Raw genomic sequence first — 53,534 nt, 5'->3', positions numbered from 1 at the left:
CCGGACTGTGTTCTACAATGTCCTCAGGGCAAGCGCTCATCTTTAAAGTACTGCCTTCATGCCCCTTTTGACCTCCGGAAGACTTCCCGCTGGATATTCGTAAACTAGTGGTTCGAGGAGGGCTGTTTTCATCTTTTGAAGGAGGAAGAGAGCTGTTTCTACTATTTTTTTAGGCCCCTTTAGCAAACGTATTTCTTCCAGAAGCCCACCTATGGTTTCATTAAGTTGTTTAATAGTAGCATTCAGATCTGAAATGATTTGCTGAGAAACTGCATTTTCGGCTAATCTGGATGTTTCAGATGCGATACGGGCCGCTGATTCATGTTCGAGCAATTCAACTAATTTCGTAAAGTTCTTGTTATCCATTATGGCCGTTCTGATAATTACAAAAAACCGCATTTAAAGCCTAAAAATAAGAGTAAAAGTTATACAGTGAAATGTGGATAAAATGACCTAAATTCCTGAAAATGAAAATTGAAAAAAATACGCCTTGAGATCAAGTCAAAAAAGAAAAAAGAACCTGAGTAGTTACATAGTAAATTAAGTTTCTTTACAAGAACGAAAGTGTATTTTATTTCGCGACAGTAAATAAGAAAAAGCAAAAAAGAGAAACAATTAAATTTTATCTATTCTAAAATTAGATATATAAACTTCAGCTGTCTTGTCATCACTATTCAACGCGAGATAAAAGTATTTTTTGGTCATCGGATCAGCCATTTCTGTGTCTAATACTTTGTAATCATTGATATAAGTACGCATACGCTCTCCATCTACACGAATTTTCACTTTCATGATATCATTCGCAAAATAGGACATATTAGCTTTCACTTCACTCCTTTTATTTGGTTGAACTTCCTTACTCGCAAAATCAAATTTATTGAACCAATAAGAAGCTTGCACATTCAAAGGATTCTGATAAGCTAAATAGTAATGCTTACCAACAGCCTTTTGATAATCAAACCCAAAATCCAAGGCAAACTTATTATCATTTTCAGATAGTGTCAACACATCAAACTCCACAGTGAAATCCACAGGAATGCGGATTAGGTCTTTTATTTTGTAGGTATTGCCATCAAACAAACGAAGCCATTTGCCTTCCGCAATAGACACATCAGCGACCTCACCTCTACCATTGCTCGTCCATTTTAGAGCCATCTCCCCTATCACTTCGCCGCTAAAATCATCTTCGAATATCAGCGTTGTTCCTCGATTATAATCGTACTTCATCCCTTGCAAATCCTCAAAAGGTCCGCCTGTTTGGCTCTTTTGTGCCGCAGTGGTTTGTGTTGTTGTAGTCGATTTCAAGCTTTCTTCTGCTTTTTTCTCCACATATGCTTCAGCCTTTTGTCCAAGTTTTTTACCTATATTTTTTAATGATTGTGCTTGAATACTTACCGATGAGCATATAACAAAAAGGAATGCGATAAGATGGAATCTGAAGTTTATCATAATTTGATTGAATAAAAATTGTTTAGTAGAATGAATAAATAATTACTATTCTTAGGACGTAATACATATGTAAAATATAACGAAAAAATACCGTCCTATGCTACAATAATAAAAAAAAGCAGACTTTTTTCAAAATCTGCTTTTTTAGTTACAATAACAAGTAATGTTAAAATTCTATTTTATTACCTACAAATAATCCATTGTTTTTCGCTAAAGCGCCACACATATGGAACAATAATCGAGCACCGACATTGCCATCCCACTCATCTTGCTCACCCGGGGCAACTTCTACCAAATCCATACCAATTATCTTGTGTCCCGATTCTGCCAAACTGGATAAGGCGTACACCGCTTGCTCATAAGACAATCCACCCGGCACCGGTGTACCCGTATTCGGACAATACCATTGATACAAAGCATCAATATCAAAACTTACCGCTACGTGCTCAGGCAACAATGAAATGATTTCATCGACTTGTTGTTGCCATGTTTTGCCTTCAAATTGTGCTTTTTTCAAATCCGCATCTGTGAAAACCTTAACTTTTGATGAAGATTTCACCACATCAACTTCTTGTTCACAGAAATCACGGATTCCCACTTGTACCAGCTTGCTGATCTGTGGGATTTGAATTGCATTGTACATAATCGACGCATGCGAATACTTAAATCCTTCATACGCTTTACGTAAATCCATATGTGCATCGAAATGCAAAATACCAAAATCGCTATACTGTGATGCTAAAGCCTGATAATATCCTAGTGGTGTGGAATGATCTCCCCCTAATAAAATTACCTTTTTGCCTTTAGCAGTCCACTCTTCTACGCGTGATTTCAATTCAGCATTCAACTTTGCAGATGCCGCATTAATCGTGTCCAGATCCACTTTCAATGCCTGGTTTGTACTGATATCCTCACCGGACTCTAAAGCCTCGATAATCGGTAGGGCAAGCGCTTTATGAGTTGCTGAACTTTGTGCCCACTGTGCTGGAGCTTCATCCATATAAATTCCCAATTTCCATAATTCCGGAAATTCCTGATGCAACAAGTCCACTTGAAATGAGGCATCTAGAATCGCCGCAGGACCTTCTGACGCACCTGCACCATAACTTACTGTTACTTCCCATGGCACGGGAATAATAATTATTTCGGATTCCTCAGCCGTAAATGGCAGGCCGTAGATGCTTGCATCTGCTAGACCGGGCTGAGAGGGATCAAAGTTTTTTATTTTTTCTTCTTTACTAATCATGCTGTACGTATTTCCAACTGCAAAGATAGGATTCTTTGAAAACAAATCCTTATCAATATCAGCATTGAATCAAAATCAGAACTTCAGATTTATTAAATATCTACTGACATACTGTTGTCATAATCGGGCTATACTTTTGGACATACATTAAAACTAAAAGATATGAACAAGACAGAAATTATTTCAAAAGCGGATTTATTGGAACATTGGTTAGGACATAGAAATTTAACGAGAAAAACGATTGAAAAATTTCCTGAAGAGGAACTTTTCAACTATTCTATCGGAGGCATGCGCACGTTTGCGGATCTAGCGAAAGAATTATTATCCCTGGCAGTACCCGGGTTGGACGGAATCGTACATGATAAAATCGAAACCTATAGCCATGATCTGCCTATAAGCACAAAAGCAGAATTACTTGAACAATGGGATAAAGACACGCCTATTTTGATTGATTTATATAATCAGATTCCCGAAGAGCGATTCAATGACAATTTTAATTTATTTGGCCAATATAATTTTCCAATCGTGCACAATATCATTTATTTCATAGACAATGAAGTCCATCACCGTGCACAAGGTTTTGTGTACCTGAGAGCCTTAGGCATCGAGCCTCCGTTTTTTTGGGAAAGGAACTAATCTAATTTCTTTAATGCCGCTTGTATCAAGTTAACGACCGATTGCTTTAAAGTTTCAGGTTCAAGAATTTGAGCTTCATCAGCAAACATCATATACCAGCGTGCAAAATATTCAATATGGGTGGTGTGGAAGGTCATCTCCACACCATTATTTATTTCTTCTTCGTGTTGAAAACCGTAATGCAGTCTCTCCCATTGCAGAAAACGGGCGAAATCTTTACTAACCCAAATACGTATTGTCTGTAAAGTTTCAACTTTTTTATTTTGCTCCAAATAGGTATTAAGAGGCAGAAGTTCTTGTGTGTATTTGCTATCTAAGAGGCGTATGTGCTCGATTCGATCCAATCGAAATTGGCGAATAGCCTCACGCAAATGACAATATGCCATGAAATACCAAAATGGTCCTTCTTGAAAAACTCCTACCACCTCTATGGCGCGTTCTTGCAAATTGTTTTCAACCGATTTGTATTTGAGATGGATCTGTCTTTTTTTGACCATGCTCTCGAATAACGTCGCTAAGGCCGCAGGAACATTCTCATTCAGGAAGTTTTTCTTTTTATTGATAAGCACTTTTGATTCCAAATCTGCGACATTTTCCTTGTCACTATAGCGTAGTACGCCTTTCATTTTTAGCAAGGCATTCCCAAAGTGCATAGCCATTTCTTTGTCGAGGTAATGATTCATCAACTTTTCGGCTACGCCAAAGCTAAGGGCTTCTTGCTCATTAAATCGAATAGGTTGTATTTTATAACTATTTAACAATGAATAACCATATCCCGCTTCGCCCATAATCGGAATACCGGCATGTTCTAAGGATTTGATGTCGCGATAAATTGTACGCAGACTCACTTCATATTTGTCGGCCAATTCTTGCGCTTTGACCAAAGGTTTGGATTGCAAATAAAAATATATCCCCAGAAGACGATCAAAACGTTTGGTTATGTGCATTGATTTAAAAATCTTAATAAAGTAAAAGCCCCAACTATAAAGTTAGGGCTTTGCAATTATATTATTTTAATAAAAATCTACTTCGCGTAAGACACCGAACGCGTCTCACGTATTACTGTAACTTTAATCTGACCTGGATATGTCATCTCTGTTTGGATACGATTAGAAATATCAGCAGCCAAAATCTCCGCTTGCGCATCTGTTACCTTTTCACTTTCTACTACCACACGTAATTCACGTCCTGCTTGGATTGCGAAAGTTTTCTCTACGCCAGGGTAAGAAAGAGCTAATTCTTCCAATTCTTTCAAACGCTTGATGTAACTCTCTACCACCTCACGACGCGCACCAGGGCGAGCACCAGAGATTGCATCACAAGCTTGTACTACTGGAGAAATCATGGATGTCATCTCGATTTCATCGTGGTGAGCACCAATGGCATTACATACATCTGGGTGTTCTTTATATTTCTCAGCAAGTTGCATACCCAAGATTGCATGTGGCAATTCAGGGTTGTCATCAGGGACTTTACCGATATCGTGTAATAGACCAGCACGCTTCGCATGTTTTACATTTAAGCCTAATTCAGCAGCCATTGTTGCCGCAAAATTGGCTACCTCGCGCGAATGCTGCAATAAGTTTTGACCATATGACGAACGGTAACGCATACGGCCTACCATACGGATCAACTCAGGGTGTAAACCGTGAATACCTAAATCAATAGCTGTACGCTCACCAATTTCTACGATCTCGTCTTCTATTTGTGTACGTGTTTTAGCAACAACTTCTTCGATACGCGCAGGGTGAATACGACCATCTGTCACCAATCTGTGCAATGACAAACGCGCAATCTCACGACGAACTGGATCAAAACCCGATAAAATAATCGCTTCTGGCGTATCATCTACGATAATCTCAATTCCTGTAGCGGCTTCCAAAGCACGGATATTACGTCCTTCACGTCCGATAATACGACCTTTGATTTCGTCGTTTTCAATATTAAAGATGGATACCGTATTTTCAATCGCAGATTCTGTAGCAGTACGTTGAATCGTCTGTATAACTACTTTTTTAGCTTCTTTGGATGCTGTCAACTTAGCCTCATCTACAATATCCTTGATCTGTATCATCGCTTGCGAACGAGCTTCTTCACGTAGTGATGTAACTAATTGCTCCTTGGCTTCATCAGCCGTCAATCCAGCAATAGTTTCTAATTGACTAATATGTTGATTTTTAAGCTGTTCGACCTCTTCACTTTTCTTTTCGTTCAGTTCGATCAATTGCTCCAACTTCGCATTTTTCTTGTCTAGATCCTGCTTTTCGCGGTTTAGGTTCTCTAATTTTTGATTTAAAGATTGCTCTTTCTGTTTGATTGAGTTTTCTTTTTGGCTGATCACGTTGTTACGTTGATTAACCTCTTTCTCATGCTCCGATTTCAATTGAAGAAATTTCTCCTTCGCTTCTAATTGACGTTGCTTTTTTGTGTGTTCGGCTTGTTTCTCAGCCTCTTTTATGATATTCGCTGCCTTTTCTTTGGCTTCTTGTTCTTGCTTCTTGAACAACATTTGCAGCAAATATCGTCCAATAACAATACCAATTAAAAGTGATATTATAATTGAAATTGTGGTTGATAACTCCATATTATTAATTTATATATATTAGTTTTTATTGTTTTCAGAACAAAAAAAAACCGCAATTAAATTAACAGGTCCCAAGTATTATTAAACTTCCATTACACATGATTGAGCGTTTGATTGTGACCCAGATGGCTAAAAAGCAAAATGGCCTATATCTTGTTTATTGCTCGTGATATTGAAGCGTTAAGTTTAAAATAGTGACAACCCGAATTTAATTGCGGCAAATTCGTCGTTATATAGCTCTAAAAAGAACGATTTATTTTTTAAAGAAATCTGTCAAAATATTGTCTAGCTCGTGAATGGACTGCTCTAAGCCAACATCTTGCTGTTGTACTTGCTTTTCAGCCTTTATCATCCCTGTAGCGTATTGCAACACACACATAGATAATAAATCTTGTTTATCACGAACTGAATAATTCTCTTGCAGTTCCTTAATTTTTTCATTTATCAATTTCGCAGCATGCCTGATCACCTCTTCCTCTTCCGCTGTAACCCTTAATGGATACACACGATCTGCGATATTTATTTTTATGGAAATCTCTCCCATGATTATCGAGCTTAATAACGTAATAAACTTATGTTCCTTCTCATACTTATCTATTTCAATAAGTTTATACATCTATCTATTTCTCGCACAAAATCGTTAATTTTTTGTTTTGTGTCAAGTATTTTTTCATTTATTGCCCCTTTATCGATATCCGCCTCATCAAGTGATCGGGCTACCGCCATAGCCTTGGTTTGCTCTTCGAGTTGCTTGATCTTTTCGGTACTGGTCTCAAAGGCTACTTGTACCGATTGCAACTCCAATTTTAGCAAATCATTTTCTTCTTGCAAAGCTTCACACAATTGAATTAAATTCTTCGTTTTCTCAACGATAATATTCATTTGTGACGATAATGATGCCATACTTATTTCGCAATTAAAATTATAGTTCCACTAACGCACTACTGCATTAGTCTCTTTCTCAAAGTTAATAATTAATTTTTGAATAATGCTATCAATTTGTTTATCATTTAGCGTTTTTTCTTCGTCCTGAATCGTAAAACTCAGAGCATAAGACTTTTTGCCTTCAGGCAATTTATCGCCTTTATAAACATCAAAAATGTTCACTTCCTTAAGCAACTTACGATCCGTTTTCAAGGCTACAGTCTTCAGCTTGTCGAAGGTGATAGCTTCATCTACCAACAAGGCTAAATCTCTGCGCACAGCAGGGAACTTAGAAACTTCTTTGTATTTAATGACATTTTTGCGAATCGCCTTCATCACTAAATCCCAGTCGAAATCTGCAAAGTAAACCTGTCCATCCACATCTGCTTTTTTCAAAGCATCCGCATGTACCGCTCCCAAAGAAACCAATACTTTTTGACCCTTCATATAATCCAGACCATAGGCCAAATTTGTATTAGTAGTCTCTAACACTTGCAAGCCTTCTATTTTAAGACGTCTTACGATCGTGTCAACAGCAGATTTTAAATTGTAGAAATTGACATTTTTCGATGAAGTGTTCCATTGTTCGGCTTCTTTTTTACCAGCAATTGCCAGTGCCAAACGTTGTTTCTCATCATAGCCTTCCTCTTTCAAATGGTAAGTTTTACCATATTCAAAGATTTTAAGATCCGATTGTTTGCGTTTCTGATTATACTCGATAGCAACTAATGCTGAGTACAACATATTCTGACGCATTGTGTCCAAATCCGAACTCAACGGATTAAACAGCTTTACAGCAGTTGCCTCGTCGTCAGCATATGCAGATTTTGTCAACGAGTTAGACAAAATTTCTCTATATCCATTCCCAATCAACAAATCAGCTACTTGATTCAGCACCGTTTCTTTATCCGGCTTATCCTGCGTATTGAGCGAAGCTAAAATTTGTGATTTCAGCTCAATATTATTATAACCATAAATACGCAACACCTCCTCGATTACATCCACCTCACGTGTTACGTCTACTTTGTATGCCGGCACTTCCACTTGAATGACATCATCATTTTCGGCAGTAATACTTATTCCTAATGCCAAAATAATAGCTTTGATCTCTTCTGCGGGAATATCCTTACCGATCAATCTTTGTACATTACGGTAGTTCACTTCGAATTGGAACGGCGCAACTGGATTTGGATAAATATCCGTAATAGTGGAAGATATTTTACCACCTGCCAATTCTTGAATTAATAGAGCGGCACGTTTTAACGCGAATACTGTAATATTTGGATCAGTACCTCTTTCAAAACGGAATGATGAGTCTGTTTTCAAAGCATGACGTTTGGACGTCTTACGCACTGAAACGGGATTAAAGTAAGCTGACTCTAGGAAAACATCCGTAGTGGATTCCGTAACACCCGAGTGCTCGCCACCGAACACGCCCGCTATGCACATCGGTTTTTCGGCATCAGCGATGACCAAATCCTCTGCAGATAGTTTACGTTCGACACCATCCAAGGTCTTAAATAATTCCCCTTCATTAGCCTTACGCACAACTACTTTATTTCCAGCGATCTTAGCTGCATCAAATGCATGTAAAGGTTGACCTAAATCATGTAGTATAAAATTCGTAATATCTACGATATTATTGATAGAGCGAATACCAATCGTATTCATTTTTTCTTTTAACCATTCTGGGGATTCCTCCACGGTAACTCCTGAAATATTAATCCCTGAGTAACGCGGTGCATCTTCACTTTCGACAACTACAGTGGTATCAGCTGCTGAATCTTCTAAAAATGCTTCAACAGAAGGTAATGTATATGTCGATCTGAAATAAGCCGCTAAATCACGCGCTACACCCAGATGAGATGCCGCATCGGCACGATTTGGTGTCAAACCTATTTCGAAGCGAAAGTCGTCTTTGATTTCATAGAAATCTTTCACTAAAGTACCCACTTGTGCATCAGCAGGCAATTCCACGATTCCAGCATGAGAAGTTCCTAGGCCAATTTCGTCTTCGCCGCATAGCATACCTTCAGAGACCTCACCACGGATTTTTGATTTCGTGATTTTGAATGGCTCCCCCGAAGTAGGGTGACAAAAAGTTCCTACAGTGGCAACAATTACTTTCAACCCAGCGCGGCAGTTGGGTGCGCCACAGACGATATCCAATGGCGTTTCAGTTCCAACATTTACCTTGGTAACGCGCAACTTATCAGCATTGGGATGCTGCTCGGCACTAAGCACCTCACCTACCACAAGACCTTCCAGACCGCCCGGAATGGACTCCACCTTCTCTACAGCTTCAACTTCTAATCCTATATCCGTGAGTATTAATGAGAGCTCCGCTGGTGTTTTATCTATATTTAAGTAATTCTTAAGCCAATTGTAAGAAATATTCATTTTAATTTTTTTTAAGATACAAAGATAGGTTTTTGAATAGCAGAATACAATAAAAAAGATAAGGAAGACCGCAAGAATTTACATACACAAACCCTCACTTCTTTCATTCTTGAAATAAGGTTTAGCGCATTATAAAATGTCTTTTCAGCCCTATTTATATAGTGTACTAGATTAAAAATCAACAAATTAGCAACCACTGATCCCTATACTCAAGTTTTTATATTAAATTTACCTAAACACATAAACCTATAATTCATGATAAGATTACTATTTATCACTGTCCTATTTTTAATGCACAGTTCTTTTTCATTTAGTCAATCCAAAGAAAAGCTCAATTCTAAATTTGGAGGCGTTCAAATTGGTATTATCACCTACTCCTATAGATCCATGCCCCAAGATTTGGAAAGTTTAATCCAGCAAATAAAAGAAAGTGGGATTAACGCGGTGGAATTGATGGGCGATCCTGTCGAACATTATTTAGGAAGACCCAAGGGTGCAGAGGAAATAAAAAAATGGAGATCATCCATTTCAATGGACGAATTTAAAAAAGTTAAAAATAAACTAGAGAAGGAAGGAATTCACATTTATGCCTATAAACCAAACCTTCTCCATAAAAATAGCACCGATGAAGAAGTCGAATTCGCTATGCGTAGTGCTAAAGCCCTAGGAGCAACCTCTGTTACCACCGAGCTGATGGTTAATGATCCGCAACATTCAGAGAGACTTGGTCGAATTGCTGCCAAATATAAAATGTATGTTGGCTATCACAATCATTTACAAGGCAACGACCTTGCATGGAACACCGTTTTAGATCAAAGTAACTACAATTCCGTTAATTTGGACTGCGGACACTACATTGCCGCAGGAGGTAACAACACCGTACAATCCCTATTGGCTTATATAGAAAACAATCACAAAAGAATTTCTTCTATACACATGAAGGATCGCAAGATCAAGGCAAACGGGGCAGACAATCTGAAATGGGGAGAAGGAGATACACCGATAAAAGAAATTTTACTGCTGTTAAAAAACAAAAAATACAACATCCCTGTCACCATAGAACTGGAATACAAAATTCCAGAAGGATCAAATGCAGCAAAAGAAGTAAAAATATGCAGAGATTTTGCGAAAAAAATACTACAATAAATAAAGGTCAGTTGATATCAACTGACCTTTATTGCTTTAACAGCAAGAAGCTACACAGCCTTCTGCAACCGCAAAACTTTTAGCTCTCCAAGAATCTGGTATTGGATATTTATAAAAACACCCATTTTAAGATCTTCGACTTTCGGGTGATTGCAGTCGGTTAAAATTGTTGAAAACTATCAATTTATGCACAGCACGCTTTTTACATTACAATTAGTAAAATATTCCGTATTTTTGTATTTTAATTTGAAGAACGTTCAAAACTAACATACAATAATGATCCATTTCTTTGAGAACCCATCGAACATCGTTTATGCTGTTCAAAGTGTTAACTCTTTATCACAAGAAGACATTACTAAACTCAACTGGCTTTTCGGCAACGCTAAAAAACTAGAAGAACAAACCCTCAACCATTTTTATGTAGGACCACGTGCAGCCATGATCACTCCATGGAGTACCAATGCTGTGGAAATCACACAAAACATGGGCATCACAGGTTTGATTCGTATTGAAGAATTCCAACCTGTAGAAGCTGACTATTCTGATTTTGATCCGATGATCTCGCAGAAATATGAGGCATTGACACAAGATATGTACACCATCAATATCCAACCAGAACCTATTTTGGAGATCGATGATATTGATGCTTACAATAAACAAGAAGGTTTAGCTTTAAACCCAGAAGAAGTTGAATACTTGAATAATTTAGCGGCTAAATTAGGTCGTAAATTAACAGATTCTGAAGTATTTGCTTTCTCACAAGCGAACTCTGAACACTGTCGTCACAAAATCTTCAACGGTACTTTCATCATTGATGGGGTCGAGCAAGAGACGTCTTTGTTCAAATTAATCAAGAAAACATCGGCAGAAAATCCAAACGATATTATCTCTGCTTATAAAGATAACGTAGCTTTTATTAAAGGTCCTAAAGTAACGCAATTTGCGCCTTTATCGGCTGACAAACCTGATTTCTATGCTGAAAAGGAATTTGAATCGGTATTGTCTGTAAAAGCAGAAACACACAACTTCCCGACTACTGTTGAACCATTCTCTGGTGCAGCTACAGGTTCAGGAGGTGAAATCCGTGACCGTTTGGCTGGTGGTCAAGGCGCTATTCCTTTAGCAGGTACGGCTATCTACATGACAGCTTACTCACGCTTGAACGAAGAACGTCCTTGGGAAAAAGCGGTGCAAGAGCGTGAATGGTTATACCAAACGCCGATGGATATCTTAATCAAAGCGTCTAACGGTGCTTCTGATTTTGGTAACAAATTCGGTCAACCTTTAATCACTGGTTCGGTATTGACTTTCGAACACGAAGAAGAAGGCCGCAAATTAGGTTACGATAAGGTAATCATGCAGGCTGGTGGTGTTGGCTACGGCAAATTAGACCAAGCTAAAAAACATACGCCACAAACTGGTGATAAAATCGTGATCTTAGGTGGTGAAAACTACCGTATCGGTATGGGTGGTGCAGCTGTATCATCTGCTGATACAGGTGCTTTCGGTACGGGTATCGAATTGAATGCGATCCAACGTTCTAACCCAGAAATGCAAAAACGTGCTGCCAACGCAGTTCGTGGCATGGTGGAATCTGATAATAACCCTATCGTTTCTATCCACGATCACGGTGCTGGTGGTCACTTAAACTGTTTATCAGAATTAGTAGAAGAAACAGGTGGTTTGATCGATTTAGACAAATTACCAGTAGGTGACCCTACCCTTTCTGCAAAAGAAATCATCGGTAACGAATCACAAGAGCGTATGGGCTTAGTGATTGCGGAAAAAGATATTGAAACATTGAAACGTGTTGCGGATCGTGAGCGTTCGCCTATGTACACCGTGGGTGACGTAACAGGTGATCACCGTTTTACATTCGAATCGAAAACAACGGGTGAAAAACCAATGGATTATGCCTTAGAAGATTTCTTTGGTTCTTCTCCAAAAACATATATGAAAGATAACACTGTCGTACGCAATTACGCAGATGTAGAATATAATGTAGCTGACGTTCCTACTTACTTAAACAGTGTATTGCAATTAGAGGCAGTTGCGTCTAAAGATTGGTTGACAAACAAGGTTGACCGTTGTGTAGGTGGTCGTGTAGCAAAACAACAATGTGCTGGTCCATTACAATTACCATTGAATAATGTGGGTGTAATGGCATTAGACTACAAAGGTAAAGAAGGTATTGCGACAACGGTTGGTCACTCTCCAGTAGCAGCTATCGTAGATCCTGCTGCTGCTTCAAGAACTGCGATTGCAGAATCTTTATCCAACTTAGTGTTCGCACCTATCAAAAATGGTTTAGCTGGTGTTTCTTTATCGGCGAACTGGATGTGGGCTTGTAATAACGAAGGTGAAGATGCACGCTTGTACCAAGCGGTGAAAGCTTGTTCGGATTTTGCGATTGAATTAGGTATTAACATCCCAACGGGTAAAGACTCTTTATCAATGAAACAAAAGTATCCTAACGGCGAAAATGTTATCGCTCCAGGTACTTTGATTATCTCTGCTGCAGGTAATTGTACGAACATTACGAAAGTGGTAGAACCAGTTTTAGCAAAAAATGCAGGTTCTATTTACTATATCAATTTATCAAAAGACAGCTTCAAATTAGGTGGTTCTTCCTTTGCTCAAATCTTGAACAAAGTTGGTAAAGAAGTTCCAACCATTACAGATGCTGCTTACTTCAAGACTGCGTTCAATACGATCCAAGATTTAATCAATAACGATCAAATCGCTGCTGGTCACGATGTAGGTTCTGGTGGTTTAATCACGAGTTTATTAGAATTAACTTTTGCAGATGTCAACTTAGCAGCTAACTACGATTTATCGGGTATAGGCGAGGCTGATACGGTGAAAGCTTTATTCAACGAAAATATCGCGGTTGTATTACAATCAAAAGACGATGCGGCTTTCGAAGCTACATTAGCTGCTGCTGGTATCGAATCCGTGAAAATCGGTTCGGCTATCGAAGGTACTGAAGTATCATTCAAAAACAATGCGGATACATTCACATTCAATGTGGTTGAAACACGTGACACTTGGTACAAAACATCCTTCCTTTTAGATCAGAAACAATCTAAAAACGGTATGGCGCAAGAACGTTACAACAACTACAAAAACCAACCCTTAACATATAATTTCCCAGCTCATTTTGACGGCAAGAAGCCTGTCATTTCGAACGAAGGTGAGAAATCTTCTCGTCCGAAAGCCGCTATCATCCGTGAGAAGGGTTCTAATTCGGAGCGTGAAATGGCGAATGCGATGTTCTTAGCTGGTTTTGATGTGAAAGATGTACACATGACGGATTTAATTTCTGGTCGGGAGACATTAGAAGATATTCAATTCGTAGGTGCAGTGGGTGGTTTCTCTAACTCGGATGTGTTAGGTTCGGCTAAAGGTTGGGCTGGTGCATTTAAGTACAATGAGAAAGCAAAAACGGCTTTAGAGAACTTCTTTGCTCGTCCTGATACCATGTCTGTAGGTATCTGTAACGGTTGTCAATTGTGGATGGAATTGGATTTAATCAATCCAGATCACGAAGTTCATGGTAAAATGCACCACAATACTTCAGGCAAACACGAATCGAACTTCGTATCGGTGAAAGTTCAAGAAAACAACTCAATCATGTTGAATACCTTAGCAGGATCAACTTTAGGTGTTTGGATTTCACACGGTGAAGGCAAATTCAAACTACCATACACAGAAGATCGTTATAACATTGTAGCGAAATACGCTTACGAACAATATCCACACAACCCTAACGGTTCGGATTTCAACACAGCTATGATGTGTGACGCAACAGGTCGTCACTTAGTAACGATGCCACACATTGAGCGTTCGATCTTCCAATGGAACTGGGCTAACTACCCTGCTGGTCGCCAAGACGAAGTTTCTCCTTGGTTAGAAGCTTTCGTTAACGCTAAAAAGTGGTGTGTGGAACATAAGAAATAAGTTGGACAAATTGTAATATTTGGAATCCTCCTGCGCTTACAGTGTAGGAGGATTTTTTGTTATATTTGTTTAATGCCACCAATTAGAACCATACAAGTAAATTTAGATACTTCCGAAGGGATTATTTAAATTTACTTGTATGGTTCAAAAATACTTTTCCATTAGGAACGATGCTATATTTTAGTCCTTCTAGAATAGAACATTTTACAGATAATCAGATTATACTAGAATTAGAAGAAAAATTTAAAAGAGTTTTTAATAACTCAAATTATAAGACAATATTAGAAATCAGAAAGGATGTATTTGTTAGTAAATTTAAAATAGAAGTAACCTTACATACTGCAAATCTAATCGTAGATTTTTGGAAATACTTTTTTTCAATGGCATTCTTTGAACCATTAATGATTTAACTTTTGAAGAATTCGTAGAGTATGAAAGTTTACACTCTACATTTGATAATAAATATGGAAAAATTGGTTATGGCGTAAATTGGCTGATAAAGTTTATATAAAAAGCTTCGATGGAGATGAATTACTCATTTCTTCCTATACTTTTAATGTTAAATAATTTGATAATAATTTCAGAATCCTCCTCCTCTAAAGAATAAGAGCATTTTTTCCCGATCAATCTTAGCTCCCCTTCATAAAAAATTGTAAACCAGCAAATCCAGGCCTAAAAATTAAATTTTAATTTTTTTCAAAAAATTTTAGGATATCAAATATTATATTTTACTTTGTAATTCAAAGTACTTTTATTTAAAATATAAATTATAAAATTATGAGCAGCCTAATAAACAACCACAGAACAATTATTCTTGCAAGTATCGTTACTATCTTATTATTGCCTTTAATCGGCATGCAGTTTTCCAATGAGGTCAATTGGACTGGATCTGACTTTTTAATCGCGGGTATTCTCCTAGCAACACTGGGTCTAGGAATAGAACTGGTTTTTCAGATCGCAAAGAATAAAACCAGCCGAATAATTCTAATAGGCTTAATTCTCCTTGTAGGATTTTTAATTTGGGCCGAATTGGCTGTAGGATTATTTGGTTCCCCGTTCGCAGGAAGCTAATTTTAAATTCTCACAATTAGATAGAGATCGTCCTCGATTCTGAATTCCATACCCGTCTTTATAGCAAGAATATGGATTAAATTCGTTTACCTAGGACGGTCTCTTTTGTTTTCTAGTGCAGAAACACATATTTAATTATCTTTGCATCTACATGCAAAAGCCTCCTATTATCATTATTGGCGCCGGTCCTGCCGGATTGATGGCCGCCCAGCGTCTGGCTGAAGCGGGCAAGGAAGTCCACATCTATGAGCAGAATAAAGCCGCTGCACGCAAATTTTTAGTGGCAGGTCATGGCGGTTTTAACCTTACTCACCAAGAGGCAATAGCGGATTTTGTATTAAAATATAATCAGCCGGCAATTCATGACATTGTAAAAGCCTTCGATAATGAAGACACGATACAATGGCTCGCCAGTATTGGGATAGAAACCTATGTGGGAAGCTCTGGTAAAATTTTTCCTATTAAAAATATTAAACCCATTCAGGTTCTACAAGCTTGGCTGGACAAATTGCAACGTCTTGGGGTACAAATCCATTATGAACATCAGTTCGTCGGATTTAATGAACATTTGGTTACGCTTCGTCATCTTAGGCAAGAAATTCAACTGGAGTTTTCACAATTAATACTAGCTCTAGGCGGTGGTTCCTGGCAAAAAACAGGTTCTGATGCCAAATGGATAAAACTTTTGAGCGAAAAAGATATTGCTATTTCACCCTTAGCTCCCGCTAACTCAGGCTATAATACACAGGAGGATTTCTCTTCCCTGGAAGGACAAGTATTAAAAAACATCGAAGTCCGGTTTGGAAATGTCAGTAAAAAAGGGGAAATGGTATTTACAAATTATGGTATTGAAGGAAGCCCTGTTTACTACTTAAACCGATTTACCCGATCACATTCTTTTCCTTTAGATCTTTTTATCGACTTGAAACCTAAGCTAGCTGAGTCGGCTGTGATACAAGCACTTCAGTCTTCTTCTAAGACCTCCGAGGTACTCAAGAGTAAGCTCAATCTCTCCAAGCCCGCTTTATATCTATTGAAAAAATTAGACAAAGAAACCTATACTACCCCTACCCGACTAGCGGCTGCCATAAAATCCTATCCGATAAAAGTAACTGGCTTTAGGCCCATCGATGAGGTGATATCTACTGCAGGTGGTATATGTTTCAGTGAGTTGACGGAACAATTGGCTTTAAAAAAATACCCTAGGGTATATTGTGTGGGTGAAATGGTAGATTGGGAGGCGCCAACGGGGGGCTATCTCCTACAGGCATGCTTTAGCATGGGCCATTTCTGCGCCCAGCAAATTATTAATTTAGAATCATAACCCAGCCTATGTACCCTTATCATAATAAAATAAAACAACGCATCAGTAATGGTGAAATGATCAAATTCGAATATGTCGAAAAATACAAACAGATTCAACCTGCATTGCTGTTGTATTTCAAGACCGAACCCTATGTTCGTCCGATTCGCGAACATCGATTTGAAGAATATGAAAAACTTTTTAAAGAAATAGGATTAAAATAAAAGCAAAGCTTCGAGGCTTTGCTTTTATTTTTGGACTGTACACTAAGACTTAAACACTCTGAAATTTTAATCCATCTGCATCAAATTTTTTGTAAAGCTGCAGGAGAACATCACTTTTGAAAGCATCAGCATTGGAAGCATAATTGACCCAAGCTAACACATTCAAGTGTATGGTATCCGCACTTATATCTTTTACGCTTGTTTTTAGTCCCATATTTTTCAAATAATATTTACTTGCAGCGGCAGCTTCTTCTACCCAGGCATGTACTTGTTGCAAATTCGCATTACGATCCACCAAGATTGTAAAACTAACTTTGCTGTACTCATGGGATAATGTCCAATTTACTACGCGGCCCGAAAGCAAATCTCCATTCGGTATAATTACATTGGCCCCATCGCCTGTCTGCAATATACTCGCTCGAATACCGATTTCCTTCACTCGGCCTTTCTTATCCGCCAGTTCAATCTGATCGCCTACCCGAAAAGGTTTATCAAAAACTAAAATAATACCTGACACGAAATTGTTGATAATATTTTGCATCCCCAGACCAATACCCACACTGAGTGCTCCAATTATTACAGTCAATTTATCCAGACTCATCCCCAATGCTGATATGGCAAAGAAAAATCCGACCAAGATAATGGCTAATCGAAATAGTGGGAATAGCGTGACTTTCTGATTGTAGCCCTGTCGCAATTGTCCGTTCTCTCCCCCCAACAATATTAAACTTATATTTTTCTGTAGCCAATTGGTAATTAACAAAAGCAAAATAGCGATTATCAAATTAGCGAAACTGAACGTAATATCTCCAATTTTACGCTTTCTCTCGAGGACATTCTCACTAAAATTTACCAGCGTATCTATGAAATTTAGATTGTTTGCCAAGACCACAATAGCTAGAAGAACACAGATTAATTTTAACAAATCTAACCCCAATTTTGTCATCCGTTCTCGGTTGAATCTCAACCAAAAGCCGTTGTAGAGATTGTCTTTTTCGAATTGGCGGTGCAAATCATCTCTAATCATCTCAATAAAAAACCGAAGAGTAAAGGATTGCATCAGTCCTACTGCGCTGGCGATACTAAAACTGCGTGATATATTTACTTTACCTATAATATTCATCACAATAGCCGTGACATTCAACAGCACAAAAATGATGTAAATAGCATTATTAATATATCCTGCAGATTCTTTATTTTTAATACGCTTTTTACTGTAACTCACCAAGGCTATCGCAATGATATTAAAGAGCATACATATCACTCTCAAAAACATATCATCACTCACCATCATATTTGCAAAAACAATCAAAATATAAAAGAGGACAATGCCCGACATGATTTTGCGTTGCTGTGCTGTCAGGGTACCAAAGGCCAATCCCAAATACAGAGCTATAATGATAATCTGTGAGGCTTGGATGATAAAAGTCGGTGTGAAAAGACTCACCAATGGTAGTAAGGTAAAATATACAATAGTTGATTTACCAATGACTTTGAGTATCCAAGTTTTAGAAAGATCAATCCCATTCTTTTTGTCAATATCAAGTTTCGTTTTGAAACACCAAAAAGCATATGCAATACATATTAGCAACAATAGAATGCGTGAATTCCAGGGAATATCATTAAAATACCGGCTAAACGAATTATTCCGCTGGTAGTTTTCTTTAATATTATTAATTATGGTTTCGCGCGATATATTTTGCGAAGAAGAGTTCCAAATAGAGGTAGATTTTTTTTCTGCAGGTGCGGTTACAGCTGGATTCCCAGCTATAACTTTTTCGCCCAAATAAAGTTCATTCGCAGTAATCAACGTACTTAATGAGGCCGATGCAGCATGTATTGAATCCAATTTGCTATTTACTTGTGCTAAAGAAGAATTAAGGCGTAGCGCTAAGCGCGGGTATTTTTCTTCGCTGACTTGGTACTTATTGATGATGTGCTGAATGGCATTTTTGGTCGTTGTGACACTCGACTGGTAGTTATTCAGTGAATTATGCATGGAACGCAACTGCGTAATATCATCGCGTATCAATCGATCAATTACGGCGATTGAATCCGGCGTAGCGCTTTTCTTCTTGAGGATGTGCGACTCACTCTTTGCCGATAATTCCGTCAATATGTTTTGGATATCGCGGATATGAATATTTGCTAAATATCCCACATCCAATCCTTGCAATTCTTTCCGTAAGGAATCAGAAAGTATATGCCTGGAAGTATCCGAGCTCAACCTAGACGCAGGCTGACTCACACTATCTTGCGCCAATCCGTCATAGTGTAAGCTTATAAGTAGAAATAAGAATATAAAGCGAGAAATAAACCTTTTCATAGCATATGAATTCCTAAAAAATAAAAATGCGAAGTTCGACATTTAAACTTTATTATTAATCAATTCTTATACCGTTATTTTAAATATTGCAAGTAAATAATTTAGTAGGTAATATTACTAGATATCTCTATAATGCATCCACCTTTGTCCGAGGATTATTTTTCAAGAGTACACAAAAAAAGCGAAACTTTCGTCCCGCTCCTAATAGAATTTCTTAGTTAAATATCTCGCTGATATCCGGGTTTGTTCATCATTTTGTCTAATGAAAAATTGCCGGAACCGAGCAAAATAAAGACAATGAGCAAGGTCATCACTAAAATGGACAACCACAATTCGGAATTCAAAGCACTAAAACCATTGGTAATGTTTACAAAAAACACAGCGCAAAATAATACAGGAAATAAAAGTATACAAGCTAATCGGGTCTGAAAGCCTAAGATGATAAACAATCCGCCGACCAAATGTGTAAAAACTACATAATGCACCGCACCCCAGATAGATAATTGAAAATTGGTTTGCTCTGTAAGCTGCTGTACCGCATTTCGATCATTAATAAAACTTATACCCTTGGCGAGAATAATCACACCAAGCATAATACGAAGATAATCTATCCAATGGGCCTTAGTACTTGCTGTTTGGGTAGGTATAGGGATTCTTTTTTCTGCAAGATTCATAACAAATCTCCTTTCTATATTGGTTATATAACTATAACGTATTAAAAAAGAAAAAGTTGTGAATAAAGTAAAGAATATTAAAACAGCTTATCGTACGTTCTATTCCAATGATTATTTCTATCCATTGGCGTCTCTTTGACTTTGTATTCTAAGCGAATACCATTGAGTCGACGACGTTTTAGACGTTTGTTAGCTTCATCACGGAAGGTAATTCCGGTGATCTGATAAATTCCAAAAGCTGTTCCTAAATATTTAGAATTGACACTTTCATCATCCACCAGTTGGAGGTCAAAAAAGCAATTCAAATAGTCTTTCCAAAAGAGAATAGGGTTTTCCTCCTTGTCATTCATGCTATCCGGACCGTAGCAATCTTCATCATAAATCTCAAAATGATCGGCTAATATTTGATTGGTTTTCGCTAAGAAGTCCTGCGCTACTGCTTTATCCTCGATGGGCAAAATAGAAATAACATCCCGTTCCTCCAAGATATCGAACATAGCGTGCTCTTGGAAACACTGAACCATATCATTAATCAAATCCTCTATATTGTTAAACATCTTTGCCATAATACAAAGGTAAGGATTTTATAGAATAAGCCATCACTATTTTGAGCTTCGCTCAGTTCCTGAAATAAAAAAAGGACTGAAAAGCCCTTTTTATCAATATCGTATCGGATAATCCTCCATAAATTCAAATCTATATCCCTGAGCAATCAATTTATCTACCAAATCATTGAGCAGTTTTGCTCCTGCTTTGGTCTGAAACATATCATCATGCATCAGAAAAACTACATTGTTGGGCTCTTTGGATGATTTGTTGTTCATAAAGTTAACAAGCCTATTGTACACTGTTTCCAACGGCAAAGTCGGCACACCGGTCTGACTTACTATTCGCCACTCTACGTCCCACCCGAATATTTTATAGCCATCCTTGTACAATAGATCTGCCGTAGGGGTAGCATTGGCTACATCAATTTTACGTTCGTCATCATACATCCAGATATTTCTACCGGGTAAGCGCGCGACTTTGCTACTCATCGTAATGGTAGACTCATTCTTTTTAAAATCATCAAACGCCACTTGACTGTCGCGGTAAAAAGTAGTCAGTCTGTTGAAGCCGTGTGTGTAGCTGTGGTTGTATACCGCCACTAGAGGATTCTCTAAAAATTGGGCTAAATCTCGTTGACGATATTTACCAAAAGTGGCATGACGTCCTACCACAAAAGCATTGACCTTAATATTTTTGGATTTCGCCAACGAATCGATAGCCTTACTACCGACCAAAGGCCCATCGTCAAATGTTAAATAGATATGCTTGGGCATTTTATCGTATTCCCTACGCAAAGAATCTTTGAGTTTCTGCTTTTGCACTTTTATGCTGACAGGATTTAGGCTGTCTACGGTAAAAACGATTAGATTCCGTCGCAATGAATCCCACTTATCATGTAATCTAGGACGCAGCAAAACACTTTCGTCCACTTTATTACCAAGTGAGTCATGAGTCTGTGATCCAAAAACAGGGGAAGATAAATTATTGCAAGATGCTAATCCAACTGATGCGAGAACTAGTATGCAATATCCAAAAAGTTCCCTCGAAACTTTAAACATTTTAAATGTATTTTAATATGCACAAAAATAGTCAAAAAATACGTTTATTGATGGATTGGAAAACTATTTTCTCTTAGAAATAGTCATATAAATACTACAAAATAAAAAGCCGATTCTGGATGGGAATCGACTTGTTCAATTAAATGTAAACAAACGTATTTCAATTAAATATTATTACAAGTTAAGATCTCTTATGACTATGCTTGTGGTTGTTATTTTTCTTATGATTCTTATCTTTTTTGTAATGTTTAACGTGTTTTGAAGGTGCTTTACGTTCTACGACATGACTACCTCTACCATGATGATGACGCGGAGCATCTCTTAAGATTGGTTGATGTCTGTGCGATGCATAATGTCCATATCTAGATCTATTTTTGGAATGATAATGCCACGGATTGCGATCATTAATCACGACTTTGTAAGAACGATAGATATCGAATTTTTTGTAGCGTCCCGGTAATTTGGATTTGGTCACCCAACGATTCCCTTGCAGGTAAGTATATCGGCGACTCGCTACATCATAGTATACATCGATCTCGGGTATATAATAATAGCGCACATATTCATAGCCTACTGGTCCCCACATGGGTTGAGAGCCTAGATTTATATTGACATTCACTTGCGCCTTAGCGGATTGATTGAAGACGAATAATCCTCCTATCAGTAATGTAAAGTAAAGCAGTTTTTTCATGGTTCCCTCCTATTATTAATGTTTCTGTTATCGGTATGACTTCACCTAGCGCTGTAAAGATTAATGGCGTTAATGTTAAATTTTGTAAAAGAAGGATAAGACTTTTAATTCCAATGATTTAAAAAGTATCTGATTCAGTATTGCAGTATTTTGTTATCTTTGCACAAATTTTAAAATCTTACAGCATAAAGAATTTATGGCTTTACAATGTGGTATCGTAGGCCTACCAAACGTAGGTAAATCAACATTATTCAACTGTCTGTCCAATGCAAAAGCACAAGCAGCGAATTTTCCATTCTGTACAATAGAACCAAATGTAGGTGTCATCACTGTACCTGATGAGCGTTTGAATAAATTAGCTGAATTAGTAAATCCTCAGCGCATCGTTCCGAATACTATCGAGATCGTGGATATCGCGGGCTTAGTAAAGGGAGCATCCAAGGGTGAAGGTCTTGGCAATCAATTTTTGGGAAATATCCGTACGACAAATGCAATTATTCACGTATTGCGTTGTTTTGACGATGGTAATGTAATCCATGTGGATGGTTCAGTAGACCCTATCCGTGACAAAGAAATTATAGATACAGAGCTTCAGCTGAAAGATTTAGATACCGTGGTAAAACGTATTCAAAAAGTGGAGAAAATGGCTAAAACTGGAGGTGATAAAGACGCTAAAAAAACGTTTGAAATCCTTTCAGTGGTCAAAGAACACTTAGAATCTGGTAAATCGGCACGTACAGCGCCTATATCTGAAGAAGATTTTGAGTACATTGCTGATTTGACGCTTTTGACTGTAAAACCAGTACTTTATGTATGTAATGTAGACGAAGCTTCTGTAAATACAGGAAATGCTTACGTAGAGCGTGTGAAAGAAGCAGTGAAGGATGAAAATGCACAAGTATTGATTATCTCCGCTCAGATCGAATCCGAAATTGCGCAATTGGAAAGCTATGATGAGCGCAAAATGTTTTTGGAAGATTTAGGTTTAGAAGAATCTGGTGTGCACAAATTGATTCGTGCGGCATATTCGTTATTAAATCTTGCTACTTATTTTACTGCGGGTGTGCAGGAAGTACGTGCGTGGACGATAGAAAGAGGATTTACAGCTCCACAAGCAGCTGGTGTAATTCATACAGACTTCGAAAAAGGATTTATCCGTGCTGAAGTTATCAAATATGCTGATTTCGTTCAATATGGTTCTGAAAATGCGGTAAAAGAAGCTGGTAAACTTAGTGTAGAAGGAAAAACTTATATCGTAGAAGATGGTGATATCATGCACTTCCGCTTCAACGTGTAAACAGTATTAATTAAAATAAAATGGAATAGGCTAAAGAATATCTTTAGCCTATTTTTATTTATACCTATATTTAATTTTGAATTAAATATTACACAAAATATCCTATTTTGTGCTGTTTTAATATTACATCAAAAATTAACCAATACATATAAAACTAATGGAAGCCATCCTGTTCTTGCTCATAATATGTTTGCTATTGTACATCATTTCGAATCAGAAAAAAGAAATCGGCCAGCTTCGGGATGGCTTAAAGCATACATTTGATGAATTAATCTCTATTAAAAAATTAATTGAGTCACTCAATTCAAATGTATCCCCCAAGGCTCCTGAAAATATAATTAACGAGCCGGCACCTAGTCCCCAAGTAATAATAAAGGAAGAGGAAATTGAAGCCTCTCCGTATGTGAAAGAAGAAGAAATACTTGCACCGGTGACGGAAGTACGGGAAGAGCTTGTAGAGGAGGTTGTGTGGAATACACCTATCCCACCTCCTATTCCCGAGTATCAACCAGCAATAAGTCGTAAAAAGGTAATTGCCGAACCACGTATGTCTTGGTATGAAAAGTTTAAGGAAAACAACCCCGATTCGGAAAAATTTATTGGGGAGAATCTGATAAACAAAATCGGTATCATCATTCTTGTACTGGGGATTAGCTTCTTTTTGCGCTATGCCATCGCCAAAGAATGGATTAATGAGCCTGCACGCGTAGGCATTGGGATTCTAACTGGCGGATTGATATTGATAATTGCCCACCGGCTAAGACTGAAATTCAAGGCTTTCAGCTCTGTATTGGTAGCAGGCGCAATTGCCGTATTTTATTTTACTATCGCCATTGCATTCCAGGACTATCAGTTGTTTTCGCAGACTACTGCATTTGCAATTATGACGGTCATTACCCTATTTAGTGTTTTTGTTTCTATTGCATATGATCGTCAGGAATTAGGGGTGTTGGCGACTATTGCGGGATTTGCTGTGCCCTTTATGGTAAGTACAGGCGACGGAAATTATCATGTACTGTTGACGTATTTGTTGATTTTGAACAGTGGAATGCTCATTATTTCGTACTATAAGAGATGGTTTATTGTCAATTTCACCGCATTGATTGCTACTATTATTGTGGTTTTTGGTTGGTACAGTACTTTAGAAAATCCGAATACAAACATATTAAATAATGCACTGATATATTGCGGTTTTTCTTATTTTATCTTCAGCATCGCTTTCATTATCAACAATGTAGTACATAAAAATAAGTTCTCGAACTACGAAATCGGAGCCCTACTCAGTTCCACGGCATTATACTTTGCCATAGGATGCCATATCATTCATCGCATTAACCCCGATTACATGGGACTATTTAGCATCACGTTAGGTTTCATTAACATCTTATTTGCTTACACAATTTATAAAAAGTATAGATTCGACAAGAACATTATATATGCCTTAATCGGACTAGCGCTTACGCTGGCGACTGTCACCTTACCTATTCAATTTGAAGGAAACTATATTACGATTTTCTGGGCTTGTGAAGCTGTCTTATTATTCTGGTTAAGTCAAAAATCAAATATGAAAGGTTTTACATTGGCCGGAATAATTGTACAGATTCTTGCTTTCATCAGCCTTATCATGGACATTCAATATTATGCGGCAGATCAAGTGCCCTATGTTTTTATGTTCAACTTAAATTTTATTACTGGTCTTATTTTCATAGGCTCATTACTCAGCACACATTGGCTGTTTTCACGCCATGATTTTTCCTTCCGCTATTTTGAATTAGACTTCAAAAAGAAGTCTTATAGGATTCTGGTCTTTAATCTGGCTTTGATTTTAGGTTACGCACTACCCCTTTTGGAAGTACATTATAAGTCGAATGCCTACTTTACGAATGCGGGGACGAATATGTTTTTCAAATACCTGTACCATATGCTTTATACTTCGGCATTATTGTATATCCTTCACAAGAAGAACAACATACAGCGATGGGGCAATATCCTTATTGCTTTTAATATGCTAGTATATATTTTATTAGGCTATAGATTGCCTATTTATGAAAAAGAAGAAACTTTCTATGGCCTAATGAATTTCCCTTATGCTTTCAATTTCCATTACCTGTCTTTAACCTTATTACTGTACCAAGTATGGCTATATGTGAGACAACATATATTCGAAGCTGTACCAAGCCTGACAATTAAATCCTTTGCGCCTTGGTTTGTTGCCTTTTTCATTACCTATATGTTGAGTGTAGAAACAACTACGCTATTTTTATTTCAGACGGCGAATTGGCCAGAATTTTATATGCAGAAGAAGTTTGTCATCAAAGTTATATTTCCGGTATTGTGGGGGGTAATATCGTTCGCTTTGCTCATATTTGGAATAAAAAAACAAATCAAGGCGATTCGTATTATTGCCTTGGCGCTATTAAGTATAACCATATTGAAACTCTTTACTTACGATATTAGAGATGTATCCGAAACAGGCAAAATCATTGCATTTATTTTATTAGGGGTATTGATATTAATTATATCTTTTGTTTATCAAAAAATAAAAAAACTCGTTGTAGAAAATGACAAAAAACCACTATAAGCACTTCATTTTTAATGCTATTCTTTTCGCTATGTTCTGCTTTCCTTCGTCATTATGGGGACAGCAAGGCAAAGCGAAGATAATCCCCACAGGTTCTGAATATCATCGCATAACTATACCACAAGAGTTTAGATCTTTGATCGGCAATGCTCTAAGCAAAATAAGGATTAAAGATAAAAATGGTCATGAGGTGCCGTATATTTATGTACAACAAGTGCTAGACTATACAAATTTTGTAACCGTAGCTTGTGATAAAATTTCAACGGATAGTACGCAGACATTTATTATCCCAAATACTGCAAAAAAGAAAATAAGTAGTTACGTACTGGAAATTGCTAACACCAATGTCAGTAAAAATTACAGCATAGAAGGAAGCCACAATAAGGAAGAATGGTTTGCACTAGAAAATCATGGGGTATTGGGCAACCTCCAAAGCCCGTCCGAAACATCCGTACTGGCACCTGTACATTTTCCGTTGAATGATTATACTTATATCCGTATTCGCATGGATGACAAACGCTCGGCTCCTATTAATGTATTGAAGATCGGTTACATAGAAATAAGTAATCTAGAACAAGATTATGTGAAATTAAGAGACATTCGTGTAGCAACTCAAGAGATCCAAAAAGAAAAGATAACACGATTGCAAATTACGAAGGCTGGTCGATCCTCTGTCGACATCATTCAATTTCATGTATCCAATCCCGCTCACTTTACACGTCCGGCTCGTTTGTATAGCAAAGAACGCGTTGCTTATAAAAAGAAAGAGCAGACTATGCACATTGGTGAGTATGATTTTAACTTAGCGAATACAAACGCTAGACAAATAGAAATACCTGCAAGTGAATATCCACAAACTCTATATATCGACATACAGAATGATGACAACCCGCCTTTGCAAATAGATAGTATTTCACTATTTCAAACACCCTTATCGATCGTTGCACTATTGCAGAATGGAGAGCAATACACCTTAGAGGCTGACAGTAGCTGGACGTCACCCACCTATGATTTGGCAAAACTTAATATGGATTTTTCTAAGATCACAAAAGAAGCCAAAGTCACGGAAATAAGTATGCAGACTGCTTCGCCAGAATCTGCTTCAGGCAATAAAACCGGAAAAATCATATTGATAATCGGTTGTATTGCAGGAGTAGCTGTCTTATTTTTCTTCGGAGCCTCTCTTATCAAAGACATGAAAAAAGAATAAACTTCATTTAAATTAAATTCAAGTAGGAAGGGTTGATGAATATCGACCCTTTTTTCATAACTTCATAGTAAGATTCTGACGTCAATATTACACATCCACAAATCGCAATAAGTATATTAGAAACATGAAAATTTTAGCATTCGGAGCCAGTAATAGCTCCAAATCCATTAATAAAAAATTGGTGACAAGTGTCGCAAAATACTATAAAGAACTCGACGACATCAAAGAAGTTATTGACCTCAATGACTACAGTATGCCTATATTTTCGGTAGATTATGAAGCCGAACATGGCATCCCTCAGCAAGCCTATGATTTCGCGGCTAAGATTGATTGGGCGGATTTTATATTAATCTCCTTTGCAGAGAACAATGGAAATTATAATGCATGCTACAAAAATATCATTGATTGGGTTTCACGCATTAAAGGGCGTAAAATATTCAATGGTACGCCTGTATTTTTATTGGCTACAAGCCCCGGTGCAAGAGGTAGTCAATCTGTATTAGGTATTGCTGAGCAACGACTACCCTATGATGGTGCAGATGTACTGGACACTTTCTCGCTACCGGAATTCAACAAGAACTTTGAAGAAGGCAAAGGAGTAACCAATATGCTATTGCGCAGTCAATTGGAGGCTAAAGTGCGTAAAACAAAGCGCACACTCAAAGAGAAGTTTGAAAACAATACAGAAAATTAAAGTGTTTATCTATAAATTACCCTAAAAACATAACAACATGGCAAAGAAAGTATTACTACTCGTAGGTGATTATGTAGAAGATTATGAAGCAATGGTTCCCTTTCAAGCTATGGGTTCCGTAGGAATCGACGTGGATGCAATTGCACCTGACCGTAAGAAAGGTGATGTCGTACCGACAGCGGTTCACGACTTTACAGGCGACCAAACCTATAAAGAGCTACGTGGACACAATTTTGCAATTAACAAAGATTTCGATGCTGTCAATCCCGAAGAATATGACGGATTATACATTGCTGGCGGTCGGTCCGCAGAATACATAAGGCTCAACAAGCGCGTCATTGAGATTGTGCAGCACTTCTTCGAAGCTAACAAACCTGTTGCAGCCATCTGTCATGGCATCCAAGTATTGACAACAGCAAAAGTATTAGAAGGACGCACCTTAACCGCATATGTGGCGGTAGGTCCAGACATCGAATTGGCTGGTGGTACATGGAAAAATATTCCTGCCGATCAAGCTGTAGTAGATGGCAAGCTAGTAACCTCACCTGCATGGCCTGGTCATCAACAAATACTGAAAGAGTTTTACAAACTTTTAAATATCCAAATCAATTTATAATACATGAAAAAAAACAAAAAGGTATGGCTCCTAGCTGTTCCTATCATCTTGATATTAGGCTATATGATATGGGATTCCTATAGCCAGCTCGGTATTAAAGATATTCCCGGTGATTTTGAAGAAGTAGCATTTGTCCGTAATGAACAGAATAAAGGAGGTATAGAGCGCATTTATGCGGTGACTGTTGGTGATCTGCACAATGCCAAATATGAAGATTGTGCCGAACTTTTCCCTACAAATGACTTCAATAGTGTGACACGTGTGTTTTTTTTCGATAAGAATAAACCCTATCCTACTACGCTAAAAATAGAACCTCCGCATTATGATACATCGAAATATGAAGCGATAAATATCATCAAAAGAAGAGGCACAAAATAAGGTTGGGCTATTAAATATAAGCTGATAACGCTACCAAAAACATAAAAGAATGGCAAGAAAATATATACCTAGAGATATCAGTTGGTTGAGTTTCAACGGGCGAGTTTTGCAAGAGGCGGCAGATTCTACCGTACCCCTGATTTCGCGCATTAAATTTCTAGGTATATTTTCTAATAATTTAGATGAATTTTTTCGGGTGCGTGTGGCAGGATTAAAAAGAGCGCTATTGGTAGATGAAAAGTCGGCCAAACAGATCTTTTTTGAAAAACCCCAACTCATTCTCGAAGAACTAAACCATCGGCTGATCAAACAACAAAAAAAGTTCGACAAAGTATGGGATGATGTTCAAATAGAAATGGCCAAACAAGGCGTATTTATCAAGTCTAGTGAGGATCTAAACGAGGATCAGCAGAATTTTGTCAAAGATTACTACCTGAAGCAGGTAGAATCTAGCGTTATTCCCCTCCTATTGGATGCAAACCGACCGATGAATTATGTGCGCGACAAATCCCTGTATTTGGGAATTGTAATGGGTAAAAAGAATCAATCCGAGGATTTGAAATACGCCATTATCGAAATCCCCGCTCCATTATTGGGACGCTTTGCGATTTTACCTTCTCCAAAAAAAGAAATTCATGTCATCCTATTGGAAGACATCATCAAATATAATCTTCCTTATATATTCTCCTTTTTTGGCTTTTATGAGTTTCATGCCCACGCCTTCAAAATTACACGCGATGCGGAATTTGATTTGGATAATGACATCAACACCAATCTGGCCGAGAAGATTGCGAAAGCAATAAAAACCAGAAGTAAGGGAAAACCAACACGTTTTGTATTTGACGAAAATATGCACCCGCAACTGGTGGAGTTTCTTTTCAAAAAACTAGATATTACAAAGAAAGACAGCATTATTCCGGGACGTAAAATACACAATTTCAAAGACTTTATGGATTTTCCGAATGTCTTTAAAAGGCAAAAGCTACCGATTGAACGAACCTCTTTCCATCATCCCGATCTCAATAATAAATTGCCGATAGCAAATACCATAGCCAAAAAAGACGTGCTGTTGGCTTTTCCTTATCATGATTTTGATCATGTCATTGATATGCTTCGCGAAGCAGCTATTGACCCGGATGTGACTTCCATTAAGATTACTGCCTATCGTTTGGCACCCAATTCTAAAATAGGCAATGCTCTAGTGAACGCCCAGCGTAATGGCAAACATGTCACAGTCATGCTGGAGCTGCGTGCACGATTTGACGAACAGCATAATCTTTTGTGGAAAGAACGGTTTGAGAACGATGGCATTGAGGTATTGGTCGGAATTCCCAATCGCAAGGTACATGCGAAGCTCTGTGTGATTGAAAAGCGGACCAAAGAAAGTAGCTTCAAATATGGTTTTGTCAGCACCGGCAATATGAATGAGAAAACCGCTAAGCTCTATACCGATTTTTGTTTGATGACCAGCCACGAAGATATTATGGCAGACATGGAACAAGTATTTGATACACTTCGAAATCCCCAAGCTAACCTCAATGAGAATCTAGCTTTAGGAAAAGGAATTTTGTTCGCTCCCACACATATGCGTAGCCAAATTATTGCGCATATAGACAAAGAAATTAGCGAGGCCAAAGCGAACCGAAAAGCGCATATTATCATTAAAATCAATGCTCTCAGCGATAAGCAGTTGATCAAAAAATTGTATGAAGCAGCCGAAGCAGGTGTCACCATACAAATGATTGTACGCGGCATTTATTGTGCTAAAAACCAAAAAACTTTTGCTAAACAGCTAGAAGCAATCAGTATTGTGGATGAATACTTAGAACATGCGCGCGTGCTTTACTTCTATCAGGGAGGCAAAGAAATGATGTATCTATCTTCTGCCGATTGGATGACCCGAAACTTGGATTATCGTATCGAAGCTGCTGTCAGAGTAATAAATAAAAACATTAAAAAGCAGTTGCTCGATATGCTTCATATTCAACTGCGTGACAATATAAAAGCCCGTAGATTAAACAATCTATTAAGTAATAAATATGTCCGTAGCGAGGATGCAGCTTGCCAATCCCAAATAGAGACCTACCATTATTTAAAAAATCAGCAACGGTAATTTTGTTTTGCTAATATTTTTAGTAATTTTACTTCTATGGATGGAAGAAATTACATAAAAGGTAGAGGTGCGCAATATAATCCACAGAATAAATATGTCAATGATGCATATGGACAATTTCATATTGAGGCCATTGATTCCTTTGAAGAAACATCCAATAAAACACTTTTTATTCCTTCAGAAGCTAAAAGTTTAGTACACAAAGTAGAGAGTCCCGATGTGGGTATGGCCTATTCTGCGAATCCCTATCAAGGCTGCGAACACGGATGCATCTACTGCTATGCTCGCAATTCGCACCAATATTGGGATATGGGCTCAGGACTGGATTTCGAACGAAAAATCATAGTTAAAACCAATGCGGTCGCTCTTTTCGAACAGTTTATTACACGGAAAAATTGGAATTTCACCCCCATCCATCTTTCGGGCAATACCGATTGTTATCAACCCATTGAGCGAGACAAGGAACTTACCCGAAATATCCTTCAAGCGGCATTACACTATCGGCAGCCTATAAGCATTATTACCAAAAACGCATTGATACTACGTGACCAAGATATCCTTAGCGAACTTGCTAAATTAGGGCTCATCAAAGTTTTTTTGTCGATAAACTCACTTACCGAAGAAACCCGACAAAAAATAGAACCTCGTACCGTGACGGCCAAGCAAAGACTACGAGTGATCGAAGAACTCGCTAACTGTAATGTACCTATGGGTGTGAATGTAGCACCTGTTATCCCAGGACTCACTGATAGCGAGATACCACAGATTCTCAAAGCTGCCGCAGAAGCTGGCGCCCAATGGGCTAATTATATTATCGTGCGCCTGAATGGGCAGATTGGAGAAATATTCAAGGATTGGTTAGATGTTGCTTATCCAGATAGAAGTGCCAAGATTTGGAATGCTATCAGTAGTTGTCACCATGGACAAGTCAATAATTCAAATTTTGGGGAACGAATGAAAGGCGCAGGAAATATCGCCGAAATCATACGAAGTGTTTTCAAATTGCATTGTGTCAAGAACAAATTAAATCAAAAACCGTTTGAATATGCGTCCATTGATAGACGCACAGGTGAATCCTCTCAGCTTAGTTTATTTTAATATTAAGTCTCAATAAAATTGTTAAACATACGTTAAAAAAGTTTGAAAAACATAGGATGGCATAGTGGTTGCATTTTTCATGTTGATTATAAAATATTTGTTACACACAAATTAAACATTTATGAAAAAAACTATTAAAATCCTGAGTTTATTATTAATTACAGTTTTTGCCTTTACAGCTTGTAGCAAAGATGATGACCCAACAGACAATTCTTTATTTGTAGGTAAATACGAAGGAACTGTCCGCTATTCGGAAGGCCTTTCTGAAATAAAAAGCAACACGAATGGTTCGGTAACCGTAGCTAAAGTTGGAGATACATATAATTTCAACTTTTCGGATGCTATTCCTTCCTTAAATGGAATTAAAATGAAAAAAGGTGAAGGCAATGTAATTATCTTAGAAGATGGAGCTTTTGGATCGATATCGATTTCAGCTTCTGAATTAAGTATTAATTATACCAAAGATGGTAAAACTTGGTTTGCGAATTGCGATCGTTAATAGCATATAACGAATCATAAAATGAATAAAGGGCTTGAAAAATTTTCAAGCCCTTCTTTTTTGTTAAGATTGCACGGTTTTGTCAGCCACTCTACGCACAAATAAATTATAATTCTCGTGCTTCTCGACGATAATCTGTTCGCCCAAATCGATGTAGCTATCTAAAGCAACCGCATCATACCATACGCCATCCACCTCAATCTTCCCTGAAGGACGAAGAACGGTGCGCGCAACACCTGTTTTATTGATCATATTTACTTTTGGCACCGAGGAAGTATAACCACTATCCGCACGCTGCTCATCAGCAAGAACCAACCTTTTGAAAGCGGGTGAATGCAGAATATTTCTGCCAAATAAGACTAACAGTACGACAGATAGTACCATTGATCCTATCACAATTAAAAACGAATTCATTAATACGCCTGGTTTAGAAATTTTAAAATCAAAAAAGTCATTCGCTAACATGGAGAATGAAAGTCCACACAAAACGAAAATTATACCCAATATTCCCGCTACTCCAAATCCAGGTATGACAAATACCTCTAAGGCTAAGAGTACAACACCTATCACGAAAATAGCAATTTCCCAATTATCCGCTAATCCCTGTAAATATAATGGTGCAAAAAATAACACCGCACATACCGTAGCCAATACTATGGCGAATCCAATACCAGGTGTCTGCAACTCAAAATATATGCCGCCGATAATACCCATAATGAGCAATCCATGAACTATTGGGTTAACTAAGAATCCAATAACTTGATCTACCCAGGTCTTTTTATAAGACTTCACATTAGAGGGTTGTACATTTAGCTGTTGGTATACCTCATTCAAACTTTTTACTTCAGCATTGATAATATTCGCCTTAGCGGCCTCTGATGCTGTAAAGGTCAATATTTTGCCATCTTGTTTGATTTCTGGGATAGAAATAGAAGGGTCTACAAAAGCTTCCGCGATTTTGGGATCTCGCCTTTTGGCTTCTGCCGTAGCGCGCATCAAGCCACGCATATAAGACTGATATTTTTCGGGCATGATCTCCCCCTGTGGGTTCACTACACTTGCCGCTCCCAATGAAGAACCACTTTGCATAAAAATATGATCCGACGCCAAAGAAATCAATGTACCTGCAGATGCTGCATTGTTATTGATATAGACGACAGTCTTGATGGGTGAATTGAGCAGCAAGGTGCGTATAGAATCGGCAAAATTGACGGCTCCCCCAAAGGTATTCATTTCGATAAGAAAGTAATCGGACTTCTCTACAAGTGCTTGATCATAAGATTTTTTAATAATGCGCCAAGAATTCGGACCGACATCTTCTTTGAGATCCGTCTTAAATATAGATTGGGCATGTGACATAATTGCCATTATTAAAAACCCAAATAAAAGAATAGATTTAGTAAATTTGTGTAGCATAGCTGTGAGCATTGGTATGAATAAATATACAATAAATAACGTATTCGAGCGAAATTTTCCCTTTCCGATCTGGAAAATCGAAGTGGACTGTTTGCATAACCAATTAGCTGTGGAATGCCGCGATCCCGATTCTACGCTCCCCATATTCTATGTGTTGAATTTTAAAGGAAACCTACTTTTAGAACAATTTCATAGTGAATCGCGCGAATGGACGCTAGAAGACATTCAAGGTGACTATCTTATTCTCAAACGATTTGGCGAATATTCCCCCATTCAGGCGGGTATTCAAGTCATTCATATTCCTACCAAAAGCACGGTATTCACCTACATGGAATATATCATTAAAGAAGTTTTCAACAAGGTTATTCAAGCGTATCATCGCTCCATTCCGTCCGGACTATTTTTTTATATAGATATCGTGACGGGAGAAGTTTCCAATACGCCCTCTTTTGATACATCTTTTCCTGTACGAGATATCCGATATCCTATTCCTTTTCAAGGAACAGTACCTTCGTTTTTGAATCAGATTTCTTTTATCGACCAAATCTGGTTACAACCGTATAAAGATTTATTTCTTTGGTCTTACCATACCCAGACCGCCAATCACTACCATCTTAGCCTATCGTTATCTTCTAGAAATGAGTTATATGACACTAAAGTTATAATTGATGACATGGACAAATTAATCCCTCAACCTTATTTTACTGTCAAAGACCATATTTTCTTTTTATCAAGTAATAAAATGAAAATTTCCTCGTATTTAGTATAATTGTAAGATATGAAGCAGAAAAAAAACTTTAAAACGTATCATAAATTATCTTTTTTATTTGCACTTGGTTTAGCTTTTCCCGCTGTAGAGAGCCTGCAAGCCAAAGAATTGAATATTGAAAACAGATTGACAATCACTCTTGATTCCATTGGAACAGAGAATATAAATGGTAAGCGGTATGTGATTCACCGTTTGAAAACGAAAGAAACTTACTATCAACTAAGCCGTATCTACAATACGCCTGTCAATGAAATCATGGCAGCCAATAATAAAAAGAATTTGCGCGTAGGTGATACCGTTCGTATTCCGCGTGGAGCTGCAATTGACAACCGTCCTAAACTACCTACTCCGCAACCCACGACAAGCTCAAGCAACACTAGCAATAAGCCTGTCCTAGTCAATCCAAATGATATTACCGAATATAAAGTAGGCAAGAGTGAAACCCTCTATGCCATCTCTCGACGCTTTGGTATATCTGTCGATGACATCAAACGCATGAATGACCTTACTTCTGACTCGGTGAGAGAAGGACAAATTCTAAAAATCCCTAATCGTGCGCTACCTCCGGTAGAACCTGAAATCGTACAAATTCCGATCGAAGAAGTATTAGAGAATAATAATCCTATCGATGATTCGAGCTTCAAGCCTAACAAATACGGGATCCGTGAGACCAAAGAAAAAGGTGTAGGTGTATGGATGAACGATTTAGAAAATAATGACCAAATAAGTTTGGCACTACACAAGACTGCTCCTATAGGAACTATATTAAAAATTACAAATCCTATGAATAGAAGTGTTACCTTTGCAAAAGTTGTCGGAAAATTCTCTGATAATCACGAAACACAAGGAGCAATAGTGATACTATCAAAATCAGTAGCCTCATCTATTGGTATTTTGGACAAAAGATTTCAAGTAGAAATCACTTATGGTATGCCCTTGAATTAATAATTATTCAGTAACACTTTAAATGGACAAACCATACGTAATTGGTATCGCAGGAAGTAGCGGGTCAGGTAAGACATTTTTTTTGAAAAGTTTCTTAAATCATTTTAAGGACTCGGATATAACGTTAATCTCACAAGACGATTATTATATCCCCGCTAATACAAAAACGCAGGAAGAAAATAGGTTGTATAATTTTGACTTGCCGACATCGATAGATCGCGATGCATTCTACAAGGACATCAAAGACTTATTCGACGGCAAAACAATTTATAAGGAAGAGTACACTTTCAACAATCCCAACATCAAGCCTAAAATGCTTGAAATTATACCGGCTCCTATTTTAATCGTAGAAGGTTTATTTATTTTTCATTACGAAGAAGTGAATAATCTGTTAGATTACCGGATCTTTTTGGATGCCAATGAAGATGTTGCACTAGAGAGAAGGCTTAAAAGAGACTTATTGGAGCGTGGCTATGACCATGACGATGTTATGTATAAATGGATAAATCATGTTGTCCCATCGTACAACACTTATTTATTGCCTTATAAACAAATCACGGACAAAGTAATTATCAATAATACCGACGATCCTGAAGTAATTAACTCAGCCACAGATTTAATTTCACAAGATTTAAGACAAAAATTAAACTTTGTTTAATTTAAAATGATTCTAAATAACTATCTTTGCAGCATGAGTTTGCAAAGTGAGTTGAATCAACAGGATATTCTTATCGATATAAAAGAATCAGCAAAAGGCTTTAATCCTTTCGCTGATTTTTCATGTTGCGCCCTGAAGAAATGTTGTAAAAAATATAAAAAGGGCAAGCGCTGTAAAAAGTGTCCGGATAGATAAATAACTATTATCTACTACTCTTCATTATAATTCAAATCCTTATCAAAGCTTTCTTTCAATTGTGACAGCGCAAATACGGCTATCCCTGTCAACAGTAACAAAGTCAGGATAGCTGCCGTAATAATTCCAAATTGATTTACCAAAAATCCATATAAGATCGTCGATGGAATCAAGGCGCCTCGTACAAAATTAGGTGCAGTAGTCGCTACAGTGGCGCGCAGATTCGTGCCAAACTGTTCTGCTGCAATGGTGACAAATGTCGCCCAATACCCCACTCCTAGCCCCATCAGAAAAGCTAGCCACATAAAACGCTCTTCGCTAATTCCCTGACTAGTCAAATACGCTATCGACGTCAGCACAATCAATATCTGGCAAATAAGTACCACTTTACGCCTTGACTTCAGCCATTGTGCCAATAAACCTGCTAAGAAGTCTCCTATCGAGATTCCCAGGTAAGTAAACATCACCCCTTTTCCTGCACTCAATATGACAGGAGCTCCCAATGCTTTGCCAATTTCAGGAGATTGTGTAACCAATACACCTACGACAAACCAAATAGGCAAACCGATACATAGGCAATAAATATATCGGACAATACGCTCTTTGCTTCGGAATAGTAGTTTCAAACTCCCTTTCTCGACATGCTGCTGAGAAGCAGTATGCGCAAAAAGTCCAGATTCAAAGGCGCCCACCCGCATCAATAGCAGCAGAAGTCCCATACCGCCGCCTACAAAATAAGCTGTACGCCAATCAAACCATTCGGACACGTAATATGCGAGAATTGCACCCAAAACCCCTATACCCGCCACGATCATGGTACCATAGCCACGCTTCCCTTTAGGCATGCTTTCACTGACCAGAGTAATACCTGCGCCCAATTCGCCAGCGAGGCCGATACCAGAGATAAAACGTATAATAGCATAGGTATTGACATCTTGTACAAAACCATTGTAAATATTGGCTAAAGAATATAAAAGGATGGACCCAAACAAAACCTTTATTCTTCCATATTTGTCTGCTATAATCCCCCAGATCAATCCGCCCAACAGCAATCCACCCATTTGCATATTCAGGACGAACTCACCTTTGCTCCGCATAAGCTCCTGAGGCACACCGATATCTTGGAACGATTAGATGCGGACGATAGAAAAAATTATTAAATCGTATATATAAACGAAATAGCCCAAAGCTGCCACGACAACAAGCAGAACGACATTCTTTTTAGGTTTCATTTTTTCAGATGATTAGAGTAGAAAGATAGTGCACAAATTTTTTTAAAACAACATATTGCGCACATTTGACCATACAAAAGGCAAGAAATTGTACTTTTGCAGAATGAAATTATCACCGACAAGTCTTAAATGGGTTTTACGTACATATCCACCCTTTTTATTTCAACGTATATGGGTGAAGAAAATATATGACGATTTCAAAGGTGCAGAGGTTAAGATTTATAAGAGTTTCTTAAATATTAATTCCAACAAAACCGTATTTGGAGGTACTATTTTCTCCGCATTGGATCCTATGCATCCTATTTTATTAGACCAAGTTTTCAAAAAAAGAGGTTTAAAAAAGACGGTAGCATGGCTAAAATCCGCTAAAATTGATTATCTGAAACCTGGAAGTACTGATCTAACGTATCGTATTACTTTGGATATTACTGAGATCGAAGAGGCGTACAAAACAATTAAAGCAAAAGGAAAAGTCATCAAAACCTTCACCACGGAGGTGATTGACAAAAATGGCGTAAAGTGTGCAGTTTGTCAAAATGAAATATATATCCGAGATTTGACTTTCGACTTTAGTCTACTTAAACGTATTGAAAAAGAAAAGGTAAAAACAGCTTAAACTGTAATCACATGAAAAAAACTATTCTTGCAGCTATTATCGCCTTGGCGACATTAAACAGCTGTCAACAGCAGTCCAACAATGATGCTTCACAATTGAAAAATCTGTCCGAAGAAGCAATTCAGGTACATGATGAAATCATGCCGCAGATAGCACATTTTGACCGTGCTACGTTAAAAATCGACTCTATATTGGAGAACTTAGGCAGCATTGCAAAAAAAGACAATACCCTCGATACAGCTATTGTAAAATCGGAATTAGAAACCCTTAAGCAAAATTTGGAATCTGCTACCGATAATATGATGACATGGATGAGAGATTATGCACCGGATAGTACCGATGTAGCTTACCAAAAGGCTGAAATCGAAAAAGTCAAAGCCATGAAAAAACAATTCGAAGATGTTTCTTTAGAAAGTAATACCAAATTGGGCAAATTTTAATGCATATGATAAAGAATATTTTAGCTTTAGCTGCAGTAACAATTACTTTTATAGCCTGCGAATCGAAAACACAAAAATTACCAATAATAGGTGAAAGAGATGTGGTCGAAAAAGTCGTGGATGGTAAGACGGTAGTGGACACTGTATACGCTGCTATTCCTGAATTTGAATTTTTGAACCAAGATAGTACGTTGATCAGCGATAAGGATTTTGACAACAAAATCTATGTGGCTAACTTTTTCTTTACCCATTGTCCAAGTATCTGCCCTACAATGCAACGTAATGTGTTAAAGGCCTATCAAAAGTACAAGGGAAATGCAGGTGTAGCTTTCCTATCCCATAGTATTGATTTTAAATATGACCAGCCACATATCCTGAAATCATATGCTACGAAGTTAGGTGTTGACAATGATCAATGGCAATTTGTTACGGGATCAAAATCAGCTATTTACGGGATATCAGATAAATATCTTGTTTTCACTAAGGAAGATGAAAATGTTCCAGGAGGATACGATCATTCGGGATATTTAGTATTGATAGATCACAACAAATATATTAGAGGAGTCTATGATGGCACCAGCGAAGAAGAAACAGAAAAGCTGATGAAAGACATGGACATTCTATTGGCAGAATACAAGTAATTGCCAGTGCGATAGATTGATTTTGCTTCTGCAACAGCACGAGCAAAATCAATCTTCAATAATAAAATTGATGGCTAAGCGTACGCGCATAGGCCACACGACCAGGTGCATATCTGGTGTTTTGCAGCCTTATTCTGTAGTATGAAATTTATTTTTACCCTTGTGATTTTCGGCATGACGCTTTTGGGGCTCTCCCAATTAGCTTCCTGTCAAGGTAATATGGATATTAAAACCGCGCAATATGTGGTGAACGGCCAGAAACTCTACAAAACACATTGCCAAAATTGTCATGGAGCTAAAGGAGAAGGCTTGGGCAAGCTCTACCCTCCTTTGACAGACCACAACTATCTCAGCAAGAACCGTGAGAAATTAGCATGCATTATCAAAAATGGTATGTCTGGTGAAATCGAAATTCACGGAGAGAAATACAATCAAATCATGCCTGCGAATCCCACGCTGAATAATGTAGATGTCGCCTATATATTGACCTACATTACCACCACGTTTGGTGACGCCGATTCTACATTTACACAAGAAGAAGTAATAAAAAACTTAGCAGACTGTAATAAATAGACTTTTGGCGAATTATTATTATATTAGGTTACCCCAAAATCCTATTTATGATAATTCGAAGAAAAAAGAACGCTATTTATGCTAACCTTTGTGTTGGACTTGCTTTAATTCCCTTAATATTCTATCTTATTTTTTCACCAAGTGAAGGATTTCGCCTGTATCACCTAACCTTATGGTTTCTCTCATTATATTACTTGGCTTTGGCCTTATATAATTGGAATACTCCATTGATAGCGTTAGGAGCTGATGAAATAGTTTTTTATACTTTTCCGAAGAAAAAATCCAGCTATCCAATCGACCTTGTCCGCATACAATACAGTGCTGGAGATTATATCTTCGAGACTTCCAAAGAAAAAAACTACCGAATTCCAAAATCATCTATTCCCACGAATCAGTTAGATTCATTCGAAGAATTTATAAATATGCATAATAAGAATACTGTAGAAAAGGGTAATATAGTTTCGGTATAAAATAAAGAAAGGTTTTCAAACGGGGAGAATGAAAACCTTTACTAACCAATTATAAACCTAAATTATGATACCACAAAGATAAGTGTAATCCTTACACTATCCAAATTTATTTGTTGTCTTAACAATTATTTAACATTACCCCCTTTATACACTTTCTTTATAACAATAAATTGACATTAGGAGCAAAAAACAATTACTACATTTGCATACCGAATGAACGTTCAATTTACAGACAAAACAGAAAGTATCTTCAAAAGCACGTTATTGCTTATTAAGGATAATGGTTTTCACGGCACACCAATGAGCCAGATAGCCAAACATGCGGAGGTTGCCATTGGCACCATCTATCATTATTTTCCTTCCAAGGAAAATTTAATTCTGCACCTTTTTGAGTATTGTAGAAAGGAGCTGTACGCTTATATATTCCAAAACGTACATCCTACAATGCCCTATAAGGAACAGTTTTTCACCGTATTCCGTAGTTTCAGCAAATTTCACATCGAACAACGCGAGTATTCATGCTTCTTCGAGCAATTTTATAATTCGCCTTATCATGAAATGATTCGAACAAAAGAACATGAAGAAGGACCTTACGCCCAAAATGCCTTTATCAAATTTATTCAAGCAGGCATAGCCGACAAAGCTATCAAACCATTGAATGAACAGATCATCTGTGCAGCATACATTGGTGCGGCTATCACCTACGCCAAGAATATAGTATACGGTAGAAACGAACATAACGAACAAGAACTTACTGACCTCATTACTATAATTTGGGATGGAATAAAATATAATGATTAACTATGAAATATAATTTTAAGTGCTTACTCTCCATTTTATTTTGCGCTATTACACAGATGTCGTTTGCTCAAACGACGTCATCCGAACTGAACAATAATGCAACATTGGATGATTTGATCAATTACGCGTTGAGTCATAAAATTGACTTAAAACAAGCCCAACTGGACAAAGAAATTGGCGAAAAAGAAATCGCTTCTGCTCTCTCCGGCTGGTTACCTCAGATTCAAGCCACGGGTAGCTTTGCTCACGCTATTCAGATTCCTACCGTGAATATTGGCGGGAATGATGTAAAGATGAGTCAAAAAAACAACAGTGCACTTACATTCCAGGCAGAACAATCTATCCTAAACCCGCAATTGCTACAAGCTTCCAGAGCTTCTAAATTCATTCGTCAAAGCAATGATCTGAATTTAGAAAACACCAAGATCAATACGATTGTGGATGTAAGCAAAGCTTATTATGATATATTGACTAGTGAAGAGCAAATCAAAATCGTCAACGAAAATATCACTCGTCTGGAGCGTCAATATGCAGAAGCAAACGCGCGCTACGAAGTGGGCTTAGTGGACAAAACAGATTTCAAAAGAGCACAAATATCCCTGAATAATGCGAAAGCGAGTTTAAAATCCGCTATCGAGAACCGCAAGTATAAGTATGACTACCTGAAGTCGATCTTAAATATCCCGACGGAAGCTAATATTTCCCTTTCATTTGCCAACCAAAGCATGGAGAGCAATATCCTATTGGATACCGCAGAATTGCTTCACGTAGCTAATAGAGTGGAATACCAACAAATTCAAAACCTGCGTGAAATTCAAAAGCTGAATACACAATATCAAAAGTGGAATTTTTTACCTCGATTAAATGCATACGCTAATTATGGGCTGAACTACCGAGATAATGAATTTTCTAATTTATATACAAACAATATTCCGTCATCCAATGTGGGATTAAGTCTCAGCGTACCTATCTTTCAAGGTGGAAAAAGAATACACGAGATTCGCAGATCCGAATTACAGGAACAACGTTTGGAAATGGATTTGCAAAATCTAGAGAGCCAAATAAGTGCACAGTATTCTGCGGCAATGTCTTCTTATCGTGCTAATATGAACGAATGGCGCAATGCCAGAGGTAATATGGAACTTTCGGAAGAAGTATACAACACCATCAAATTGCAATATGACGCTGGCGTCAAAACCTATTTGGAATTGATGACCGCCGAAACGGATCTGAAAACATCCCAACTCAACTACTTAAACGCATTATATGCGGTATTATCAAGTAAACTTGATATCCAAAAAGCATTAGGCACTGTAACTTCAAACAACTAAAACAACCTACTTAGATATATCAATATGAATAAAACGCAATTATTTTCGGCGCTATTAATAAGCTCAGGATTAATCATCCAGTCCTGTAACTCTAATGATAATAAAAAAGGAGCACCAGCACAGCAAGCGGAAATTGCTACACCAGTGAGTACTGCTTTAGTAAATAAAGAAATTGTGACTGGAGTGAAAAATTATCCAGCCTTTGTCATCGCTTTGCAAGAGACAGAGATACGTGCTGAAGTAACTGGATATATTACGAATATATTTGTTGCTGATGGAGCAGCTGTAAGTAAAGGACAAAAGCTTTACGAAATAGATCGCACGCGCTACCAAGCAGCCGTAGACCAGGCGAGAGCCAATCTAGCGATTGCTAAAGCAAATCTCGATCGCGTAGAAAAAGATTTGCAACGCTACCAGACGTTGGCAGAGAAAGATGCTATCGCCAAGCAGACTTTAGATTATGCAACAACAGATGTGAATAATCAAAAAGCACAGGTACAAGCCGCTCAAGCTGCTTTGACTACAGCACAAACCAACTTACAACGTTCTGTAATCTTTGCACCATTCTCGGGTACTGTTGGTATATCTCAGGTGCGTAATGGTGCCTTAGTAAGTGCAGGAAGTACGCTCTTGAATACGATATCCACTACAAATCCAATAGGTGTTGAATTTCAGATAAACGAAAGAGATATTGCTGATTTCACGAAATTGAAAGCAGGCTCTTCTTCTTCAGATATTTATATCACTCTGCCCGACGGAACACGCTACCCCCAAGCAGGGAGAATCGTAACGATAGACCGTGCAGTCGATAGTCAGACCGGGACTTTAAAAATTAGAGCCTCATTCGCTAATAACAGCAATACTTTACGTACCGGAATGAATACAACTTTGAATGTAGCAAGCACATCGGCACAAGAACAAATTGTGATTCCATATAAAGCTGTATTTGAGCAATTAGGTGTATTTAATGTGTATACCGTAAACGATAGCAGTAAAGTAGAATTGAAGCAAGTGACCTTGGGACATAAATTAGATGACAAGGTCGTAATTACTTCAGGCTTAGAAGCAGGACAAAAAATTGTCCTAGATGGTGCTGCCTCATTACGTCCAGGCACCAAAGTAGTCGAAAATACGGTTACAAACAATCAATAATATTTGCCCATAACTATAATAAAGTAAAGGATGATTTCAGAAGTATTTATAAAAAGGCCCGTAACGGCAATGGTTATCTCCATATTGATTACGATCATTGGAGCCATTAGTTACATGACCTTACCTATCAGCCAATACCCATCTATAGCACCGCCAACTGTAACGGTAACAGCCAATTACACAGGTGCAGATGCACAAACCGTAGAACAAACGGTAACCACACCTATTGAAAGTCAAATCAATGGTACACCTGGCATGATTTACATGTCTTCAAATAGTATGTCCAACGGACAATCCCAAATTACGGTAACATTTGAGGTAGGTACGGATATTGATATCGCCACTCTCGATGTACAAAACCGTGTTGGTATTGCGGAGCCTTCTCTTCCCGAAGCGGTGCGAAGACTCGGGGTGACAACCCGTAAGGCTAATTCAGATATCCTAATGTTGGTATCGCTCGTATCGCCCAATGGGACACGTGATGATAAATTTTTGGCCAACTATGCAAGTTTATACTTGAAGGATGCGTTAATGCGTGTCAAAGGTGTCGGTGATGTAACCGCATTTGGACAGCCCTTCTCTATGCGCGTATGGCTCGATGCCAATAAGCTCGCTAATCTCGATATGACACCAGCAGACGTATCAGCAGCTATCGCAGAACAAAATATTCGTATTCCTGGAGGATCAGTTGGTGGTCGTCCGCAAGAATCATCTACGGTGTTTGAATACCCAGTGATTACAGATTCTGATCTTTCAGAAGTAGAAGATTTTGAAAATATCGTTGTGAAATCCAATATGGATGGTTCTTTAGTGCTATTGAAAGATGTGGCACGAGTAGAATTAGGGCAATTTAACTATGGCACCACGACAAAAGTAAATGGCCTTCGCTCCACAGGTATGATGATCAATCAAACGCCTGGTGGTAATGCAGTAGAAACTGCAGAAGGTATTTACCAAACATTGGATAAGCTAAAGGAATCATTTCCCGAAGACGTAGACTATGTGATTGGTTACGAAACTGTTTCAGTGGTGAAAGCGTCAATCAATTCCGTAATCATGACCTTGTTTGAGGCATTAATCTTGGTTACTATCGTGGTATTCTTCTTTCTTCAAAGCTGGAGAGCCACATTGATCCCTGTATTAGCGATTCCCGTATCAATTGTAGGTACGTTTATATTGTTCACGATTTTCGGATTTTCCATCAACAATTTGACCATGCTTGCCTTTGTATTGGCTATTGGTATTGTCGTGGATGATGCTATTGTGGTGGTGGAAGCTGTACAGCATTATATTGACCATTATAAAATGTCAGCAAAAGAAGCGACAATGCGTGCAATGAAAGATATTACAGCACCGGTAATTGCTATTGCATTGATATTAGCAGCTGTATTCGTACCGGTAGGTTTTATTCCAGGTATGGTGGGTCAATTGTATCAGCAGTTTGCTATTACGATTGCCGTATCGGTGATGTTATCCGCTTTTATCGCGTTGACATTGACGCCTGCATTATGTTCGATTATGCTCAAACCAACAGCTGTCAATAAAGATTCACGCGGTTTAAACAAATTCTTCTACAAATTCAATCAGTGGTTTGAAAAAGTTACTTATCGCTATTCGAAAGGAGTACAGAGATCGATTAAGGCTGCACCGCTTGTGTTGGTTATTCTCTTATGTATATTTATTGGTACGGGTTGGATGTTCCAAACCAAACCTACTGGTTTTATTCCTACTGAGGATGGAGGAATGTTCTTTGCGGGTGTAACATTGCCAGAAGGTTCATCTGCTGCGCGTACAGAAGCATTATTAGAAGAATTACAACAAGAATTGCGTAAAGATTTCCCAGAAATCAAATACGTAACTTCAATCTCGGGTATCAATATTCTTAACCGCTCCTTCCGATCTAATGGTGGATCACTATTCGTATCATTAAAACCTTGGAAAGAAAGAACACGTACCGCAAGTGAAATAACAGGTGCCATCATGGGCAAATACGCATCTTATTCTAAAGCACGTATCTTAGCGGTAACCCCACCTGCTATTCCTGGATTAGGATCGACGGGAGGTTTCTCGATGCAGATTCAGGATTTGCAAACCGTTGATATCAAAGATTTCGAAACGCAAGTAGGCAAATTTCTTGCAGCAGCAAATCAGCGTCCTGAAATTGGCATGGCTTATACCTTATTTAGCTCCAACTCACCCAATTATAGATTGGATGTGAATCGTGAACAAGCCAAAAGAATGGGCGTGCCGATATCAAACATCTATTCTACTATCTCTGCATATTTAGGAAGTAGTTATGTCAATGATTTTACCAAATACGGCCGTAACTTCCGTGTAGTAACACAGGCTGATACGGAATACCGCATGAATATCGAAGATATAAACAAATTGTACGTGAAGAATATTCAAGGAAACTCGGTGCCTCTTGGCGCTTTGGTAAGCTATGAATTGACGACGATGCCATCCATCATCAACCACTACAATATCTTCCGTAGTATCGATCTATCCGGCAGTGCAGCTCCAGGATACAGTTCAGGGGATGTAATCAAAGCATTAGAAGAGGTGGCTGCTGAAACATTGTCTGCAGGTTTTGATTATCAATTCTCAGGATTATCATTACAAGAGAAACAATCGGGATCGAAGACATTACAAATTTTCGCACTATGTATTCTATTTGTATTCTTGCTCTTAGCGGCATTATACGAAAGTTGGTCCGTACCATTTTCGATCCTACTCTCTGTTCCTTTGGGAATTTTCGGGGCAATATTGACGCTGATGTTTATTCCATCTTTGGATAATAACATATTTGCCCAAATCGGTTTAGTAACGATAATCGGTCTTGCTGCTAAGAATGCGATCCTTATTGTCGAATTCGCGAAAGAACGTGTGGACATCGGCATGAACCTAATTGATGCCACATTGGATGCTGTAAAATTACGTTTACGTCCAATTATCATGACATCCTTGGCCTTTATTTTAGGTATCATTCCATTGATGTTATCCACCGGAGCTGGAGCAGCCTCACGACAAACTATAGGCTGGACAGTTTTTGGTGGTATGACCGCAGCAACTTTCTTAGCTATTTTTATAGTTCCTGTTCTTTTTGTGGTTATCACGCGTCTGGCGTATGGCAAAAAGAAATTAGCGGAATTGGAGGCTTCTTTTGATGAAGAAAAGAAAAATCAATTGAGTGCACATTAATTTATCATGCACATATAACAGAAAAGCCCGCTTTGAAAGCGGGCTTTTCTGTTATTAATAAATTGATGATATTTTTTCAAACTCATAATCAAGCAGTTTAAAAAAGCACACAAATTTTCCTTTGTCAATGTAATGAATAAAAGTATATTTGCAGGGTCAAACAAAGAAACAGCTTGCCCAGCTGGCGGAATTGGTAGACGCGTTGGTCTCAAACACCAATATCTTCGGATGTGCCGGTTCGACTCCGGCGCTGGGTACCAAGCCTCGAGAAATTCTCGAGGCTTTTTTTATACTAGTTATAATTGGATATAAAAGGAGCAAGCAGAATTGGGGATCATACTGAAAGTTTGGGGGGTGAATATCATTAAGCATACAACTTCATGACTATATACAAGAAAAAAGAAGTATCTCTTACCCCACGGAATACACTACGAAACGCTTTTAATTTAGCATTGAAAGACTCCGCTGATGCATTTGTACTTCTGTTGTCGAAGTAATGTAGGATTTCAGGGTGGTGTGCTGCAATAGACTTTGCTACACTTTCAAAAGAGAGGATGCCTGCATTCTCTACTTTATTATGCCATAGACCCAATTTGGTAAAGGCGAGTTTTTTGTCTTTGCATTTGGTAAAAATATCTCCTAGAGCAATCCCTAAATCATATGCTTGTCTTAGCTTTGGAAAGCGAATAAACAATAACTCTGCACGATGTTTTTGACTTTCTGTCCACCGGCTAGGGTGCTTGAATAACAGATGTCTAGATCTAGCCAATAGCTGCTTGATGGTATCCCCATTGGATAATAACTCTGGCTCATAAGGAATACTTTGCTTTCTAGCATCCTTTATTTTCTGACTTTCTATATCCAATACTTCCCAGCGGTACTGAATACGAAGTTCCTGAACAGCATCGTATGCTAGCTTTTTAACATGAAAACGATCTATTACTCGCCTAGCATTCCTGAAACATCGTCGAATAGCTTTAGCCATATTAGGAGCCATATCCATGGTCACCTCTTTAACCTTGTTTCTTGTACGAAGAGGAATTCGCTCTAATACAGCAATAATATCTTCTGCTTTTGTCCCCTTAATCGTAGCTACAAGAGTTCCTTTCTTACCTTTTGCAGATTTACTACTTACAATAGTATAAAGTTCACCATTACTAAAACTAGTCTCATCAATACTTAAGTGCTCACCTATATTATCTTGAAATAGTGTCCAATTCTCTGCATGCGATTTTTGATCCCAAACATGGTAGTCGCTCAGATGATTCTTATATTGATCTTGCAACTGCTTGCCATCCATCTGAAAGAACAGACCTACTAGCTGAGCGCTTACAGGATGGTTATCCAAATATCTTCTTTAAAAAAAGCCCGAATTCTGTCGTCATTCCGGTACCCTCACGTACTAGATTCCAATCTCTTGTGATAATCTCTCCAGTGTCCAAAACGGTCCAACGACGACGACGGATATGTAGGATAACTTTTTGACCTCGAATGGGAAAATCGGAAATCTCCGTAGAAGGCATAAAACCTTTTGATTCTAGCTTACTATTATCATAACCTGCAGGAGAGATATTAAGCTCATCTAAATAAATATGAAGTTGATTTTCTACTTGATCTACTTCTTGGATTTGAAAATATTCTAATAGCCCTTCGGGCATTAACAAGGATAATAATTTACGTTCGGCCGTTTGCAAGTGTGTACTATTTTAAAAACTACTAAAGTAATTATTTTTTTAATTCCCCCCCAAGAATTCTGCTTGATCCAGAATTGGTCTCTAGTTAGATCAAATAAAATTTAGAAGATTGGATTAGCAAAAGCACCAAGCAATTGCAGATACCAAGGAATATCACCTATAAACATTATTTTCATATATTTATACATATTAATTCCTTGTAAAGAACTTATTTACTATAGCTTTACGGCATAAGACTAATATAAATCAAGGATCATGAACAAACAATCTCGCCGTTATTTTATACAAAAAATAGGAGCTACAGCTACTATGTTGCCTCTTCTTGCCCCTCTAGATTTATTTGCCGACTCTGCTGGCCACCAAAACCAACCCATGCTACGCGTAGCGCTAATGGGGCTCGGAAACTATGCGTCCCGTGTAGCTAAAGCTATGCAAGACTGCAAATTTGCTAAAATAACAGGATTGATCAGTGGCACACCCGAAAAACTACGCGATTGGGGATCAACATACGATGTACCCGAGAAAAACCGATACAACTACAGTAATTTTGACCAAATCAAAAACAATCCTGATATCGATGCGGTTTATATCATCACGCCAAATGCACTACATCATAGTCAGACCATCAGAGTAGCGAAAGCTGGAAAACACGTAATTTGCGAAAAGCCGATGGCAGTCAGTGTTGAAGAGGGTAAAGAAATGGTTGATGCCTGCAAAAAGGCTAATGTACACCTCTTGATTGGCTATCGTATGCATTTCGAACCGAAAACATTAGAAATACACCGCATGCGTGCAAATGATGAACTTGGAGCTATCAATTTTTTTCAAGGTCAATGTGGCTTTAAAATAGGTAATCCGAATCAATGGCGGCTCAACAAGGATCTAGCTGGAGGTGGATCCTTAATGGATATCGGAATATACGCTGTCAACGGGGCTCGGTATATGGTTGGAGAAGAACCAATCTGGGTCACCGCACAAGAAATAAAAACAAGTCGTGAAAAATTTAAAGAAGGTGTGGATGAAACGATACTCTTTCAACTAGGCTTTCCCAGCGGTGCTGTTGCGTCTTGCTTATCGACTTACAATATGAATTTCTTAGACCGCTTTTTTCTCTCTGGCGACCGAGGATTTGCTGAGCTTCAGCCCGCAACGGGTTATGGCCCAATACAAGGCCGAACTAGTAAAGGACCCCTAACACAGGCCCACACCGAACATCAAACCCTGCAAATGGACGCAATGGCACAAATTATACTGAAAGATCACAAGCCCACTATCGCTGTGGATGGAGAAGAGGGATTAAAAGATTTGTACATTCTGGAAGCGATCTATAACGCTTGTAAAACAGGCGCACGACAAGAAATCCTACTACCTCAACCGCATAAATAATAAACGACGATTAGTGAGGTGCTCCTTCATTCTCCAAAACGGTATAAGCATGCCTAATAGTTTTTCATATATCTTCTTAGGCGACCAATTGATGTAATTAATTCATCATTTGGTCAATCACAGTTTAATCTTACCTTCTTTAAAATATTGGTTAATATTGATTAAATGATCCGATATTAGCTCATCTTTCAGCACAAAACAAGAAATGCTAATCTTTTGGATTCGCATTTCTTGTTTATGTAGAATACTTACGAAGGGCTAATCATATTTATCACCCAATCATATTTTTTATCGTTTTTGATTTTTTCATAGATCCACTCTGCTCCATGTGCCGTAAGGTGATCGGAATCGTAATATATTGGAAATTTTTCTTCAGATTTAACAACATTTGTATAAAAAAAGTTGAATATTTGTATAGTATACAAATGCGTAATAAAGAAAGAAAATTCAATTATTTATTGTAAATAGAGTAGTATAAAAGTTGTAAAACGTCAGATTTTTTGATTTTGCTTTTTTTAATGGTTTTTTTGAGCTAATTCGAGCGGAAAAATTTGATCAAAATGGGATGCTTCAAAAATTCGGATATTGTATATATTGCTGTAATTCCGAAGTTAATATTGTAAATAAGATTTGCGATCTATAGGTTGATCCATACATTAACACCAATAACATTCTCTTCTTATTCCTAATCTTCTATATATATAAATGATACACCGATTATTAGCATTCAGGACGAACATTATTTCTAATTAAATTGAAAAAACATTGCACTATCTACGACAAATATTATATATTTGCATCGTCGAAAACGAAACAGCTTGCCCAGCTGGCGGAATTGGTAGACGCGTTGGTCTCAAACACCAATATCTTCGGATGTGCCGGTTCGACTCCGGCGCTGGGTACTAAAAAGGGAATTGATAAAATCAACTCCCTTTTTTAATGTATTGCCCTCGACTGTTCTATCCCTTAAATCCATATTATCCACTTGCTCCTATCTACATTCAATAGCATGACCTTAGCTAAGAGCATATTAATGTAATTGGATTAATAAATAATTATAATACGCTTATAAAAATATTTTCTGACAAAGGAAACATTTTCAGCGTGTGGTCGTTATCCTATTAACTTAGACCTTATTGCATGATATTCAACAAATTCAAGAATTTTCGAATAGTCAAACGAATAGAAAATCGGGTTAAATCAAAATTGGGACGAATTGCACATTTAAAAACCGAACTTACGTGCCCTAAAAGCTGGTACGGAAATGATTATGGCGGTTTTTATATTAACCCAAGTATGCTCAATGAAAACTCCGTTGTTTACTCCTTTGGAATAGGACAAGACATTTCCTTTGATTTAACGGTGATTAAAAATCACAATTGCCAGGTGTACGGATTTGATCCAACACCTAAATCTATTGCTTGGGTGCAAGCACAAAATTTCCCGACCAACTTTCATTTTGATGGCATTGGGATTGGCCAAAAGACAGAAACTGCTATATTCAATCTACCGAAAAATGAAGCTTATGTGTCCGGTAGCCTATATGAACATGCTTTTGTCGATACCCACAAAGCCGTGGAGGTACAACTTCGCTCTTTTGAGGATATCGTAGAGAAGTTGCAGCATCCAGTTATTGATGTTTTGAAAATGGATATTGAAGGAGCAGAATATGATGTCATCGATAATATCCTCGCCGCTGAAGTGCAAATTCGGCAAATATTATTGGAAATACATGAGCGGTTTTTTGAAGATGGAAAGTCTAAAACAGAAAAATTACTTCAAAAATTACGTAACAAAGGATATAAACTTTTTGCTATATCCGACAGTTATCAAGAAATTTCTTTTATTAAGCTATAATCAAACTATTAGCTAATAAAAATTCTTTTGTCTATATTGCCATTTTTATAGACATAAATTATGTACCCGCGTACTTCTAAAAATAAAGTGCAATTCGAAGAACTCTTCTTTTCGTACCACAAGAAGGTGTACGCTTATGCGTATAAAAAAACTAATTCCACCTACATAGCAGAAGAAACTGTACAACGTGTATTTATCAAGTTGTGGGACAACCTAGAACATAAAGAAGTGCTCGTGGACATAAATGCGCAAGTATTCTGTATCACCCGCACTGTATTATTAGATATTATCAAACAGGAAAATAGACGCAGACACAATCTGCAAGAATACAGTATTACAGACAGCTACCCATCGCCTACGGAGATTTTCTCAGCCAAAGAGTTGAAACACCAACTGGATCAGCATATTGAAGCTATGGAACACTTCCACTACAATAAGGACGCAGGGATGTTTGTCTGTCCGGCAGGCCATCTAGCAATCAAAAAAGCTCGGGGAGGAAAAAAGAACGGAGTGACTAATCAAGTTGACAGCTATTTCTTTGATGTAGAGAAATGTAAGGTTTGCCCTCTCAGCGAAGGATGTTACAAGTAAGGGGCTAGAACTAAGTCCTATTCAATCTCCATAAAATCTGATCTTCACAAAGATCAGATGGCTTTTCAAGAATCAGATTATTATCGAAGAAAGTCTAAGGAAAGATATAAAATAGAGGCAAAGAACAGTGAGCTCAAGAATGTTCATGGTTATGGAAGAGCAGATTCGTATGGCATTGAAAATATGGAAATGCAGGTGCAATGGCCATCTTCACTGTAACCCAGATTACGCAGTAGATATTTTCATTTGAAGATCTATAGGGTAATCCCAAAGTCCACGGAACCATTTTCTACGTTTTTTGGTTAGTGCAATTTTGAGCTTGAGCGTATGACCTACCCTTTCAAAGTAAGCACCAATCGCAAAAGTTCTGTAACGTAGTGTTGATAATGTTTTTTGCGTTTTTTTCTGTAAGACGAATATCCTGAATATCGACATTAGATTATAAGCTATCATGGAGAATATTAATGCGGCTTCTGTTGGATAAAATCCTTTCAGGTTAAAGCTCTCTGCCCCAAAATCGGCCTTTAATTCTTTGATTCTGTTCTCCGCATCCCCACGTTGGCGATACATCCGCCATACATCAGTTGCAGCAAATTCATTATTGGTAAAGTATGCAGAATAGCGATAGTTTCTATGGATTTCATCTTCCGGGAATAAACTTAATGTCCTTCCAGTTGCATTGGGTCTATTGGCTATCTTCTGTCGGACGATTACTAGTCTGCGTTGCTTGTCCCAGGTTTTCCTCTGATAGTGCTTGTCGCAGATTTCAATTCCCTCATCCACCATCAACCAGGTGTCTTGCTTGTCGATTAAATGCTGTACAGGGTGGGTAAACTTTG

At 37.9% G+C, this 53,534-nt stretch carries 45 protein-coding genes, 2 tRNA genes and 4 pseudogenes; 33 read left to right on the top strand and 18 right to left on the bottom strand.

Annotated elements, in window-relative coordinates; all coding sequences use genetic code 11:
* The 3 genes and pseudogenes from EDC17_RS17255 to EDC17_RS09390 form a co-directional block, all read right to left on the bottom strand.
* Positions 1-169 (bottom strand): annotated as a pseudogene (locus EDC17_RS17255) (DUF6444 domain-containing protein); the annotation flags it as partial.
* A 446-nt stretch (positions 170-615) separates the two neighbouring features.
* On the bottom strand, positions 616-1,449 hold the full coding sequence (locus tag EDC17_RS09395; protein WP_132777829.1) for a hypothetical protein: 834 nt from the start codon (positions 1,447-1,449) through the stop codon (positions 616-618).
* A gap of 166 nt (positions 1,450-1,615) precedes the next feature.
* Positions 1,616-2,695 (bottom strand): agmatinase family protein, encoded by a 1,080-nt coding sequence (locus EDC17_RS09390; protein ID WP_132777828.1) that lies wholly within the window; start codon positions 2,693-2,695, stop codon positions 1,616-1,618.
* Between the two features lie 162 nt (positions 2,696-2,857).
* Here EDC17_RS09390 and EDC17_RS09385 point away from each other — a divergent pair, with 162 nt between their 5' ends.
* Complete coding sequence (locus tag EDC17_RS09385) at positions 2,858-3,331, top strand: DinB family protein (protein ID WP_132777827.1); 474 nt, start codon at positions 2,858-2,860, stop codon at positions 3,329-3,331.
* On the opposite strand, the gene EDC17_RS09380 is transcribed toward EDC17_RS09385, so the two are convergent.
* The 5 genes from EDC17_RS09380 to pheT form a co-directional block, all read right to left on the bottom strand.
* Complete coding sequence (locus EDC17_RS09380) at positions 3,328-4,278, bottom strand: helix-turn-helix transcriptional regulator (RefSeq protein WP_132777826.1); 951 nt, start codon at positions 4,276-4,278, stop codon at positions 3,328-3,330. The genes EDC17_RS09385 and EDC17_RS09380 overlap by 4 nt on opposite strands.
* Positions 4,279-4,355: 77 nt before the next feature.
* The gene (rny, locus tag EDC17_RS09375) at positions 4,356-5,915 is read right to left on the bottom strand and encodes a ribonuclease Y (protein WP_132777825.1); all 1,560 of its coding nucleotides are present in this window, start codon (positions 5,913-5,915) and stop codon (positions 4,356-4,358) included.
* Positions 5,916-6,168: 253 nt separating this feature from the next.
* A complete protein-coding gene (locus EDC17_RS09370) occupies positions 6,169-6,459 on the bottom strand; it encodes a cell division protein ZapA (RefSeq protein ID WP_132777832.1) in 291 nt (96 codons plus the stop codon).
* Positions 6,460-6,509: 50 nt separating this feature from the next.
* Positions 6,510-6,818 carry a hypothetical protein gene (locus EDC17_RS09365; protein ID WP_132777824.1) on the bottom strand — a complete coding sequence of 103 codons (309 nt, stop codon included), beginning with the start codon at positions 6,816-6,818 and terminating at the stop codon, positions 6,510-6,512.
* Between the two features lie 30 nt (positions 6,819-6,848).
* Entirely contained in the window at positions 6,849-9,239 is a 2,391-nt protein-coding gene (pheT, locus tag EDC17_RS09360; protein WP_132777823.1) for a phenylalanine--tRNA ligase subunit beta, read from the bottom strand.
* Between the two features lie 255 nt (positions 9,240-9,494).
* Between pheT and EDC17_RS09355 the strand changes: the two genes are divergently transcribed.
* The 5 genes from EDC17_RS09355 to EDC17_RS09335 all read left to right on the top strand — a co-directional run bounded on the left by EDC17_RS09355 (position 9,495) and on the right by EDC17_RS09335 (position 16,943).
* Positions 9,495-10,385, top strand: a complete 891-nt coding sequence (locus tag EDC17_RS09355; protein ID WP_132777822.1) for a sugar phosphate isomerase/epimerase family protein — start codon at positions 9,495-9,497, stop codon at positions 10,383-10,385.
* Between the two features lie 276 nt (positions 10,386-10,661).
* Positions 10,662-14,345 carry a phosphoribosylformylglycinamidine synthase gene (gene purL, locus EDC17_RS09350; RefSeq protein ID WP_132777821.1) on the top strand — a complete coding sequence of 1,228 codons (3,684 nt, stop codon included), beginning with the start codon at positions 10,662-10,664 and terminating at the stop codon, positions 14,343-14,345.
* A gap of 777 nt (positions 14,346-15,122) precedes the next feature.
* Positions 15,123-15,416 carry a hypothetical protein gene (locus EDC17_RS09345; protein WP_132777820.1) on the top strand — a complete coding sequence of 98 codons (294 nt, stop codon included), beginning with the start codon at positions 15,123-15,125 and terminating at the stop codon, positions 15,414-15,416.
* Between the two features lie 151 nt (positions 15,417-15,567).
* Positions 15,568-16,740, top strand: a complete 1,173-nt coding sequence (locus EDC17_RS09340; protein ID WP_132777819.1) for a BaiN/RdsA family NAD(P)/FAD-dependent oxidoreductase — start codon at positions 15,568-15,570, stop codon at positions 16,738-16,740.
* An 8-nt stretch (positions 16,741-16,748) separates the two neighbouring features.
* The gene (locus tag EDC17_RS09335) at positions 16,749-16,943 is read left to right on the top strand and encodes a hypothetical protein (protein ID WP_132777818.1); all 195 of its coding nucleotides are present in this window, start codon (positions 16,749-16,751) and stop codon (positions 16,941-16,943) included.
* Between the two features lie 49 nt (positions 16,944-16,992).
* On the opposite strand, the gene EDC17_RS09330 is transcribed toward EDC17_RS09335, so the two are convergent.
* From EDC17_RS09330 to EDC17_RS09310, 5 genes are all read right to left on the bottom strand, one after another.
* Positions 16,993-19,269, bottom strand: a complete 2,277-nt coding sequence (locus tag EDC17_RS09330; RefSeq protein WP_165894394.1) for a mechanosensitive ion channel family protein — start codon at positions 19,267-19,269, stop codon at positions 16,993-16,995.
* A 218-nt stretch (positions 19,270-19,487) separates the two neighbouring features.
* Positions 19,488-19,943: a DoxX family protein gene (locus EDC17_RS09325; protein WP_132777816.1), complete on the bottom strand. Its 456-nt coding sequence runs from the start codon at positions 19,941-19,943 to the stop codon at positions 19,488-19,490.
* Between the two features lie 77 nt (positions 19,944-20,020).
* A complete protein-coding gene (locus EDC17_RS09320; RefSeq protein WP_132777815.1) occupies positions 20,021-20,509 on the bottom strand; it encodes a hypothetical protein in 489 nt (162 codons plus the stop codon).
* A gap of 93 nt (positions 20,510-20,602) precedes the next feature.
* Positions 20,603-21,421, bottom strand: coding sequence for a polysaccharide deacetylase family protein (locus tag EDC17_RS09315; protein ID WP_165894393.1), 819 nt, complete (start codon positions 21,419-21,421; stop codon positions 20,603-20,605).
* A 310-nt stretch (positions 21,422-21,731) separates the two neighbouring features.
* On the bottom strand, positions 21,732-22,241 hold the full coding sequence (locus EDC17_RS09310) for a hypothetical protein (protein ID WP_132777813.1): 510 nt from the start codon (positions 22,239-22,241) through the stop codon (positions 21,732-21,734).
* 196 nt (positions 22,242-22,437) lie between these two features.
* Between EDC17_RS09310 and ychF the strand changes: the two genes are divergently transcribed.
* The 9 genes from ychF to EDC17_RS09265 all read left to right on the top strand — a co-directional run bounded on the left by ychF (position 22,438) and on the right by EDC17_RS09265 (position 32,727).
* Complete coding sequence (gene ychF / locus EDC17_RS09305; protein WP_132777812.1) at positions 22,438-23,538, top strand: redox-regulated ATPase YchF; 1,101 nt, start codon at positions 22,438-22,440, stop codon at positions 23,536-23,538.
* 157 nt (positions 23,539-23,695) lie between these two features.
* Positions 23,696-26,119, top strand: coding sequence for a DUF2339 domain-containing protein (locus EDC17_RS09300; RefSeq protein WP_132777811.1), 2,424 nt, complete (start codon positions 23,696-23,698; stop codon positions 26,117-26,119).
* Positions 26,100-27,329, top strand: a complete 1,230-nt coding sequence (locus EDC17_RS09295; RefSeq protein ID WP_132777810.1) for a hypothetical protein — start codon at positions 26,100-26,102, stop codon at positions 27,327-27,329. The genes EDC17_RS09300 and EDC17_RS09295 overlap by 20 nt, the downstream gene beginning before the upstream one ends.
* Positions 27,330-27,453: 124 nt before the next feature.
* Positions 27,454-28,023 carry an NADPH-dependent FMN reductase gene (locus tag EDC17_RS09290; RefSeq protein ID WP_132777809.1) on the top strand — a complete coding sequence of 190 codons (570 nt, stop codon included), beginning with the start codon at positions 27,454-27,456 and terminating at the stop codon, positions 28,021-28,023.
* Between the two features lie 37 nt (positions 28,024-28,060).
* Entirely contained in the window at positions 28,061-28,639 is a 579-nt protein-coding gene (locus EDC17_RS09285; protein ID WP_132777808.1) for a DJ-1/PfpI family protein, read from the top strand.
* 3 nt (positions 28,640-28,642) lie between these two features.
* Positions 28,643-29,017 (top strand): hypothetical protein, encoded by a 375-nt coding sequence (locus EDC17_RS09280; RefSeq protein WP_132777807.1) that lies wholly within the window; start codon positions 28,643-28,645, stop codon positions 29,015-29,017.
* A gap of 49 nt (positions 29,018-29,066) precedes the next feature.
* Positions 29,067-31,130, top strand: a complete 2,064-nt coding sequence (gene ppk1 / locus EDC17_RS09275) for a polyphosphate kinase 1 (RefSeq protein WP_132777806.1) — start codon at positions 29,067-29,069, stop codon at positions 31,128-31,130.
* A gap of 36 nt (positions 31,131-31,166) precedes the next feature.
* Entirely contained in the window at positions 31,167-32,228 is a 1,062-nt protein-coding gene (locus tag EDC17_RS09270) for a PA0069 family radical SAM protein (protein ID WP_132777805.1), read from the top strand.
* Positions 32,229-32,349: 121 nt separating this feature from the next.
* Entirely contained in the window at positions 32,350-32,727 is a 378-nt protein-coding gene (locus EDC17_RS09265) for a hypothetical protein (RefSeq protein ID WP_132777804.1), read from the top strand.
* 63 nt (positions 32,728-32,790) lie between these two features.
* Here the strand turns inward: EDC17_RS09265 and EDC17_RS09260 are convergent, their stop codons facing one another.
* Positions 32,791-34,095, bottom strand: a complete 1,305-nt coding sequence (locus EDC17_RS09260) for an NfeD family protein (protein ID WP_243646106.1) — start codon at positions 34,093-34,095, stop codon at positions 32,791-32,793.
* A gap of 64 nt (positions 34,096-34,159) precedes the next feature.
* On the opposite strand from EDC17_RS09260, the gene EDC17_RS09255 reads away from it, so the two are divergent.
* The 3 genes from EDC17_RS09255 to EDC17_RS09245 are packed head-to-tail and all read left to right on the top strand — an operon-like array spanning position 34,160 to position 36,515.
* On the top strand, positions 34,160-34,912 hold the full coding sequence (locus EDC17_RS09255) for a hypothetical protein (RefSeq protein WP_132777802.1): 753 nt from the start codon (positions 34,160-34,162) through the stop codon (positions 34,910-34,912).
* A gap of 9 nt (positions 34,913-34,921) precedes the next feature.
* The gene (locus EDC17_RS09250) at positions 34,922-35,857 is read left to right on the top strand and encodes a septal ring lytic transglycosylase RlpA family protein (RefSeq protein WP_132777801.1); all 936 of its coding nucleotides are present in this window, start codon (positions 34,922-34,924) and stop codon (positions 35,855-35,857) included.
* A gap of 22 nt (positions 35,858-35,879) precedes the next feature.
* Complete coding sequence (locus tag EDC17_RS09245) at positions 35,880-36,515, top strand: uridine kinase family protein (protein WP_132777800.1); 636 nt, start codon at positions 35,880-35,882, stop codon at positions 36,513-36,515.
* 209 nt (positions 36,516-36,724) lie between these two features.
* Here EDC17_RS09245 and EDC17_RS09240 read toward each other — a convergent pair.
* A pseudogene (locus tag EDC17_RS09240) lies at positions 36,725-37,942 on the bottom strand (MFS transporter).
* Between the two features lie 103 nt (positions 37,943-38,045).
* Between EDC17_RS09240 and EDC17_RS09235 the strand changes: the two are divergent.
* The 10 genes from EDC17_RS09235 to EDC17_RS09190 all read left to right on the top strand — a co-directional run bounded on the left by EDC17_RS09235 (position 38,046) and on the right by EDC17_RS09190 (position 47,427).
* Complete coding sequence (locus EDC17_RS09235; RefSeq protein WP_132777799.1) at positions 38,046-38,558, top strand: YiiD C-terminal domain-containing protein; 513 nt, start codon at positions 38,046-38,048, stop codon at positions 38,556-38,558.
* 11 nt (positions 38,559-38,569) lie between these two features.
* Positions 38,570-38,998, top strand: a complete 429-nt coding sequence (locus EDC17_RS09230) for a transposase (RefSeq protein ID WP_132777798.1) — start codon at positions 38,570-38,572, stop codon at positions 38,996-38,998.
* Between the two features lie 5 nt (positions 38,999-39,003).
* Positions 39,004-39,639, top strand: coding sequence for an SCO family protein (locus EDC17_RS09225; protein WP_317126044.1), 636 nt, complete (start codon positions 39,004-39,006; stop codon positions 39,637-39,639).
* A gap of 141 nt (positions 39,640-39,780) precedes the next feature.
* A complete protein-coding gene (locus EDC17_RS09220; protein WP_132777796.1) occupies positions 39,781-40,212 on the top strand; it encodes a c-type cytochrome in 432 nt (143 codons plus the stop codon).
* A 47-nt stretch (positions 40,213-40,259) separates the two neighbouring features.
* On the top strand, positions 40,260-40,682 hold the full coding sequence (locus tag EDC17_RS09215; RefSeq protein ID WP_132777795.1) for a hypothetical protein: 423 nt from the start codon (positions 40,260-40,262) through the stop codon (positions 40,680-40,682).
* A 213-nt stretch (positions 40,683-40,895) separates the two neighbouring features.
* Entirely contained in the window at positions 40,896-41,483 is a 588-nt protein-coding gene (locus EDC17_RS09210; RefSeq protein WP_132777794.1) for a TetR/AcrR family transcriptional regulator, read from the top strand.
* Positions 41,484-41,539: 56 nt separating this feature from the next.
* Complete coding sequence (locus EDC17_RS09205) at positions 41,540-42,814, top strand: TolC family protein (protein ID WP_243646105.1); 1,275 nt, start codon at positions 41,540-41,542, stop codon at positions 42,812-42,814.
* Positions 42,815-42,838: 24 nt separating this feature from the next.
* Positions 42,839-43,966, top strand: coding sequence for an efflux RND transporter periplasmic adaptor subunit (locus EDC17_RS09200; RefSeq protein WP_132777792.1), 1,128 nt, complete (start codon positions 42,839-42,841; stop codon positions 43,964-43,966).
* A gap of 30 nt (positions 43,967-43,996) precedes the next feature.
* On the top strand, positions 43,997-47,167 hold the full coding sequence (locus tag EDC17_RS09195; RefSeq protein WP_132777791.1) for an efflux RND transporter permease subunit: 3,171 nt from the start codon (positions 43,997-43,999) through the stop codon (positions 47,165-47,167).
* A gap of 175 nt (positions 47,168-47,342) precedes the next feature.
* A tRNA-Leu gene (locus tag EDC17_RS09190) sits at positions 47,343-47,427 on the top strand.
* Positions 47,428-47,531: 104 nt separating this feature from the next.
* Here EDC17_RS09190 and EDC17_RS09185 read toward each other — a convergent pair.
* Positions 47,532-48,515 (bottom strand): ISAon1 family transposase, encoded by a 984-nt coding sequence (locus tag EDC17_RS09185; RefSeq protein WP_243646104.1) that lies wholly within the window; start codon positions 48,513-48,515, stop codon positions 47,532-47,534.
* A complete protein-coding gene (locus tag EDC17_RS09180; RefSeq protein WP_132777790.1) occupies positions 48,508-48,861 on the bottom strand; it encodes an ISAon1 family transposase N-terminal region protein in 354 nt (117 codons plus the stop codon). The genes EDC17_RS09185 and EDC17_RS09180 overlap by 8 nt, the downstream gene beginning before the upstream one ends.
* Positions 48,862-49,116: 255 nt before the next feature.
* Here EDC17_RS09180 and EDC17_RS09175 point away from each other — a divergent pair, with 255 nt between their 5' ends.
* The 5 genes and pseudogenes from EDC17_RS09175 to EDC17_RS17250 form a co-directional block, all read left to right on the top strand.
* A complete protein-coding gene (locus EDC17_RS09175; RefSeq protein WP_132777789.1) occupies positions 49,117-50,247 on the top strand; it encodes a Gfo/Idh/MocA family protein in 1,131 nt (376 codons plus the stop codon).
* Between the two features lie 820 nt (positions 50,248-51,067).
* Positions 51,068-51,149, top strand: a tRNA-Leu gene (locus EDC17_RS09170).
* 238 nt (positions 51,150-51,387) lie between these two features.
* Positions 51,388-52,104, top strand: a complete 717-nt coding sequence (locus tag EDC17_RS09165) for an FkbM family methyltransferase (protein ID WP_132777788.1) — start codon at positions 51,388-51,390, stop codon at positions 52,102-52,104.
* Between the two features lie 60 nt (positions 52,105-52,164).
* A pseudogene (locus tag EDC17_RS09160) lies at positions 52,165-52,350 on the top strand (RNA polymerase sigma factor); the annotation flags it as partial.
* A gap of 171 nt (positions 52,351-52,521) precedes the next feature.
* A pseudogene (locus tag EDC17_RS17250) lies at positions 52,522-52,931 on the top strand (transposase); the annotation flags it as partial.
* Here the strand turns inward: EDC17_RS17250 and EDC17_RS09150 are convergent.
* A partial coding sequence (locus EDC17_RS09150; protein WP_165894392.1) for a transposase occupies positions 52,921-53,534 on the bottom strand: 614 nt, incomplete at its 5' end. The pseudogene EDC17_RS17250 and the gene EDC17_RS09150 sit on opposite strands and share 11 nt — an antisense overlap.

Origin of the sequence: Sphingobacterium alimentarium (genome assembly GCF_004342685.1) — a bacterium.
Lineage (GTDB): Bacteria > Bacteroidota > Bacteroidia > Sphingobacteriales > Sphingobacteriaceae > Sphingobacterium > Sphingobacterium alimentarium.
This window is presented reverse-complemented; position numbering and strand designations above follow the sequence as displayed.

What these genes read in the sequence shown, in the direction of transcription:
- EDC17_RS09210 (WP_132777794.1), top strand. Translation starts at nt 40,896, where the DNA reads ATGAACGTTCAATTTACAGACAAAACAGAAAGTATCTTCAAAAGCACG.
- EDC17_RS09380 (WP_132777826.1), bottom strand. Translation starts at nt 4,278, where the DNA reads ATGCACATAACCAAACGTTTTGATCGTCTTCTGGGGATATATTTTTAT.
- ychF (WP_132777812.1), top strand. Translation starts at nt 22,438, where the DNA reads ATGGCTTTACAATGTGGTATCGTAGGCCTACCAAACGTAGGTAAATCA.
- EDC17_RS09390 (WP_132777828.1), bottom strand. Translation starts at nt 2,695, where the DNA reads ATGATTAGTAAAGAAGAAAAAATAAAAAACTTTGATCCCTCTCAGCCC.
- EDC17_RS09205 (WP_243646105.1), top strand. Translation starts at nt 41,540, where the DNA reads ATGTCGTTTGCTCAAACGACGTCATCCGAACTGAACAATAATGCAACA.
- EDC17_RS09335 (WP_132777818.1), top strand. Translation starts at nt 16,749, where the DNA reads ATGTACCCTTATCATAATAAAATAAAACAACGCATCAGTAATGGTGAA.
- EDC17_RS09345 (WP_132777820.1), top strand. Translation starts at nt 15,123, where the DNA reads ATGAGCAGCCTAATAAACAACCACAGAACAATTATTCTTGCAAGTATC.
- EDC17_RS09280 (WP_132777807.1), top strand. Translation starts at nt 28,643, where the DNA reads ATGAAAAAAAACAAAAAGGTATGGCTCCTAGCTGTTCCTATCATCTTG.
- EDC17_RS09175 (WP_132777789.1), top strand. Translation starts at nt 49,117, where the DNA reads ATGAACAAACAATCTCGCCGTTATTTTATACAAAAAATAGGAGCTACA.
- EDC17_RS09265 (WP_132777804.1), top strand. Translation starts at nt 32,350, where the DNA reads ATGAAAAAAACTATTAAAATCCTGAGTTTATTATTAATTACAGTTTTT.
- EDC17_RS09195 (WP_132777791.1), top strand. Translation starts at nt 43,997, where the DNA reads ATGATTTCAGAAGTATTTATAAAAAGGCCCGTAACGGCAATGGTTATC.
- EDC17_RS09225 (WP_317126044.1), top strand. Translation starts at nt 39,004, where the DNA reads ATGATAAAGAATATTTTAGCTTTAGCTGCAGTAACAATTACTTTTATA.
- purL (WP_132777821.1), top strand. Translation starts at nt 10,662, where the DNA reads ATGATCCATTTCTTTGAGAACCCATCGAACATCGTTTATGCTGTTCAA.
- rny (WP_132777825.1), bottom strand. Translation starts at nt 5,915, where the DNA reads ATGGAGTTATCAACCACAATTTCAATTATAATATCACTTTTAATTGGT.
- EDC17_RS09385 (WP_132777827.1), top strand. Translation starts at nt 2,858, where the DNA reads ATGAACAAGACAGAAATTATTTCAAAAGCGGATTTATTGGAACATTGG.
- EDC17_RS09260 (WP_243646106.1), bottom strand. Translation starts at nt 34,095, where the DNA reads ATGGCAATTATGTCACATGCCCAATCTATATTTAAGACGGATCTCAAA.
- EDC17_RS09165 (WP_132777788.1), top strand. Translation starts at nt 51,388, where the DNA reads ATGATATTCAACAAATTCAAGAATTTTCGAATAGTCAAACGAATAGAA.
- EDC17_RS09200 (WP_132777792.1), top strand. Translation starts at nt 42,839, where the DNA reads ATGAATAAAACGCAATTATTTTCGGCGCTATTAATAAGCTCAGGATTA.
- EDC17_RS09310 (WP_132777813.1), bottom strand. Translation starts at nt 22,241, where the DNA reads ATGAAAAAACTGCTTTACTTTACATTACTGATAGGAGGATTATTCGTC.
- EDC17_RS09355 (WP_132777822.1), top strand. Translation starts at nt 9,495, where the DNA reads ATGATAAGATTACTATTTATCACTGTCCTATTTTTAATGCACAGTTCT.
- EDC17_RS09370 (WP_132777832.1), bottom strand. Translation starts at nt 6,459, where the DNA reads ATGGGAGAGATTTCCATAAAAATAAATATCGCAGATCGTGTGTATCCA.
- EDC17_RS09250 (WP_132777801.1), top strand. Translation starts at nt 34,922, where the DNA reads ATGAAGCAGAAAAAAAACTTTAAAACGTATCATAAATTATCTTTTTTA.
- EDC17_RS09295 (WP_132777810.1), top strand. Translation starts at nt 26,100, where the DNA reads ATGACAAAAAACCACTATAAGCACTTCATTTTTAATGCTATTCTTTTC.
- EDC17_RS09325 (WP_132777816.1), bottom strand. Translation starts at nt 19,943, where the DNA reads ATGAATCTTGCAGAAAAAAGAATCCCTATACCTACCCAAACAGCAAGT.
- EDC17_RS09395 (WP_132777829.1), bottom strand. Translation starts at nt 1,449, where the DNA reads ATGATAAACTTCAGATTCCATCTTATCGCATTCCTTTTTGTTATATGC.
- EDC17_RS09255 (WP_132777802.1), top strand. Translation starts at nt 34,160, where the DNA reads ATGAATAAATATACAATAAATAACGTATTCGAGCGAAATTTTCCCTTT.
- EDC17_RS09245 (WP_132777800.1), top strand. Translation starts at nt 35,880, where the DNA reads ATGGACAAACCATACGTAATTGGTATCGCAGGAAGTAGCGGGTCAGGT.
- EDC17_RS09235 (WP_132777799.1), top strand. Translation starts at nt 38,046, where the DNA reads ATGAAATTATCACCGACAAGTCTTAAATGGGTTTTACGTACATATCCA.
- EDC17_RS09365 (WP_132777824.1), bottom strand. Translation starts at nt 6,818, where the DNA reads ATGGCATCATTATCGTCACAAATGAATATTATCGTTGAGAAAACGAAG.
- EDC17_RS09285 (WP_132777808.1), top strand. Translation starts at nt 28,061, where the DNA reads ATGGCAAAGAAAGTATTACTACTCGTAGGTGATTATGTAGAAGATTAT.
- ppk1 (WP_132777806.1), top strand. Translation starts at nt 29,067, where the DNA reads ATGGCAAGAAAATATATACCTAGAGATATCAGTTGGTTGAGTTTCAAC.
- EDC17_RS09290 (WP_132777809.1), top strand. Translation starts at nt 27,454, where the DNA reads ATGAAAATTTTAGCATTCGGAGCCAGTAATAGCTCCAAATCCATTAAT.
- EDC17_RS09320 (WP_132777815.1), bottom strand. Translation starts at nt 20,509, where the DNA reads ATGGCAAAGATGTTTAACAATATAGAGGATTTGATTAATGATATGGTT.
- EDC17_RS09340 (WP_132777819.1), top strand. Translation starts at nt 15,568, where the DNA reads ATGCAAAAGCCTCCTATTATCATTATTGGCGCCGGTCCTGCCGGATTG.
- EDC17_RS09300 (WP_132777811.1), top strand. Translation starts at nt 23,696, where the DNA reads ATGGAAGCCATCCTGTTCTTGCTCATAATATGTTTGCTATTGTACATC.
- EDC17_RS09270 (WP_132777805.1), top strand. Translation starts at nt 31,167, where the DNA reads ATGGATGGAAGAAATTACATAAAAGGTAGAGGTGCGCAATATAATCCA.
- EDC17_RS09230 (WP_132777798.1), top strand. Translation starts at nt 38,570, where the DNA reads ATGAAAAAAACTATTCTTGCAGCTATTATCGCCTTGGCGACATTAAAC.
- EDC17_RS09330 (WP_165894394.1), bottom strand. Translation starts at nt 19,269, where the DNA reads ATGAAAAGGTTTATTTCTCGCTTTATATTCTTATTTCTACTTATAAGC.
- pheT (WP_132777823.1), bottom strand. Translation starts at nt 9,239, where the DNA reads ATGAATATTTCTTACAATTGGCTTAAGAATTACTTAAATATAGATAAA.
- EDC17_RS09215 (WP_132777795.1), top strand. Translation starts at nt 40,260, where the DNA reads ATGATAATTCGAAGAAAAAAGAACGCTATTTATGCTAACCTTTGTGTT.
- EDC17_RS09220 (WP_132777796.1), top strand. Translation starts at nt 39,781, where the DNA reads ATGAAATTTATTTTTACCCTTGTGATTTTCGGCATGACGCTTTTGGGG.